Annotated in this window: 35 protein-coding genes and 2 pseudogenes; 15 read left to right on the plus strand and 22 right to left on the minus strand. The window is 41.0% G+C overall.

All coding sequences use genetic code 11. The annotated features are described in order from the left end of the window. Positions 1-381 precede the first annotated feature (381 nt). From H6G97_RS23790 to H6G97_RS23800, 3 genes are all read right to left on the minus strand, one after another. Entirely contained in the window at positions 382-954 is a 573-nt protein-coding gene (locus tag H6G97_RS23790) for a hypothetical protein (protein WP_190943106.1), read from the minus strand. A gap of 215 nt (positions 955-1,169) precedes the next feature. Continuing rightward, entirely contained in the window at positions 1,170-1,976 is an 807-nt protein-coding gene (locus H6G97_RS23795; RefSeq protein ID WP_190943107.1) for an inositol monophosphatase family protein, read from the minus strand. A gap of 56 nt (positions 1,977-2,032) precedes the next feature. Further along, entirely contained in the window at positions 2,033-3,466 is a 1,434-nt protein-coding gene (locus tag H6G97_RS23800; protein WP_190943108.1) for a BCD family MFS transporter, read from the minus strand. 234 nt (positions 3,467-3,700) lie between these two features. Here H6G97_RS23800 and H6G97_RS23805 point away from each other — a divergent pair. Continuing rightward, a pseudogene (locus H6G97_RS23805) lies at positions 3,701-4,510 on the plus strand (Rpn family recombination-promoting nuclease/putative transposase). Positions 4,511-4,631: 121 nt separating this feature from the next. On the opposite strand, the gene H6G97_RS23810 reads toward H6G97_RS23805, so the two are convergent. Beyond that, the gene (locus tag H6G97_RS23810) at positions 4,632-5,165 is read right to left on the minus strand and encodes a hypothetical protein (RefSeq protein ID WP_242055159.1); all 534 of its coding nucleotides are present in this window, start codon (positions 5,163-5,165) and stop codon (positions 4,632-4,634) included. Between the two features lie 344 nt (positions 5,166-5,509). Further along, on the minus strand, positions 5,510-5,713 hold the full coding sequence (locus tag H6G97_RS23815) for a hypothetical protein (protein ID WP_190943110.1): 204 nt from the start codon (positions 5,711-5,713) through the stop codon (positions 5,510-5,512). Between the two features lie 473 nt (positions 5,714-6,186). On the opposite strand from H6G97_RS23815, the gene H6G97_RS23820 reads away from it, so the two are divergent. Next, positions 6,187-6,411, plus strand: a complete 225-nt coding sequence (locus H6G97_RS23820) for a hypothetical protein (protein WP_190943111.1) — start codon at positions 6,187-6,189, stop codon at positions 6,409-6,411. 37 nt (positions 6,412-6,448) lie between these two features. On the opposite strand, the gene H6G97_RS23825 is transcribed toward H6G97_RS23820, so the two are convergent. Further along, complete coding sequence (locus H6G97_RS23825; RefSeq protein WP_190943112.1) at positions 6,449-6,598, minus strand: hypothetical protein; 150 nt, start codon at positions 6,596-6,598, stop codon at positions 6,449-6,451. 79 nt (positions 6,599-6,677) lie between these two features. Between H6G97_RS23825 and H6G97_RS23830 the strand changes: the two genes are divergently transcribed. Further along, a complete protein-coding gene (locus H6G97_RS23830) occupies positions 6,678-7,625 on the plus strand; it encodes an aldo/keto reductase (RefSeq protein WP_190943113.1) in 948 nt (315 codons plus the stop codon). Positions 7,626-7,898: 273 nt separating this feature from the next. Here the strand turns inward: H6G97_RS23830 and H6G97_RS23835 are convergent, their stop codons facing one another. Both H6G97_RS23835 and rimO read right to left on the minus strand, forming a co-directional pair. Further along, on the minus strand, positions 7,899-9,428 hold the full coding sequence (locus H6G97_RS23835; protein ID WP_190943114.1) for a DEAD/DEAH box helicase: 1,530 nt from the start codon (positions 9,426-9,428) through the stop codon (positions 7,899-7,901). Positions 9,429-9,692: 264 nt separating this feature from the next. Further along, entirely contained in the window at positions 9,693-11,012 is a 1,320-nt protein-coding gene (gene rimO / locus H6G97_RS23840; RefSeq protein ID WP_190943115.1) for a 30S ribosomal protein S12 methylthiotransferase RimO, read from the minus strand. A gap of 757 nt (positions 11,013-11,769) precedes the next feature. On the opposite strand from rimO, the gene btpA reads away from it, so the two are divergent. The 4 genes from btpA (at position 11,770) to H6G97_RS23860 (ending at position 17,518) form a co-directional block, all read left to right on the plus strand. Next, entirely contained in the window at positions 11,770-12,618 is an 849-nt protein-coding gene (gene btpA, locus H6G97_RS23845) for a photosystem I biogenesis protein BtpA (RefSeq protein WP_190943138.1), read from the plus strand. A gap of 159 nt (positions 12,619-12,777) precedes the next feature. Further along, positions 12,778-13,761: a vitamin K epoxide reductase family protein gene (locus H6G97_RS23850; protein WP_190943116.1), complete on the plus strand. Its 984-nt coding sequence runs from the start codon at positions 12,778-12,780 to the stop codon at positions 13,759-13,761. Positions 13,762-14,344: 583 nt separating this feature from the next. Continuing rightward, on the plus strand, positions 14,345-16,549 hold the full coding sequence (locus H6G97_RS23855) for a CHASE2 domain-containing protein (RefSeq protein WP_190943117.1): 2,205 nt from the start codon (positions 14,345-14,347) through the stop codon (positions 16,547-16,549). Positions 16,550-17,338: 789 nt separating this feature from the next. Then, on the plus strand, positions 17,339-17,518 hold the full coding sequence (locus H6G97_RS23860) for a hypothetical protein (protein WP_242055161.1): 180 nt from the start codon (positions 17,339-17,341) through the stop codon (positions 17,516-17,518). 115 nt (positions 17,519-17,633) lie between these two features. Here H6G97_RS23860 and nadB read toward each other — a convergent pair whose 3' ends face one another. The 3 genes from nadB to H6G97_RS23875 all read right to left on the minus strand — a co-directional run bounded on the left by nadB (position 17,634) and on the right by H6G97_RS23875 (position 21,167). Next, positions 17,634-19,310 carry an L-aspartate oxidase gene (gene nadB, locus H6G97_RS23865; RefSeq protein WP_190943119.1) on the minus strand — a complete coding sequence of 559 codons (1,677 nt, stop codon included), beginning with the start codon at positions 19,308-19,310 and terminating at the stop codon, positions 17,634-17,636. Positions 19,311-19,488: 178 nt separating this feature from the next. Next, on the minus strand, positions 19,489-19,917 hold the full coding sequence (gene psbU / locus H6G97_RS23870; RefSeq protein WP_190943120.1) for a photosystem II complex extrinsic protein PsbU: 429 nt from the start codon (positions 19,915-19,917) through the stop codon (positions 19,489-19,491). 470 nt (positions 19,918-20,387) lie between these two features. After that, positions 20,388-21,167 carry a DUF3120 domain-containing protein gene (locus tag H6G97_RS23875; protein ID WP_190943121.1) on the minus strand — a complete coding sequence of 260 codons (780 nt, stop codon included), beginning with the start codon at positions 21,165-21,167 and terminating at the stop codon, positions 20,388-20,390. 448 nt (positions 21,168-21,615) lie between these two features. Here H6G97_RS23875 and H6G97_RS23880 point away from each other — a divergent pair, with 448 nt between their 5' ends. The 8 genes from H6G97_RS23880 to H6G97_RS23915 all read left to right on the plus strand — a co-directional run bounded on the left by H6G97_RS23880 (position 21,616) and on the right by H6G97_RS23915 (position 34,579). Then, positions 21,616-22,440 carry an undecaprenyl-diphosphate phosphatase gene (locus H6G97_RS23880; RefSeq protein ID WP_190943122.1) on the plus strand — a complete coding sequence of 275 codons (825 nt, stop codon included), beginning with the start codon at positions 21,616-21,618 and terminating at the stop codon, positions 22,438-22,440. A 116-nt stretch (positions 22,441-22,556) separates the two neighbouring features. After that, the gene (locus H6G97_RS23885; protein WP_190943123.1) at positions 22,557-23,882 is read left to right on the plus strand and encodes a TIGR03279 family radical SAM protein; all 1,326 of its coding nucleotides are present in this window, start codon (positions 22,557-22,559) and stop codon (positions 23,880-23,882) included. Between the two features lie 1,255 nt (positions 23,883-25,137). After that, positions 25,138-26,235, plus strand: a complete 1,098-nt coding sequence (locus H6G97_RS23890) for a mechanosensitive ion channel family protein (protein WP_190943124.1) — start codon at positions 25,138-25,140, stop codon at positions 26,233-26,235. A 5-nt stretch (positions 26,236-26,240) separates the two neighbouring features. Then, positions 26,241-27,374, plus strand: coding sequence for a mechanosensitive ion channel family protein (locus H6G97_RS23895; RefSeq protein WP_190943125.1), 1,134 nt, complete (start codon positions 26,241-26,243; stop codon positions 27,372-27,374). A gap of 243 nt (positions 27,375-27,617) precedes the next feature. Next, on the plus strand, positions 27,618-30,413 hold the full coding sequence (locus H6G97_RS23900; RefSeq protein WP_190943139.1) for a family 10 glycosylhydrolase: 2,796 nt from the start codon (positions 27,618-27,620) through the stop codon (positions 30,411-30,413). Between the two features lie 884 nt (positions 30,414-31,297). Continuing rightward, positions 31,298-32,509 (plus strand): EAL domain-containing response regulator, encoded by a 1,212-nt coding sequence (locus H6G97_RS23905; RefSeq protein WP_190943126.1) that lies wholly within the window; start codon positions 31,298-31,300, stop codon positions 32,507-32,509. 144 nt (positions 32,510-32,653) lie between these two features. Next, the gene (locus H6G97_RS23910; protein WP_190943127.1) at positions 32,654-33,997 is read left to right on the plus strand and encodes a PQQ-dependent sugar dehydrogenase; all 1,344 of its coding nucleotides are present in this window, start codon (positions 32,654-32,656) and stop codon (positions 33,995-33,997) included. 174 nt (positions 33,998-34,171) lie between these two features. Beyond that, positions 34,172-34,579, plus strand: a complete 408-nt coding sequence (locus H6G97_RS23915) for a phosphomannose isomerase type II C-terminal cupin domain (protein WP_190943140.1) — start codon at positions 34,172-34,174, stop codon at positions 34,577-34,579. 112 nt (positions 34,580-34,691) lie between these two features. On the opposite strand, the gene H6G97_RS23920 is transcribed toward H6G97_RS23915, so the two are convergent. From H6G97_RS23920 to H6G97_RS23970, 11 genes and pseudogenes are all read right to left on the minus strand, one after another. Further along, the gene (locus tag H6G97_RS23920; protein ID WP_190943128.1) at positions 34,692-35,450 is read right to left on the minus strand and encodes a HEAT repeat domain-containing protein; all 759 of its coding nucleotides are present in this window, start codon (positions 35,448-35,450) and stop codon (positions 34,692-34,694) included. 178 nt (positions 35,451-35,628) lie between these two features. Beyond that, on the minus strand, positions 35,629-36,159 hold the full coding sequence (locus H6G97_RS23925; protein WP_190943129.1) for a GNAT family N-acetyltransferase: 531 nt from the start codon (positions 36,157-36,159) through the stop codon (positions 35,629-35,631). A 17-nt stretch (positions 36,160-36,176) separates the two neighbouring features. After that, positions 36,177-36,368, minus strand: coding sequence for a hypothetical protein (locus tag H6G97_RS23930; RefSeq protein WP_190943130.1), 192 nt, complete (start codon positions 36,366-36,368; stop codon positions 36,177-36,179). Between the two features lie 147 nt (positions 36,369-36,515). Beyond that, positions 36,516-36,938 carry an ABC transporter permease gene (locus tag H6G97_RS23935; RefSeq protein WP_190943131.1) on the minus strand — a complete coding sequence of 141 codons (423 nt, stop codon included), beginning with the start codon at positions 36,936-36,938 and terminating at the stop codon, positions 36,516-36,518. After that, positions 36,923-38,215 (minus strand): AmpG family muropeptide MFS transporter, encoded by a 1,293-nt coding sequence (locus H6G97_RS23940; RefSeq protein WP_190943132.1) that lies wholly within the window; start codon positions 38,213-38,215, stop codon positions 36,923-36,925. The genes H6G97_RS23935 and H6G97_RS23940 overlap by 16 nt, the downstream gene beginning before the upstream one ends. 245 nt (positions 38,216-38,460) lie before the next feature. Beyond that, the gene (locus tag H6G97_RS23945) at positions 38,461-39,918 is read right to left on the minus strand and encodes a DNA phosphorothioation-associated putative methyltransferase (protein ID WP_190943133.1); all 1,458 of its coding nucleotides are present in this window, start codon (positions 39,916-39,918) and stop codon (positions 38,461-38,463) included. Between the two features lie 51 nt (positions 39,919-39,969). Continuing rightward, positions 39,970-40,356 (minus strand): DNA sulfur modification protein DndE, encoded by a 387-nt coding sequence (dndE, locus tag H6G97_RS23950; RefSeq protein WP_190943134.1) that lies wholly within the window; start codon positions 40,354-40,356, stop codon positions 39,970-39,972. A 30-nt stretch (positions 40,357-40,386) separates the two neighbouring features. Further along, positions 40,387-40,734: a type II toxin-antitoxin system PemK/MazF family toxin gene (locus tag H6G97_RS23955; protein ID WP_190943135.1), complete on the minus strand. Its 348-nt coding sequence runs from the start codon at positions 40,732-40,734 to the stop codon at positions 40,387-40,389. Then, positions 40,731-40,982, minus strand: coding sequence for a hypothetical protein (locus H6G97_RS23960; RefSeq protein ID WP_190943136.1), 252 nt, complete (start codon positions 40,980-40,982; stop codon positions 40,731-40,733). The genes H6G97_RS23955 and H6G97_RS23960 overlap by 4 nt, the downstream gene beginning before the upstream one ends. A 116-nt stretch (positions 40,983-41,098) precedes the next feature. Beyond that, positions 41,099-41,467, minus strand: a pseudogene (locus H6G97_RS23965) (DNA sulfur modification protein DndD); the annotation flags it as partial. Between the two features lie 14 nt (positions 41,468-41,481). Then, positions 41,482-41,771 (minus strand): transposase (locus H6G97_RS23970; protein ID WP_190943137.1); only part of this gene is annotated, 290 nt, incomplete at its 5' end.

The following is a 41,771-nucleotide window of genomic DNA, read 5'->3' on the forward strand; positions in this document are numbered from 1 at the left end:
TGAGGAGTCCAATTAAAATGGGCAGCTATTTTTTCCACGTACCAGCCATGTGCATTTAGCCTAACCACCTCTGCTCGGTCTTTAACTTTCTGTGGTACATCCACAGTTCTTAGGTTTAACAGGGTTTTGTCATCTTCACGAGTTAAGAATACCCTTATACGAGCACCCATATCTTGCTTACCTCAGTAGATACATTCTCTGTATTTATTTATCTTTACATAGTTTGGTTTTTCCACGCCATTCTACTTACCCTTATCCACATCTAAATCGCGTTTACCATGAAAACTATAGTTTTTTGGAATTAGGGTAAAGCTCATAACTCAAGCTACAATCAAATAATACACTCTCCTTAAAAACTCCAAGTTTCAAAATGGATGGGGTTTATGTCTGTGTAGTAGGTATTTCTTTAATTTTGGTTACATCAATTTTGCTTAACCAAGTAACTAAGTCTTCTGAGTCAAGTGCTATCTCGCTTCCTAAGGTTTTGATATAAAGAAGTCCGTCACTAATAATTAAATCTCGAATTGGATACCATGAATCACGTCTTCTAATCAGAAGTTCCAACGGAATCCCTGGTCTTAAAGTATACTTACGATATTTCCACCAAGCTCGCCATAGAAGCACAGATTTAGTACAGTACATCTGATAGCCTTTGGGAATTTCGCTGTATTGATACTGATAAAAACCCCGACTATCTACTTCTCCTTTGAGGAGATAACTATATTCTGCTAATGCCTGATTTATCAATTCCCACTGGGATGATTTTGGAGAAATCGAGAATTCAGATAGGGTGTTAGATAACTGGACGGTGGCAATCACGCCTTCAGATTTCGCTGTAAGTTGGTTTGTTTTATACACTGTTTGCGCTGTCAAAACGGGATTTGACAACAAAACGTCTTTTTTTTGGATAGAGTTTTGCACAAACTCTCGAATTAAATCTAGATTAGACAACATAAAACTATTTATACTAAATCAACCAGTGTGATCAAAGTCACAGCTTTACTTAAATTAATAACTACACTGGTCTTGTATTTAAATCAGGATTATTACTAACTTTATTTATACTAGATTCTTTATTTGACTATGGATTTGTGAAGTTTAATATCAGTATACTGATGTCTATTAGGCTGGTTGACAAAATCATTGTTTCCAGATAAATGAACGGCAAATTAAATTTTTACGCCTTCGAGTAAAGGCTGAAATACCGGAACTAATTCGGGACGACTGACAACAAGGGTAGGAAAAGAGCGATCGCTATAATCTTCTCCCGGTGATAATGGAAACGGTTCTAATTTCAGCGATGACCAGACACCGCCAGCAGCCTGGACAATTACCCAAGCCCCGGCTAAGTCCCAAACTTTTGGTGTCGCCTCAATACCGCCTAGAGTAGCTCCAGTAGCAACTGTCAAAAAGTTATAGCTAGCCACACCTAACATCCGAATTTTGCAGGGAAAGCCGTTTTTAATAGCTGCGGTGCTGCGCGAACAGAGGTTAAAAAAGTGATTATTGCTAGGACTATCTACACTGCTGTGGATGGGGTGGTTGTTGAGAAATGCTCCTGTTGGTGTTGCTAAACCAGATGAACCCGCCCAAAAACCATGAAAAGCTTGATTCAAGGTTGGTGCATAAATATACCCAAAAATGGGTGTGCCTCGATACAGTAAACCCAGAGATATTGTCCAGAGAGGAATGCCGCGTGTAAAGTTGGTTGTGCCGTCGAGAGGGTCAATTACCCAGCACCACTCCGTACCGGGAAATGACTGATCGCTCTCTTCACTCAAAATGCCATAACCAGAGAAATTAGAAGCGATCGCATCCCTAATTTCCTGATCTGCCCATTTATCTGCTTGCGTCACCAAACTACCATCAGCTTTTTGGTCAGCCTGTACTTTCCCAAAATCTTGCATTAGCTGCTTGCCCACTCTAGTAGTCGTAGTTTGGGCAAAATCTAGAATTGTTGTCCAAAAATCATTCATTAGTTATTAGTCATTTGTCATTTGTCATTTGTCCCATGCCCTATGCCCTATACAGTTTAATCTAAATCGCTTTCCAAAACCGAAGCGATCGCTTGCTTGGTACTCGTTTGAAATTCTGTGATGTTCACTCGATTCAGAAACCAAATTGATAGCACCATTCCCACGGCTTCTAGAGCAAATACCAGCCCATAGGCTAGTTCTAGGCTAGGTAGCAGCTTGCGTCCAATATCCAAAACTGTACCTCCGATTACTACCGCCACACCTCTAGAAAGGGACTGCGCTAATCCCCATGCCCCAATAAACGTACCTGCGGCTTCTGCTGCGGTCAGATCCAACATTAAGCTAATTGCTGCTGTAGTTAAGAAACCTGCGGCTAAACCGAAAAAGAACAAACCTAGTTTGAGAACTGCTGCATTAGCTGTGAATCCTGATATACCTAGCAATATTGCACAGAATGCTACTAACATACAGCCTAGACGTGCAGTTCTGCGCTTACCCAAACGCGGGACAATATAAAAGCCCGTAACGCCGTAGGCAATTAGTAAACCCATCCCATAAAAAATATTTAATTTGGTACTTTCTGCTAGGGGCATTTTAAACACTTGACCTGCATAAGGTTCCAAAATCGGGTCTTGCATAAACAAACTGATGGTCATCACCAGTAAAAAGGTGAAGAATATACCTGTTTGTGGGCTAGCTGTCAAGATTTTCCAAGCACTGCCTAGAGTAATGCTATCTTCCCGGTTCACCAGTGTGGAACGGGTTAAGTATTGAGAGTATTTTTTTTCTACACCGAATGTTGCTGCGATCGCTAAACCAAATACAATTGCTGGGACGATAGTAAACAATCTATTGATTGCTGGCTGCAAGGTTTCTACTGTTGCTTCTGGAGTTAACTGTCTTAGCAAGCTGGCACTAATAATCGCCCCAACAATAATCCCCACCATTAGCATCGACCAAACTACACCGACTACTTTGGAACGGTTATCTTCTTCAGATATATCCACCAACAAAGCAGCAAAAGCAGTACCGCTAGCACAAATTCCTAGACCGTATATAGCGAAAACTAAAGCCAAAAGTGCTGTCCAGCCGATTGTTTGGGTTGTCCATACCCAAGTACCTGCACTATTTCCAGCAACATTCATCTGCCACATTACTTGTACAGCTAAAAATGCTGCGATCGCAAATATTGCCGCGCCCACCCAAACATAAGCTGTGCGGTGATATCCCCATAGCGGCTTGGCATCGGAAATCTGGCCGAACCAGACACGCGAAGGAGCAACAAATAAAGGCAGTGCTAGAACTACTGAAACTAGCGTCGCCGGAATTGCTATTTCTTGAATCATGACTCTGTTGAGTACGCCCAGAGTCAAGATAGACATCATGCTCAACCCCATCTGAAATAAACCCAGGCGGAACATAGTCAGCAGGTTTACCCTTGGCACAGATAGGGATTTTGTTTTGGGATCAAATACTTCACCGCTTGCCATAGCTACTTTTTCGTATAGTTTATAGGATTTAATCTCTCTCTCTTTAAATAAAGATAAACCCTACCCGCTCAAAATCAGCGAACGAAAAGTTGAAGTTGCGTTTGGCAAGCGATTATACACCCAATTAGGGTATGCTTCAGCCAAGTTAGGATTAATTTTTAGGGCTTGGTTGTAATCTGCGATACCTACGACGGGCTACGCCTACGCATAACAAGAGAATTTTAGGATGAAGTAGTGAAACGAGACTGCATTTACTATCAAATTTTTAAGCGCTTTCCTGGGTTACTCTTTGAACTGATTGATAATCCTCCTCTGCAAGGGCAAAACTAGCGATTTGAATCAGTTGAAGTCAAAGAAACCGCTTTTCGCATGGATGGTGTGTTTTTACCTCCAGAGGATGCAACATCCAAAGTGATCTTTTTTGCTGAAGTTCAATTCCAAAGAGATGAAGCTCTTTACCATCGGTTCTTCATCGAGTCGCTGATGTACCTGAACCGAAATCGTTCTCAGTACGATGACTGGTTCTGTGTAGTAATTTTTTCATCACGCTCTTTGGAACCAAGAGATCAAAAAACTCATCGAATATTTCTCAACAGCGATCAAGTACAGCGAATCTATTTAGATGAGTTAAGCGCGACTAATCAGCAGCCAATAGGCATCAACTTGATGCAGTTGACTCTAGCATCGGATGAAGTGATGGCAGAGCAAGCAAAGCAATTGATTAAGCGGGTAAAATTAGAAGAAACGGACACACTGCCGAAAAACGAAATACTGGACATCATAACCACAATCGCCGTTTATAAGTTTTCGACCTTGAGTAGAGAGGAAGTTGAAGCTATGCTAGGACTGACTTTGGAACAAACAAAGGTTTATCAGGAAGCGAAAGCCGAGGGACGAGAAGAAGGTCGACAAGAACAGAAAGCTGAAATGTTGAAACTTACGGTACCTCTGTTACTACAGACAGGGATGAGTATGGAGCAGATTGCTCAACACCTCAATGTTGATATAGAAGCTGTCCAGATTGCCGCACAGCAAAACATATAGAATGGTCATTTCATATCTGTTGTCATATTTTTGCAAAATGAGGAAAGCTTGATTAAAATCCTCAATTGCCTTTTTCTAGTTTACAGAGCGATGCCCCAAAATATGACAGATTAAATTATGCCTATTTGAGATTCAGAAGTTGAAGCAGATTTTGAAGCTTAAAATTATTCCAACTCAGAGCTACTGAAGTTTCAATAGTTAAATTTCCTTGTTGAAGGTTAGTTATCAAAGCAGAACCATTTTCAAGACTATGGAAAAGGGAATCTAAAAGCTGCAATTGATTTCGAAGAAGAGTATAGTAAACCTTATTATTTTCAATTCTAACCTCTTTTGGTAAAGCCCCATTGGGAAGTTTACCTCCCAAAAATCTTGTCCAACCTGCAATCAGGTAACGGTAAACTATGGATTCGGTTTCAAACTGAGGGGGGTTCAATAAGCGAAGTTCCCCTTCAATGCAATCTTTATTAAGAGTTATTTTTTCAGGAGTAAAATGTAATTTTATTTGAATTTTATTGTACTCTATTGTCGCAATAACTCCTTCCTCCGAGTGTGGTTCTAAGTTTTTTAATTGCTCAACTCTAGATTCTGCTTGTTGACAGAGAAGTAAAACCATTTTTTTTGTCAAAGTTAACTGTTTAGCATCTGAGCTAAACATTATGTATTCTTCTAGACTTCTTTTTAGAAATTGTCTAGACTCGTGAAACGTTGCTGTAAATTTGTTAAATACACCCATATTTAGTTATTTAGAGAAGATAAAATTATTGGAAGCCGAACTGTCCAGGTTCATAGACTTGATAGCACTTATAGGGTATTATTTCCATTGGAACAAAAACCGAGATAAGCCATACTATATAGACAAATGGTAGATTAGCTACTAGTAATGTTAAAAAATCAACTACTAAATCTATCGACACAATCTTTATACAGTAGGCGTTTTGAGATTAACCCGGTTTTTTGTTCATTTGCTACACTCTCCCCTTTTACCTGAAGTAGAGAGAATTAGCTGTCACTTTTATCCTTATCATTATTATTTAGTTCATCTCCAACACTCTCTGCGAACCAAGTTGCACCAGCCCCAGCAGCCGTAAGCCCAACAACAGCAACTACCCCTATAGGTGCAGCTATAGCTACAGCACCAACTCCAACAGCAACTGTTGCAGCTTTTAATACTTTTCCAACTGTTATCTTTTCAAGTCCAAGCATAATGCTCTCCCAAAAATATTTAGGTTTCCATTTATAAGTATTCCCGTAAAATTGGGTTGAATTATCATGATCAGAATAAAAGTCAAAGAACTTGAACAAATAATTATCACAACATTGAGCAGGAATTAGCTAAAAAATAGCGATCACGCTCCAGCATTAGTGAAAACACAGTGATTGTACTAGTGAGTATGGAAATGTTTCAGGATATTTACTAGCATGGTTCGCCATAAGAAGTCTTTAATCTATGGATTGCTTTAATAAGCGATCTAGAAGTAATTAAACTCTGATTATAGGTGCTTATTAGAGTCATAGTATTTCTCTGTAACTTTATCGGATGCAATCAAACCACATAAAAATATCACTATTAAATTGTGGTTTTAACTACGCTATTCCCTTGAATTAGTAAGATAAACTTGCCGTATGCATGTCATCCAACTACTTACCTTCATCTAGTAATCAAAAAGGCATAGGCAATGAGTAAAGAACCAGCCAAAGTAATATTATGGGAAGAAAATCAAAAAGATTTTCTAAAAAAATTCTACGATCTCCAATTTACTCCCAGAGTAGGAGAGGAAGTATACCTAAAAAAAGAGAAATGGAAAGTAACCAGAGTTGAGCATGATATAGAAATTAGTGAGATTAATGTCTACATGGAATTAATCAAAAAAGCCAAGCAGGATAAATCATCTAATTCATAAATACAAGTAAATACGCTCAACTATTATAAAAGGGAGGCTAATAACCTCCCTGAATTCTGAGAATAGATATATTGTCAGGTGTAATTTGTAAATCTTTATGCAAGCCGCAATGTCTACGACGGGCTACGCCTACGCACAATAAGAGTTGCGGCGAAATGGTGGCGATCGCATTATGAAAATACTGCATCAACTTCCCCACACCCAATCTTGTCTGTAACGATACACTATAAAAGTAAAGAAATGTAAATAAATTAAATTTTGCAACCGTGGAAAACATCACATTGGGGCAAAATGGCCCATCTGTTACACCTTTGTGCATAGGCACTTGGGCTTGGGGTGATAAACTATTTTGGAATTATGGCAGTGCCTACGGCCCAGAACAGTTACAAGAAGCCTTTACCGCAGCTTTAGAAGCTGGGATTACCTTCTTTGATACTGCCGAAATCTATGGAATGGGAAAGAGCGAGGAATTTTTAGGGCAATTTCTGCAACAGACACAACAACCTGTACAAATCGCTACAAAATTTGGCCCCCTACCGTGGCGATTTACAGCCCAATCTGTCTCAGATGCTTTAACAGCCAGCCTCAAACGGCTACAACTTGAGCGGATCGCACTGTACCAAGTGCATTGGCCTTTTGCCTTCTTTTTAAGTCAACAAACTTTGATGAATGCCTTAGCAGATGAAGTGAAGCGGGGCAGAATTGCGGCAGTCGGTGTGAGTAACTACTCAGCAGAGCAAATGCGAGACGCGCATCAAATATTGGCGGCCCGGGGAGTGCCTTTGGCTGTTAACCAAGTGCGCTATTCTTTACTCACTCGTCAAGTTGAAAGTAAAGGTATTATGGCAACTGCCCGTGAGTTGGGTGTGACTATTTTGGCTTATAGTCCCTTAGCACAGGGATTACTTACAGGCAAGTACAGTATTGATAGTACTGAAACCCCCACTGGTGCAAGGAAAGTAGATCCGCGATTTAACAAAGAAGGGTTGCAAAAAATTGCCCCAGTTATCTCTTTGCTACGCAAGTTCGGAGAAAAATACGATCGCACTCCTGCTCAAGTTGCTCTCAACTGGTTAATTGCTCAGGGGAATGTTATTCCCATTGCTGGGGTAAAGACAGCCGAACAGGTACGACAGAATGCTGGTGCTTTGGGCTGGAGATTGAGCGATGATGAAATTGGAGAATTAGAACAAGTTAGTCGTCCTTGGCTGTAGTATTTTTGAACTACTCAAACACAGGAGTTCAAATTTCTGACACTACTAGCTCCCAACCAGGTAGTAAGTCTAGTAGTGTCCGTTTGTCATTGCATCTTTAATTGATCTTCCTACAAACTGGTAGAAAAAGTTACCAAAAAAGCCAGAAAGTCAAGAGCCAAAGCCAAAATCTTGACTCTTAACTCTCAACTCTCCAATTTTATATTTGGATTTTGGATTGAAGAAAAAATCTAAAAATCTAAAATCCAAAATTGATTAACTTCTAACTGTTGACTAAGAAGCTGATTCTCTAGCTGTAGGTGAACCTATCTTTTTACTAGGAGATGCAGAAGAATCCTGTCCACTTGTCCGTAGTTTGGGCTTGGGAGAAGAGTGTCTTTCTTCACCATTGCTGCTATCTGATTTCCAGGCAGCACGGGGGCGATCGCTGGAAGATTCACGACGTTTGCCGAGTCTTGGTTTGGGAGCAGAGGATTCCTCTTGGGGAATTTCTACATCTGAACTCAACCAAGCGGGACGAGTTTGATCGTAAGCGATTTGCAGTGCAGCTGCGGCGATCGCTTGAGCATCGTATTCTTCAATTAGTTCGCTAACAATCGGCAAGAATGAAGCCAAACGCTCACCTGTCAAAGCTTCCCTCACCTGTTCTTGCAATTTCAGAATGTGTCTTGCTTCAATCTGGGCGCGTGTAGGAATGGTCAACAGTTGCCAACTTTGGCGGTTATGACGTTCAAATGTTTGCTGCTTGCGTCGCTCAAATGGTTGTACTAAGGAAATTGCTGTTCCTTCTTTTCCAGCACGACCAGTACGGCCAATGCGGTGGACGTAAGTTTCTACGCTATCGGGTAAGTCGAAGTTGATTACATGAGAGAGTTGATCGACATCTAATCCTCGTGCTGCAATATCAGTTGCTACCACCCAACGAACTTGACGGTTACGGAATCTGACTAATAACCGTTCCCGCGCTTGTTGGGATAAGTCACCGTGGTATTCATCAACACTGTGACCAGCGCCTTGTAACTGACTGGTTAGTTCTGCGGCTGTGCGTCTGGTGCGGACAAAGATTAAAGCTGTTTCTGGATCTTCCATTTCCAGAATTGGCTGTAAAGCTTTAGCTTTTGTCCAGTGGCGGGGGATCAAGTAAGCTACTTGATTGATTTTGTTGGGAGCAGCTTTTGGCTGTTCAACGGTGACAGTTGCAGGCGATCGCAAGAACTTGTTTACCAACATCCGAATCGATGGTGGCATTGTTGCCGAGAATAAAGCTGTTTGGCGATCTACGGGCGCTTGTGAGAGGATTTTGATCACATCGTCGATAAAGCCCATGCTCAACATTTCATCAGCTTCATCCAACACAAACCACTTCACTTGATCCAGCTTTAAACAGCCGCGATCGAGCAAATCGATCACCCGTCCGGGCGTGCCCACAACCATGTGAACGCCACGCTTTAGTTGTAACATTTGACGGTCAATTGATTGACCACCGTAGATTGCTAATACCCGCAATCCTTCATTACCGATGAATTGCGCGATCGCATCGTGAACTTGCATTGCTAATTCACGAGTTGGTGTTAACACTATGGCTTGCACGGCTCTTTGATTAATATCTAGCCGCTCTAAAATAGGCAGTGAAAATGCTGCGGTTTTGCCTGTTCCAGTTTGAGATTGACCTACCACATCACGACCGGCTAGCAATTGGGGAATTGCTTGCACTTGAATATTAGTGGGTTCGGTAAAACCGATTTTTTCTAGTTGTTCGACACGCTCTTGGGAAATGCCTAATTCTTGAAATGAAAGAGTCATTAATTCGTCCTAAATTTTATCTAAGGATTTTTGGATTAGTCATTTAGTCATTAGTTATTAGTCATTAGTCATTAGTCATTAGTCATTAGTGAGCCTAGGGCGGTAGCGAGGCCTCAAATCTTGGAGAGGCTATGCCAACAAGTCCGCCCGCATTTCAGGTAAACCCTCATGAAAACTGCCATTAATGCAGCATTGACCTTAGTATAAGGATGAATTTGTAAGGGTCATTTAACAAAAGACAAAGAACAAAAGACAAATGACAACTTAGTTATTGACTACTTGACCATAGAGGTCGTATGTATCAGCGTGGTGAATCGCTATTGGCACGATGGTTCCTAATTTTGCCTGGCCTTTGACATACACCAGACCATCAACCTCTGGGGAAAATCTACCTGAACGACCTATTAGTTCACCACTTTCAGGATTTTCTTGCTCAATCAGGACATCAACTATTTTGCCTACTTCCTGTTGATTTTTCTTTTGAGAAATCGGTTGCTGGAGTTCCATCAGTTGGTATCGGCGATCGTCCATCACCTCTTGGGGCAACTGATTTGGTAGCTTATAAGCTGGGGTTCCTTCCTCAGAGGAAAAGGTGAAGACGCCAACATGATCGAATTCATGTCGCCCAACGAACTCTAGTAGATGCTCAAAATGCTCGCTTGTTTCTCCTGGGAAACCAACAATAAATGTTGTCCGCAGTACGGCTGTTGGTAGCGCCGTTTTGATGCGATCTATAATCCCATCATTTACCTGTCCTTGCCAAGGACGGTTCATGGCGCGGAGAATTTCTGGATGAGAATGTTGCAAGGGCAAATCCAGATAAGGCAAGACGTTTGGTGTTTCTTGGATCGCCGCGATCACATCTGGGGTCAGTCCCGTGGGATAAGCGTAGTGCATTCTAATCCACGGTATATCTACTTTCCCCAAAGCGCGAAGTAATTCGGCTAATTTTGGCTTACCGTAAATATCCAAACCGTAATTAGTGGTGATTTGGGAAATTAGAATAATTTCCTTTACCCCTTGACTAACTAACTGCTCGGCTTCGCCGACTATAGATTCAATAGTACGCGATCGCTGGTTCCCTCGAAGATGAGGAATTATACAAAATGCACAACGATAATCACATCCTTCTGCAACCCGCAGGTAAGCTACGCCCTCGGTTGTAGTGCGATAGCGCGGTGTAGTTTCATCGGCAATATAGGTTGGCTCAATACTAACCTGTTTAACCCGCTCACCTTGTTCTACACGCTCAATTACATTTACAATTTTGTGATAATCGCCTGTACCCACCACTGCAACTGCTTCGGGCAACTCCTCCAAAAGTTGTTCTTGGAAGTGTTGCGCCATACAGCCAGTGATGACGATTTTTTTGTTTGCCTCTGCCAGTTCTACCAAAGTTCTGACAGATTCTTGCCGGGCTGCTTCAATAAAACTACAAGTATTAACAATAACGTAATCTGCTAACTCTTCATTTGTATCTACACCGTAGCCTGCTTCTACGAGCATTCCCAGCATGTGTTCTGTATCAATTCGATTTTTCTCGCAGCCCAGGTGAGAAATGGCAATTGTTGGCTTGTCACCCATATTTGAAAAATATCTTCATTTTTTTTCTTGTAGTCAAACATTCCAGCGCTAATTTCGCTTTTTTCCTAATCACTATCCTTCTAATAACAGTACAGTGGCAAATTTCCACTGTCAGCAACTGTCCGTGGACTTATGACCCTATTAATAATAAAAATAGAGGTCATGTTATGATATTTTTATCAATCTGTTCCCCAGGGTAAATTGAAGTGTCTTTGGGTACATTTGACACTTGTAATGTTTTTTAACAATTCGCTTATTGGTATTTTACATTACCGCAGCGTGTGCGTTGTTAACCTACCCATCGGGAAGCCGCCCAAAGGGCTTGTTGTGAGAAGTCGCTACCCTCAGGGAAATCGACGAAAGCGACTACGCCTATAAAGCAGTAATGCTACCCTGGCCATTGGCAAGTCCTACGACTGTGCGCGGACAAGATGCCTAAACCACGGAAAGCTGCCTTGCGTCTAGTGAGTGGCAAACTCCTCTTGTAGCCAGATTTTATCTTAACATATCTTATGGGAGGTTTCACGCCAATTTCCATCTAAGGAAGGAGGCAGTAAACCGACTATCATAAAACACATTTGACTAGTTAATGAAAAGTCAAGAGTCAAGGGTCAAGGGGAGCCAGTCATGTGCGGGGTTCCCCCGTTGAAGAGCCACCCCCATATAGAGGTTTCCTCTGTTCAGGGGAGTGGTGTTGAACTGGCGTTCAATAGTCAAAAAATTCTGGACTCTGGACTCCGCAAGGCGGATTAAAGACGTGGACTTATATCAGATATTTAAAACTCGCTCACCAATTATTGGCGTGGTTCACCTGCTACCACTGCCTACCTCACCCCGTTGGGGAGGTAGTTTAAAAGCGGTGATTGATCGTGCCGAACAAGAAGCCGCAGCCCTAGCAAGTGGAGGGGTTAATGGTCTAATTGTAGAGAATTTTTTCGACGCGCCATTTACCAAAAACCAAGTCGATCCAGTGGTTGTGAGTGCCATGACCATTGTGGTGCAGCGGATACAGAATTTGGTGACTTTGCCAATAGGGTTAAATGTTTTGCGAAACGATGCCAAAAGCGCAATGGCGATCGCTAGCTGTGTACACGCGCAATTTATCCGCGTTAACGTCCTCACAGGCGTGATGGCAACCGACCAAGGATTAATTGAGGGAGAAGCCCATCAACTACTCCGCTATCGACGGGAGTTGGGTTGTGATGTTAAAATCCTGGCCGATGTGTTGGTGAAACACGCCCGTCCTTTGAGTTCTCCAAATCTCACAGTCGCTGTGAAAGACACCATTGAAAGGGGTTTAGCAGACGGAGTAATTTTGTCAGGCTGGGCTACTGGTAGTCCTCCTAACTTAGAAGATTTGGAACTAGCTTGTGGTGCAGCAAATGGCACACCAGTATTTATCGGTAGTGGGGCTAATTGGGAAAATATTGATACATTGATGCAAGCAGCAGATGGTGTAATAGTTTCCAGTTCCCTGAAACGTCACGGACGCATTGAGCAACCAATTGACCCAATTCGCGTCAGTCAATTTGTGGAAGCTTCCCGTCGCAATTGGAACTCCAAAGGTGAAAGCAAATCAGCAAAACAAGTGAAGTTACATTCTTAATTGGGGAATGGGGCATGGGACATGGGGATAAATAAATATAAATAATTAATAATTAATGCCCAATGCCCAATGCCCAATGCCCAATGATGGCAGTTGCTCCACTTGGAGAGACCCCAAGACCGCACTGCCTCCCCAATGCCCATTAACCAATAACAATTTATGATTCGCCGCCGTTCTACTCCTTGGATTCATAAATGGTCACGTCCATTGATTGCCGCGATCGCTGGATGTGGTGCCCTGATAACAGGTTATCTCACCATAGAAAAGTTAACCGGAGGCAGTGCCGCTTGCTTGGCACAGGCTGGTGCTAAGGGCTGTAATGATGTGCTTTCCAGTCCTTGGGCAACGGTTTTTGGTCAGCCATTAGCTTTATTTGGGTTTTTGGCATACACCAGTATGGTTGTATTTGCTTTGGCTCCCTTGGTATTGAAATCAGGAGAAAATAATAGCCGCAAACAATTGGAAAATTGGACGTGGTTCCTGCTGCTGGCGGGTGCGATCGCTATGTCTGTTTTTAGCGGCTACTTGATGTACGTGCTGACATCTCAAATCAAAGCTATTTGTCTATACTGTATCGGTTCAGCTTTATTCTCCCTCAGCCTGTTGGTACTAACGATTATCGGTCGGACTTGGGAGGATATTGGACAAATCTTTTTTACCGCCATCATTGTCGGCATGGTAACGCTGATTGGTACTTTAGGTGTCTATGCTGGCGTGAATCAATCAAATGTTACACCTGGAACTCCTGGACAACCTACAAAAATTACCTTTACTCCCAAAGAAAACCCTAACCCAGCGTTCGGTTGGGAAGTTACCACTACTTCTGGTGAGGCAGAAATAGCTTTAGCACAGCATCTGGCAAAAGTAGGCGCAAAGGAATATAGTGCTTACTGGTGTCCTCACTGCCATGAACAAAAGCTGCTTTTTGGTAAAGAAGCTGAGGAAATAATCAATAATGATATTAAGGTAGAGTGCGCTCCCGAGGGATTCAAAGCTCAAACAGAACTGTGTAAAGCCGCGAAAATTGAAGGCTTCCCCACTTGGATCATCAATGGTATAAGCTATAGCGGAGTTCAGAACTTGGAGGAACTAGCGAAAGTTTCTGGTTACACAGGCCCTCGAAACTTCAAGTATTTTAGGTAAATACACTGTCCTTCAGTAATTCTCACTCCATAGTCAACTGGATGCATACAGTAAAAGCTGTTTCCAGTTGGCTATTTTGTTTTTGGTAATAGATAATAAGTGTTGTCCAATACCCTATTACCAATTTTCTGCGGCTTTTATCCGCAAAAATCTTAACCTAAAGGAAATTATTTAAGTAGATTGACTCTGGTATACTTTCTACTTTTATTTCCTGTTGTAGTACTTGTTACCCATCTTAATATGTAATCATGTAAGCATTGACTTAAAGCTCTATCTGTTGGAAGTTATCGTAATTCTCAGTAAAATATCTAATTGATCATAAATGTGCGAGTTTAATTGAGTAAGCTTTACCTAACAAGGTTTTGAGCATTAAATTCACTTAACTCACTTTCAGCAATAATGTTTATTCAGATAATTGGTCTCAATATATGGTGATGCATTACAAATACTACGATGTCTTGAAGAACCTTACTGAGTTGAAAAAACTTTTGGAAACTCTATTTTGCTCCCACTTGAGCTATGTTAGTCCGATAGTTAATAGCTATTGGAAATAGAGAATATTTCTGCCTACTAGGTAATGGAAATGAATCAGTTGCTAGGCAAGCGTTTTGTGAAGTTAATTTTTGGACTGAAACAATCGCTTAGTCGAGGACACAGAGAATTGGTTACTGCCGCCAGCGTTGCAGTCTGCGTTCTGTTTTTGCACTCCATTGGATTATTGCAATCTTTGGAGTTGCCAGCTTTGGATCAATTTTTTCGCTTACGTCCAAATGAACCGCCAGAACAGCGTATTACGATCGTAGTAATTGATGAGACTTATTTAGACGAAGTAGGTTCATGGCCGATTCCAGATGCGAAGATTGCTCAGTTGTTGCAAAAATTAAATATCCACAAACCCCGTGCTATTGGCTTAGATATCTACAGAAATTTATCAGTAGAGCCGGGTAATCAAGAACTCCGTAATACTTATAAGTCAATACCCAACCTAATTGGTATTGAACTACTAGCAAATGATAAAAACAAAAACTTTAGTGTTTTGCCTCCACTAGGACTGAATCAGAATCAAGTGGGCTTTAACAACGTGCTGTATGATATTGACGGTAAAGTACGTCGCAGTTTGTTGTATTGGCACGTTAAAAATCAAGTACACGAAAGTTTTGCCCTGAAGCTGGCTTTATTGTATTTAAAGCCAAAGGGGATTACTCCCGCTAAAGCAAAAAGCAACCCTGAGTATTTGCAATTGGGTAAGGCAACATTTGCTCGTTTTGAGCCTAATGATGGTGCTTATGTAGGCGCTGATGCTAGAGGCTACCAAATTTTAGCCAATTTTCCCAAACCCCAATGTCAAAGTTTATCTAGAGAATTTTGTAGTTTTACTCAGGTATCGATAAAAGATGTATTGACAGGTAAAGTTAAAGAAAACTTGATCAAAGATCGGATTATACTTATTGGTTCTACTGCACCCAGTCTCCAAGATTTTGTATTTATTCCCTACTCCAGCAGTGTAATGGGTACGGCAAAGCCTGTACCTGGTATTGAACTGCAAGCTTATTTTATTAGTGAGTTAATCTCTGCTGCTGTTGATGGACGACCATTACTCAAAGTCTGGTCTGACTTGGTGGAATACTTGTGGATTTTTGTCTGGTCTTATTTGGGAGCCATGATGACATGGCGAATACAAAACGCATCTAGGAGCCTTCTCGGTATTCTAGTTTCTTCCTTTGTATTAACCCTGAGTGCATACTTTGCTTTCTTATACGGTTGGTGGATACCGCTTATTCCCTCACTGTTGAGCTTTGGCATTTCAGCTATTTGGATGACCAGTCATATTGCCCACATGCAGCAAGAGTGGAAACGTTCTAAGGAATTTTTGTATCACGTAATCAACACGATTCCTGATCCCATTTTTGTGAAAAATGAACTGCATCAGTGGATTGTTTTAAATGAGGCGTATTGTCAATTTATCGGTTATCCGAATAAGTTTTTAATTGAAAAGTCAGACTATGACTTTTTCCCTAAACATGAAGCTGATGTGTTTCGCCAACAGGATGATCTGGTTTTTCTGACTCAGCAATCCCAGGAACATGAAGAAGAATTTACAAATGCCGATGGACAAACTTATAAAATTGCCACTAAGCGATCGCTCCATAAAGACTCAGCTGGCAATTTCTTTTTAGTTGGCGTTATCCGAGATATTACTAAGCGAAAGCTGATGGAAGAACAGCTTAAGCGAACTGCTGCTGAACTATTCCGTTCTAACAATGAATTAAAACTCAAAGAAAACCACTTGCGTTATTTAGCGTATCACGATCCCCTGACGGGTTTATCCAATCGCAAATTTTTTGCTGAACAACTTAACGAGTCGTTACATTGGGCGCAACATAACAATTTGTTACTGGGACTGCTGTTTATTGATCTAGATGGCTTTAAGCAAGTCAATGATACTCTAGGGCACGAGACGGGCGATCGCCTGCTAAGGACTGTCGCTGAAAGACTTAGCAACTCTTTACGTGCTAGTGACACAGTTTCTCGTTTAGGTGGCGATGAATTTACCATAATTTTACGGGCAATTCCTAATGTCCAAATAGCTGCTAAAGTAGCTGAAAAAATTTTAAGCAGTATTACCAAGCCAATTGTTTTGGACGGCTATGCAATCCGAATCTCTGCCAGTATTGGCATTAGTGTTTATCCTTACAATAGCCAAGACTGTGAAACCTTGATGAAACAAGCAGATGCAGCAATGTATCGCGCTAAGCACCTGGGTAAAAATCGCTACGAGTTTGCTTAATTAGTCAAAATGCAGACTCTAAATGTTTTCTTATTAGTCAATATTTATACTTTTCAATTAGGAATATAGGCTTGAGAGACATCCAACACACTGTCTTGAAAAGGCCTAGTGTATGTGATTAAAGGTAGATTTTTAGGCAAAATGTAGATATAGCAAGGCTTTTTCACCTAAAGAACATACCTAAAAAACCAATTAATCATCAGAGATAATCAAAAAGTTGTTTTTTTGTAAATATTTTTACAATTAAAAATATACCTATACTAGATCGGCTTGTACTGTACTTTATGGTTTCAGAGTTTTTAAAAACCTCATCATATTGCACTTACGTTACTTTATCTTTATATATATTTACTTTAGTTAAGATTAAACTATACGATAAATAAGTATTATTTAAGGTTTTAATGAAGTCGCTATTAAGCAAACATAGTGTATATACTTATAAATATTAAGAAATTATTAATAAATAGTGAATTAAACACAATCCTTCCGAAAAGCAATTGACATATCTAACTTTAGACTGATGCAAAAACGGCTAATTAAGAATATCACTGTAAGTATAAATACTTCTTAATACTAGCAAAGCAAGTTAATCTACAACTGATACCAAAATTACTTGTACCCTACTGAGAATAATTTAATAAAGTTAAAATATTTTTTTAAAAAACCCAGTATATATACGAGAGACAATAAAAATACCCTTTAAAATAAAAACTAGTAAATTTACTGAGGGCTATGAAACCTAAGATCCAAATCACAAAAATTATAATATTTTGTATAAGCGCTTACATATTGATACCAAAAGTTGCCGTTTGCACAGGTATAATCAATACTGCAAGTGCTAATACTTTTGGTGCTACTGGCAGCAACACCTTAATCGCCCACGAAGTCAATTCTCAAAATTTAAAAGACACTTATGTTCCACCAAATTATGGTGGCCCCGACAGTAATCATGGTAGCGGCACTCGCTGATGGCAATTTTAGGTTTTTGATTAAACCTATTGCAAAAATATTTGAACTGCCTGAGACTCAAGTCTCTGCCTAATAGCAAGAGTTTTTTACTACAAGCCTCTTCCACAAACTTCAATCAAGATAATGGTGGAGATTTCCACCAATGATCTGTTTCTATAAGTGTATGGACTTGCCAATTGGGATCTGGTTGAGGATAATCTAAACGGTAGTGTCCGCCTCGGCTTTCGGTTCTAAAAGCAGCACTTTTGAGAATTAAATCAGCTACATCTAATAAATTGTGGGTTTCTGCCCAAACTCCCAACAGCCTTTCAACATTTGGTAGTTCAAAACTAGCTGGTTCTAATGGACGTAAATTAAGCAAAAATTGACTTAAAGGCAAGGCAGCAAAATCTTGCCGCCAAGATTCAATAGTAGCGATCGCACTTTCCAACCTTGATTGCTCCCGACAAATACCAGCACTTTCCCACACTAGACGCGGTAACTTCTCTCTGAGTGCTTCTAGCTGTGCTTGCTGAATCTGCCACTCACTAGCATCAACATTAAATTTCTGTAATGGCAGCACTGGTATTTCTGACGGCAACCCAATATTTTCTAACTCAATATGAGCCATCTGGGCCCCAAACACAATACATTCTAGTAGGGAATTACTGGCAAGACGATTTGCCCCATGTACCCCGGTACTAGCGGTTTCACCCACTGCGTACAAACCGGGGATATTTGTACGATTCATCAAATCCGCGACAATTCCACCCATCCAGTAATGGGCAGCTGGTGCTACAGGAATTGGTTCATGGAAGACATCAACACCCCAATGCTGACAAACTTTGATGATGTTGGGAAAGCGATGACGAATCTTGTCGGCAGGGATGGGGCGCATATCCAACCACACATGGGCAGTAGCCAGATCAAGGGCGGTACGTTGTAAATGGCTGAAAATTGCTCTACTGACCACATCTCTAGGTGCAAGTTCACCGGCAGGGTGGTAGTCAAAGGCAAAACGCCGCCCCTCGTTATCAACAAGATGTGCCCCCTCGCCGCGTACAGCTTCGCTGATCAAGAAGCGATCGGCACCAGGTTTAGTGAGGGCAGTGGGATGAAATTGAACAAATTCTAAATCGCGGAGGATAGCCCCAGCCCGATAGGCGATCGCTACCCCATCACCCGTACTAACAGCCGGGTTAGTGGTTTGGGCAAATACTTGACCGCCGCCGCCAGTTGCCAATACGACAGCACCAGCTCTTAGCCATGTAATTTTACCTTGATAAAACAGGCTAATTCCTTGACAGCGACCAGTTTCCGGTTCAGTCCACAAACTCAAGGCTAAAGCTTGCTGAATGACTTGAATATTTTGGCGGCGTAATACTTGGGCGGTGAGGGTGGTGGTAACTTCCCTGCCTGTAGTGTCGGCAGCGTGGAGAACACGACGGCGAGAATGAGCAGCTTCTAAAGTTAAAGCCAAGGCTTGACCCTGACGGTCAAAAGCTACCCCCAGGTTAACTAGGGATTGAATGCAGCTAGGGGCATGTTCGGCGAGAAATTCTACAGCAGTGCGATCGCATAAACCCGCACCCGCCTGGATCGTATCTTCAATGTGCAGCCGGGGAGAATCTTCTGGGGCTACCGCTGCGGCAATGCCACCTTGTGCCCAATCACTGGCGGACAAAGCAACGGTTTCTTTGGTAATTAAGCCGACTTGCAAGGATTCTGGTAGACACAGCGCTGTGTATAGTCCAGCTGCACCCGCGCCGACTACTAAGACATCAAATTGGCTAGGAATATCTATTTGGGGCAAGGTAATGGGGGAGAAGGGGGAGCAGGGGGAGCAGGGGGAGCAGGGGAGCAGGGGGAGACTAGGAAAAAATTTTACTTTGTCTCCCTTATTCTCGTTGTCCCCCCTCATCTCTAATCAAATACTCCCACTCCTTAGAATCAGGAATGGGCTGCTATTTGCTACATTAACTGCAATTCAGTTATCTGTAGATACCGTTGTTAAAGCGATCATCTCCTTCATTGAAGGCAGGCTCTAATTCTGTCACGGTGAATTTATCAAGGTTAGCTTGCAGGGTTTGTTTTTGGCGATCGCTCAATCCTGGAAGATCCAATACATCCTCTACATTTTTGTAAGGAGCATTTATGATGATTTTCTTAGCCAAGGTGGGATAAAGCCCTGGAAATTGTTGAAAAGCTCGGACGTTGGTATTATTCAAATCAATTTTTTTCCCAAATTCCGTTCCTAGTTTAGCGTCTGCCCGATTCTGCCGCTCAATTGCCAGAACTGGGACTTGCACAAAAGCAAAACTGTTGAAACTAGCAGCTTGGGCTATCTGAGTTGTTCCCAACCATCCCCAGCAACCAAGTAACAAACTAAACACTGTTAATAAACGCGCCAATCCTTTCACGATTTTCTACCTCTTTCCATCAAACAGAAATAAAAGTTTTAAGCTAACAGCTGCCAGCGGTCATTAGTCATTAGTCAGAACGCCAAAGACAAAGGACAAGGGACAAAACCTGATAGCTTAGTCAACACAGCAGTCATCAGAAACTAATATACAGCGTATTAATATCCACAATATTTACCATTACTGGGTTTGAATGTACTTTTGCCAAAAATTTTCATCGGTATCAGAGTGTCTGCATCGCTGCAATAGCTTTGCATCCATGATCCCGGTAGCATTCCCAGCTAGACGAAACCTTTTCGCGGTGGCTGATTCTACCCCTCAACCAGACGAGAACTCTCCAAAAAAAAATTTGATCTCGATGGATTGTTATGTAATATTTCTTAACTAATTAATCATCTACAACACCATTTTTGATGTGTTGCAGATTAGGTTGGGAGAAGTTTCGCTAAAAGAAACCGACACTGGCTTCTTCAGGCTGCGATCGCAGCTAACAAAAATAGACTATCTACCAATATTGTGCTTAAAACTGCGCCACTAAAGGCATACCAGTGTTTTTGCTTTCGACTTAAGGGTAAAATCCCAACTGTTAATAGCACTAGAGCGAGAATTATTGCCCAACTTTGTCCCCAAGGTGTTTGTACCTGTATCAGGGCATTTTGTAAAACTTGCGGTGCTAAATCTGCATCTACTCTCATGATTTGCCGCCAATAGGGCATCAAATCTACTATATAAAAATATACATCTGTTAAAACTGTACCCAGTAAAGAACCTAAATAAAACCAGTTACCTACCTTGCCCCAATTCTTCGCCAGACACCAGCAAGCAAACGGGAAACCAATAAACTCCACTGGCAGATGCCATACAGGTTCCCAACGTAACCAACCCCAATAAATCGCTCCTGCTAACCAACTCCAGCTAAATCCTAGGAGCAAATCCCCCCAGACATAAGTTGCAGGACGTGACATTAAGGTAAAACTTAGCCACACCCAAAATGCTGTTAGGGCTAAACTCAGGCTTGGTAGCGATCGCACAATAGGCGCTTCTATAAATACTGGCACTGATACCAAGAACACCGCCGCCCCAAACACTAACCAAGTTTGTCGGGCAGAAATAGATAAGGGTAAAGAGGGAGAAAAGGAGAGTGTAGATTCTAATTGCTTGATACCCGTCAGCCCAGTATCAGCTAAATCCAACTCAGTATCTATAGAAGGGGTAGAGGCGGTGTAGGAAGACAATGTATTATTAATCAAAGTTTTTAATATTTGTTACTAAACTTTATCTTATTTAAGATATCACATTTTAAAATCCCCCCCTGGGGCATTGCAATTATACTGAAATTTTGGGCAATGCTGACACAAACCAAACAAAATATACTGCAACAGACTCATCCATCTAAAAGTTGCACTATGTACAGAACTCCTCTGTAGTTCTTTGTAGATGGGGAATTACAGAGAGGTGAGGGGTAAAATTTAACAGTTAAAAAGCGAACTGGCATCAGTCCGCTAAATATTAAAGTTTGATGAATTGACAAAATTTCGTTGACTTATTGAGGTGGGTGTAAGAACATGGCCAGCGTCTTCGATGATGTTATTGATTGGTTAAATTTAATTTTTTACAAGATTAGGTGCAATAGAGAGTATAGAAAGCAACATCATCTAAAGAATAATGTCTAAAACACGGAAAAGGTATTAATTGGATATGGAGTTTATTCAAGCTTTTATTTTGGGTATTGTTCAAGGTGTTACAGAGTTTTTGCCAATCAGCAGTACTGCACATCTTTTGATTGTGACAAAGGTATTTGGTTGGAAAGAGCTAGGCTCTAAAGATTTTGTTGATGCAATTCAATTTGGTAGTGTTATAGCAATTTTGGGGTATTTTTGGTCACTGGTTTTTAGTATTGTTAAAGGTGGAATCGAAGCAGTAAAAGACAAGGACTGGCAACGCGAAGAATGGAAAATTCTTGTCGGTATTGTAGTAGGAACAATGCCTGCCTTAATTTTCGGCTTTCTTTTGAAAGATGTTTTACCTGAGAGTGCATTAATTATTGCCATCATGTCAGTTATCATGGCAATTTTACTGGCTTTGGCAGAAAAAATTGGCACTCGCAAGCGAGGTTTCGATTCATTGCAGATTCGGGATGGTATTTTAGTTGGATTAGGACAAACACTTGCTTTGATTCCGGGCGTTTCTCGTTCTGGCTCGACGTTGACGACTGCCTTATTTTTAGGATTAGAACGCGATACAGCAGCAAAATTCTCATTTTTGTTAGGGTTTCCAACTCTTACCGTTGCTACTCTGTATAAAAGCCTGAAAATCTTCAAGTTATTTCAAGATCAACAGTTGCCAGATAACATTGTTGGATTGTTAGTTGTCGGGATTATTTCAACCTTTATTTTTTCTTACCTATCAATTGCATTTTTGATCAAATACTTAGCAACCAAAAACACTTTGATTTTCGTATGGTATAGATTAGCATTCGGTAGTGTGATCTTACTAGCGATCGCAGCAGGTTGGAAAGGATAATAGTCATTAGTCATTTGCTTTGGACAAATGACTATAGCGATCGCTCGTAGGGGAGGGGCTGTATTGGACTCAACCCAGAAGCGCTATAATGCCCAATGCCCCATGCCCAATGTCCCATGAATACCATTCATCCTGCCCGAATTACCAAGGTTCTTCCAGACTCTATAGCCGCAGAGATTGGCTTTGAGTCTGGGGATGCGATCGTTGCAATCAATGGTACACGTCCGCGTGACTTAATTGATTATCAGTTCTTGTGTGCTGATGAAATCTTGGAACTAGAAGTTTTAGATGCTGCTGGTAAAACTCATAGCCTGGAAATCGAAAAAGATTACGATCAAGACTTGGGGCTAGAATTTGAAACTGCCCTATTTGATGGCTTAATTCAGTGCAATAACCGCTGCCCATTTTGCTTTATTGATCAACAGCCACCAGGAAAGCGTACTAGCTTATACTTTAAAGACGACGATTACCGTTTAAGCTTTTTGTACGGCTCTTATCTTACCCTTACCAATTTGTCAGAAAGAGAATGGCAGCGGATTGAGCAAATGCGCTTGTCTCCGTTGTATGTTTCTGTTCATGCTACAGAGCCTGAAGTTAGAATTAGACTACTAAAAAATCCCCGTGCGGGACAAATCTTGCAACAACTCAAATGGTTTCAAGAAAGGCGACTACAAATTCATGCTCAAGTGGTTGTTTGTCCTGGTATAAATGATGGCGAACATCTGGAGAAAACCCTAAAAGATTTAGCATCTTTTCATACTGATGAAGTGCCTGCGGTGGCATCAGTAGCAGTGGTACCAGTCGGATTGACACGATTTCGGCCCCAAGAAGATGAACTCATACCAGTAACCAAAGAAAAAGCTAAAGAGGTGATTTCTCAAGTCAAAATGCTTACCCAGCAATTTCGCCAACAATTAGGTTCTAGTGTTGCTTGGTTAGCCGATGAGTGGTTTTTGATTGCAGGTGAGGAATTACCAAGCGAATCTGCATATGAAGAGTATCCTCAAATTGATAATGGTGTTGGTTCTATTCAGTTGTTTATCAAGCAATTTGCAGCCGCCGCAACAGAATCACTACCACCAAAAGTTTCTCCTCAGAGAAAATTAACTTGGGTAGTAGGCAACGCAGTAGAAAAGGCATTTCAACCTATTTTGCAACGGTTAAATTCTGTTGAAGGTTTAGAAGTAAATATGCGTGCTTTATGCAGTGATTATTGGGGACAGAAGATTACTGTAACAGGGTTGCTAACAGGCCATGATTTGCTGTTGAACTTACAAGGGCAAGATTTAGGTGAAGGGATTTTATTGCCAAATGTAATGCTCAAACATGGTGAACTGGTATTTTTAGATGATATGAGTATTGAAGAATTAGCCTGCAAATTGGAGATAAAAATCCTACCAATAGCAGGAGTTGAAGATTTAATTAATACCTGTATTGTTTAAGCTGTTTTTGTTAATCTTTTAGTCTAGACGATTTAACTCCGTTCTGCAAGACCTTCTTGTTTACTACTTTAGAGAACGCATTTTTTGCCTAGTTTTTTGATGCCTTCTAGTGTAGAATGAGAACTAATAGGTAAATGTAGCAATAGCGTGCAAAAACTAAGCTAATCAACTAACCAACGCTAGCTATCTGGTTATTGCTGCTGGTATATACGGCAGTTTAAGGTTAGCAACATAAAAAGAGCTTTAGTAAAAGCCTACTCAAGAACAGGATAAGTATATCTTATTACCTTTTCAACTATCTACCTGAATAGAATTCAGGGGATGAAGACCACAAACTGCACGTGTTTGTATGGTTAATTTTTGGATAGATAGCTTTCGTGGTTAGTCATATTTAGGCTATCCCCTAAATACGAAGTTTCATCGATTCAGCGACCCGATTAAATTTACCTAGTCCAAGCCTTTGGGCTAAAACCTTTTTGCATCCAGATATTTGGATGTAGTATCCAAAGATTACAAATTAGAATTTGTAATCTTCTTGCTCACCATTACGTTTAATTAAATGTCATGACTGATGTTAACTTTATCAGCACTATCTGCATCTTGGCAGTAGCATATCTAACTAGCGTCTATTTTTGGATAGCTTTTTCTCAAAATTCAAATGAGTCAGACAACTACTAAAACATCAACTCTAAAGAGAATTTTAGTAGTTGGCACAATTTAAACCATAAGTTGGTCTTTGATAGCATTGGCTACTATATCATTGTGGAAACTAATCTGTCAATGAATTGGAGGATATTTCAGAAATAGGCAGCCAAAGGAAACTTATATCAGGAGTTCAGATAGATAGTAAGGGAACATCCCAATTTTGCAAAAACACGAATAAATCTCCACCCTCAATATTTTTAGTCTGGCGCACAGGAGGACACTTGTATAGTGAGTACAGGATTGTACTTCTACTCTTAAAACTTGCGTAGCATATCTGTCAGAAAAAGCTGAGTTTCCAGCTTCAAAAGCCAGTGCGTTGCTTATTTTAACAAAGTTGTAAGTTGTTAAAAAGATTGCATATTTAATTGTATAGTTTTTTAATGTTGACTTTCAGCGGTCAGCTATCAGCAATCCTGATGATTGACTGTGCTTTATGGATGTGTTTGAACTTAGCAACTGGCCACAAACTGTCCATTGTGACTATAAAGATTGAAAGTAGATTTACCAATTTGGGATGTTCCTGATAGCAATTTGTACATTAATTTTAGAAATGGTTGTTTTTTTATCAGAAATTTTTACAAACAGAGAAATACAAATTGGCTTACTAGGACTGGGAGTCGGATTTTTTATTTTCATAGTTGGTCGTTTCATGATCTCATTGACAAACTTACTCTGGAAACGTTTTAATTTTCTCCAAATTACTGATATTTACCAAAAGTTAATTAAGCCAAATGAAGACTTATTAATTGTGGTATCTGTAATTGGTATTTTTGAGTTTGTTACATCCTTTTTACCTAGAAATCAATGGACAAACTCATTAGAAATTATTGTGAGTTTAACTCTGGCGATCGCAGTCAGCTGGTTAGCCACTAAATTATTTCAAAAGTTTTTTGATTTTTATTTATTAAATGCTGCTTTCAAAACTGGGCAAAAAATTAGCAGTGAGTTACTCATCCTTTTAAAATGGGTTGCTAACCTCGTCATTATCTTTTTAGCAATTCTTACCTATGCTCAAACACATCAAATTAATCTTTTAGGATTGCTAGCTAGTTTAGGAATCGGTGGTTTAGCAGTAGCCTTTGCTGCTCAAAAAACTCTGGAACAAGTTCTAGGTGGTATTGTTCTTTATCTTGATCGCCCCTTCGTGATTGATGATTATATTGGTCTTCCCGATGGAACTTTTGGACGAGTTGAATCTATAGGATTAAGATCCACCCGAATTAGAACATCTGGTAAGGGAACTGTGATGATAGTTCCCAACAGTTCTCTGACTCAAGTTAATATTGAAAATTTCACTGGTGGGAAGAAAGTCATGTCTATTCTTTATTTGACCTTCTACCGAGTACTAAGTAGTGAAGATAGAGCCTTAATTCGCCAAGTTATTCTAGATAGTACGAATGGTATTTTTGGGATTGATTCGCAAAATACAGGAGTTACTTTTAAAAGTATCAGTAATTCCCTAGAACCAGATAAAACTCAAGCACAAGTTACTTTGTTTATCTTAGGTTCTGGAGATGTTTCAATGGAATTACGTCGCCAACTGCTAAATATGGCAACTGAAAGCATGACTCAGTGTTTAAAAGAATATGGTATTGCGTTTGATATAGAAGAACCAACAATTTATGTTGATTCACCAATTACAATTTAGAGAGAATGACGAATATTTCACGTATTATTCTAGATTTTTTTCAACGTGATAGCACAATATCAGCCTTATCTAGATTTGGAGTCTTTCTAGTTTTTATTTTGCTGTCTTTGCTAGTAGGGCAATATACTCCTACATTCTTGCGAATTATTATTCGTCGTTTTGCACCGCAGCAAGTTGCCAGTATTTATAATAATTTGATTGACCCAATTAGAAACTTATTTAGAATCACAGGTAGCTTAATTCTGATTTCATTATCTTTAGCATGGATTGTGGAATATGAATCTATCTATAGATTTCTTTCTCCTATTGTTGATTTAGCTGTTATTGTCAGTATCTCTTGGCTATGCTCTCGTTTATTTCGACAGTTTATTCGAGTGTATGGAATTGAAATATTACGTAAATTTGGTCGAGAGGTAGATGAAGTACTTTTAGTATTTGAAACAATTGCAAATGTAATTATCGGATTTATTGCTGTTCTGGCTTTTGCCCAAAGTCAACAGTTTAATTTAATTGGGTTAATAACTGGATTAGGAATTGGTGGATTAGCTGTAGCTTTTGCGGCTCAAAAAACTCTAGAGCAGTTGTTGGGAACAATTGTGTTGTATTTAGATCGCCCCTTTGTCCCTGGAGAATATATTCGTTTACAAAAATTTCAACAAATCCCTGAAGGTTTATTTGGACGAGTTGAGTCAATTGGTATACGCTCAACCAAAATTCGCGCTGCTGCTAAAAGTACATTGTTTATTATTCCCAATTCAATATTAGCCAACTTAGAAATTGAAAATATTACTCGAGGGAAGAAAGTTATGGTTCTACTCTACCTCGATTTTTTAGACTTGCTGCAAGACCGAGAACAAGCTCTGGTTCAACAGGTAATTGTCGAGAGTACTAATTCACTATTTGGTATCGATCCAGGTAGCACCAGCATTACTTTTTTAACCCATAAAAATGCAGAAAAAAAGATAACTCGAACAAGAGTAACATTTTTTATTTTGGGTTCTAGTGACAACTGTCTGCAATTACGCAAACGTTTATTAGAATTAGCAAATGAAAAAATTTCTAAAAAGCTAGTCACGAATGGAATTAAATTCACGATGCAAGAGCCAACAATTTATCTGGAATCGCCTGTGACAATTTGAGTATCAATCTTGGCATTTTTTATTGGTTTTGATAGGCTAGATTGATAAAGGTAATTCATTAAGTAGTTATATATAAAATCTATAGGAGCCTTATTTGGTTTTGCAAAAGCCATACTAATAGTAAATTTACGTAACTAAGGTTATATATCAGTAAACTTACCATAAATTAAGCCAGAGTCCTAGATGATGTACTAATGAATTCTGATTAATAACTCAATTAATTAATAATGAAATGAGGAGTTACTGGTGAGGCATCAAGAAAATCAAAAAGATATAAGTTTAAAAATTAAAGAAGCTAGAAAATTATTTATTTTAAGTTGTGAAATTGTAATTTTAAATTTTTTGAGTATTTTGCCAGTAACGGCAGCAACCGAAGAACCTGTATTGAGCGTAGTGCATAGCCAAGAAAATGCAAATCAGTGGACAGGCATAACTGACCGCTTAGAGGCAATAGGGGCGAAATATTGTGTAATTCCCCTAAATGATGTGCGGAGTATGGCAGATTGGGGCGATCGCCGGGTATTATTTTTGCCAAATGTCGAGACATTAACACCAACCCAAGTGATCGCTTTGGAAGAATGGATGAGTAAGGGAGGGCGCTTGATTGCTAGTGGCCCTATAGGTAGTCTGTCATCGCCAGGAGTACGGCAATTATTGCGATCGCTCTTGGGAGGTTATTGGGGATTCAGCCTCAGTGATACACAACAGATTAAACCTGCAAAAACCAAGATCCCAGGATGGGCAAATCAAACTGGACTCTTTGGAAAAGTCCGTGGCGGCGTTGTGATTCCTAATGATATGGGCACTCAATCTCCTGCTGTTTGGAATTCTAAAGATAATCCAGCCGCAGTAGTAACAACTGAGCGCTCCACCTTTATGGGCTGGCGTTGGGGAACAGATACAGCCTCAGCAGCTGAGTTAGATAATGCCTGGTTAAAAGCTACTGTTGATTACTATTTCACAGCACTAGCGCCATCAAATCGTACCAAAAAAATAGCAGGAGGTTCCCAAACCTGCTCTACGACTGTGGCGGCTGCACCGAGGGAGCAAGGCAGCAGGGGTGCAGGGGTGCAGAGGGGCAGTTCATCTCCTTCATCTCCTCCTCCTAAAATTGCCACCGCTCCTATACCTAGACCACTTCCTATAGTCAAACCCCCGAGTTCTCAGGAAGCTATTGATCAGTTGGAACAAGCGGTGCGTCTAGATGTTGCGCCTAACTCTAATGAGCCGATTGACACCAACCAAGCGATCGCCCTCCAGCAAGAGCTAGAAAACCTGATTGGTCGAGTGGAAAGCGCTCATTTAGCAGTATTAGCTGATGCGGCTAATGTTGGTGAAACTATATCTGAACAGAAGCAATTTTCTAGACATTTAGACAATTACGCCTCTTTGCCTGTCAAAGAGCAGCAGACACAATTGGCCTCAACCAAACCAGGGGGGCTAGTTATAGGTAAAGAGCAAGCCTTGGCACAAGCAAGGGTAATTGCCAAAAATTTACCCCAACAGATTGCCCAAAAAAACTACGCTCTAGCTCGTCAGCAGTGGCTGCTTGCTAAAACAAGTTTGTGGCAGCAGTTTCCAGTTGATCAAAAACTAGCTCAACCAGAAATTCGGGCAGTTTGGTTAGATCGGGGGACGATTGTTCGTGCTGGTAGCAAAGCCGGACTAGCCCAGATTTTTGATCGCCTCACCCAAGCTGGAATCAATACCGTCTTTTTTGAAACTGTTAACGCTGGTTATACAATTTATCCGAGCCAAGTTGCAAAAGAGCAAAACCCCTTGATTCGTGGGTGGGATCCACTAGCAGAGGCAGTGAAATTAGCCCATGAGCGAGACATGGAATTACACGCTTGGGTTTGGACTTTTGCTGCTGGCAACCAACGTCACAATGAAATTCTCAACGTTAATCCTGATTATCCAGGGCCAGTACTGGCGGCTCATCCCGATTGGGCAAACTACGATAACCTTGGCAACATGATTCCCGTTGGCCAGAGCAAGCCATTCTTCGATCCAGCCAACCCCGAAGTACGGCAATACTTGCTCAAGCTGTATGAGGAAATTGTCACTCGCTATAAGGTGGATGGTTTACAGCTAGACTACATTCGCTACCCTTTCCAAGACCCATCAGCAGGTCGAAGCTATGGCTATGGGAAAGCTGCAAGAGCGCAATTTCAGCGGCTTACTGGTGTAGATCCATTGAATATTTCTCCTAGCCAACCAGACTTGTGGCAAAAGTGGACGACATTTCGCACCGATCAAGTTGATAGTTTTGTCGCCCAAGCATCACAGCAGTTGCGACAAAAGCAACCAAATTTGATTTTGTCAGTTGCGGTATTTCCTTTACCGGAAATAGAGCGGATTCAGAAAATTCAACAAAATTGGGAAACTTGGGCAAGGCGGGGGGATGTAGATTTAATCGTTCCCATGACTTATGCTCTGGATACTTCTCGCTTCCAACGACTTGCTCAACCCTGGATTGCTTCTAAACAATTGGGAGTTACCTTGTTAGTGCCGGGAATTCGCTTACTTTCTTTGCCAACCATCGGGGCATTTGATCAACTCCAGTTGGTAAGGGACTTGCCAGTTAGTGGTTATGCACTCTTTGCCGCAGAGAATTTTAACAACGATTTACAAAAACTTTTTAATAGCACCCAAGGTAGGGTTCAATCTAAAACAAGTCAACCGATTCCTCACCGTCAGCCTTTTCAAACTGCCGCCATCCGTTACACCGCACTGCAACGGGAATGGAAATTTGTTTTCCAAAATGACCAACTACAAAGGTCTGCTCAGAAAATATCAGATTTTAACAATCAGGCAGAAGTTTTACGCAGTGCTTTAAATCAGCTTGCCACTTCCCCTTCTCCTAGTAAGTTGCTAGTAGCGAAAGCCTCTCTAACTCGCTTCCAGTCACAATTTCGAGTATTGATGAGCCAAGAACTTAAGTCGAATTCCTATCAAGTCAAAGTTTGGGAAAATCGACTTGTAACTATAGAAAGGCTATTACGTTACGGCGAACGGCGGGTACAGTTGCGTCCTTAGTAGAGAGGCAAGGGGAGCAGGCTTGCCGTGAGCGTAGCCGAATGGGAGCAGGGGGAAATTCCTCTCTTCTGCACCCTTCCCCATGCCTAATGTCCAATTTCCAACTAGCTGGATATAAGCTAGTTTGTAATTCTTAACACACTTTTGCCGTGTTTATATCCCAAATATTACTATCTGTTTAGCGTCAAAATATTGGAAAATACTTAGATAACCAGTTTGAAATAAGTATTGTTTGATAATAGCTATCGGAAAAATCTATGCAAGCTTTACCTCAGCTTATCGGGTTACAAAGCAAACAGCCAGTAATTAACTGTTTGCTGCTGATGGTTGTGCCGCCAAAATCAATATTAGATGGAATGTCTACAACGGGCTACACCTATGTACTGATGTTAATACGGCGCAAAAGTGTCCTCTTCTCTTCATGTTCCCACGTAGTGGGCTGCTTCACAAAGTATTGTCAAATAATGCTTGTAGCTTCAAGAGCTAGTTTCAGAACAACCAATATTTTTGAAGTTATGCATACCTTGGTCATAACATTTAGCATATCAGAATTTTCAAAGATAGCCTCAGTGCTATCACCCCTATGTCCGTCAGCAACAGTGATATTTACTACCAGTTTAAGATAACCAAAGTAACATAATCGTGTGAATCACCCTTCAAGGTATCTGTAAAGCATAAGGCTAGTATTGGTTCTTTGGAGGAAGAAGATTAGATTCTTTCTAAGAGGTAATATACTAGGCACTGGATTAGGGATGTAAATTGTAAAAAAACGTGTAGATATTTGCTAAGGTGAAATTTTTGTCATAAGTATGCTGAAGTTTGGTATAAAGTTTACTGTTATTTTGTGATTAATTAAATAATAAAATATAAATCGAGGGAAATATATGTCCAAAATTTTAATAATAGAAGATGAAGAAGCAGTCCGTGAAAACATTTTAGATTTGCTAGAAGCTGAGGATTTTGAAACTATCGCTGCGGCTAATGGTAGAATCGGGATAAATTTGGCTATCTCCGAAGTTCCCGATTTAATTCTATGCGATATGATGATGCCAGAAATTGACGGTCATGGCGTGTTAACAGCGTTACGCCAAGAACCATCAACGGCAACAATTCCCTTCATTTTTCTAACTGCCAAATCTGCTAAATCAGATTTTCGTCAAGGCATGAATATGGGTGCTGATGACTATATAACTAAGCCATTCACTCGGTCTGAGTTATTAAGCACTATAATCAACAGGTTGGAAAAACACGCTACTTTAAAAAGGTATTTATCTCCTAAAACTGTCATTAACAACTTGTCTCCAAAAATGCAGTTGTTAGAGATTAGCTTACACCGGGCTATCAAACAACATAACTTTCAAGAGTTTGAAATTTATTATCAACCAATAGTCGATATTGCTTCTGGGAAAATAGTAGCGGCGGAAAGTTTATTACGCTGGCAAAGTCCAGAGTTAGGGATGATTTACCCAACAGAATTTATTCCCTTAGCAGAGTCTACAGGTTTAATTGTTCCTATTGGTAAATGGGTATTAAAAAAGGTATGCAAACAAATTAAAAGCTGGCGTGATGCTGGAATTTATTCTTTACTTGTTGCTGTAAATTTGTCAGTAATTGAATTTAATCAACCAGATTTTATTCATAAAATAGTTAATTTTATAACTGCCAATGATTTAGAACCACATTACTTAGAACTAGAACTCACCGAAAGTATGATTATGCAAGATGTAAATAGTGCGATCGCTACTATGAGCAAATTGCAATCTTTGGGTGTAAAGATTGCGGTCGATGATTTTGGTACGGGCTACTCTTCTTTAATTTATTTGAAAAACTTACCAATTAATACGTTAAAAATAGACCGTTATTTTATCCATAATGTCGCAAATGATCTACAGAAATCAGCCATTACTAAAGCATTAATTCAAATGGCTCATAATCTCAATCTAGATGTAATAGCTGAAGGTGTAGAGACGGAAGCAGAACTGGCTTTTTTGCGCCAATACAACTGTAATTCTATGCAAGGTTTTCTATTTAGCCGTCCATTACCATCAGCAGAATTTGAAAAGTTTTTGTTGACTAACAAATGCTTATATGTCTGAATACTGGACATCGGGCAGTAAATGATTTTTCCAGCACCCAATCCTCTAATAGCTTAACTAACTAATAAAAATCGGACTTTAGACTGGCGACAATTATTAAGCCTCAAGTCTACAGTAAGAAAATTGTGTATAGTGTCTACTCCCATGAAAATCTTTGCGCGTTTTTTGCTGCCAGTTTTTTTACTGACTTTAGCAGTAGCCTGTAACCAGACTCGCGCTTCATCAGATAATGCCATAGCACAAACATCTGTACCTTCTGCCCAACCGACACAGAATTCCACACAGCCAAAAAATATCGTCCGTACTGAAGCACTTTCACCTACACCCATCCGCATCGATCTGAAGAATTTGCCAGCACCCTTCGCAACAGAAAGTGCCTCCAAGCGGCCTGAGGTAGTGGCGATTCCGCAAAATCCCGTGCTGCGCGTACCACCAGGGTTCACAGTAAACGTCTTTGCCGAAGGTTTAGATGCCCCACGCTGGCTAGCTTTAACTCCCAGTGGTGATGTCCTAGTGACTGAAACTGGGCAAAATCGCATTCGTTTGTTGCGTGACAGCAACAGCGATGGTATCGCCGACGTTCGAGAAACCTTTGCTAGTAGAGATAACGGACTCAATAGACCCTTTGGTATGGCTTTTGTAGATAATTCCTTTTTTCTGGGGAACACAGATGCTGTGGTGCGTTTTTCCTATACCCAAGGTCAAAACAAGATTACAGGTAAGGGAAAAAAAATCGCCGACTTGCCCGCTCAAGGTTATAACAATCATTGGACGCGCAATGTCGTTGTCTCGCCCGATGGCAATAAATTATATGTTTCAGTTGGTTCAGGAACCAATGTGGATGAAGAACCCCTACCACGGGCTTCAATACAGGTGATGAATTTAGATGGTTCCCAGCAAGAAACTTTCGCTTCTGGCTTGCGTAACCCTGTTGGTTTAGACTTTCACCCTGTAACTAAGGAACTTTACACTACCGTCAACGAACGGGATGGAATTGGTGATGATTTGGTTCCAGATTATCTAACACGCGTTCAACAGGGAGCATTTTACGGCTGGCCCTATGCTTATCTAACACCAAACAACCTTGATCCGCGACAAAAAACAGATGACAAAAGTAAACGCCCCGACTTAGTAGCCCGTACCCAAACGCCAGATGTGCTGTTTCAGGCGCACTCAGCAGCATTGGGTTTGCAGTTTTATGATGGTAAAACGTTTCCAGAAAAGTACCGAAATGGTGCTTTTGCTGCTTTCCGTGGTTCTTGGAATCGCGATCGCGGCACCGGTTATAAAATTGTATTTGTTCCCTTTGATGGTAAAGGGCGATCGCTTGGCTACTACGAAGATTTTCTCACAGGATTTTTGTTAAATCCATCTGTACCAACTACTTGGGGACGACCTGTTGGTTTACTTGTGTTACCAGATGGCAGTCTTCTATTAACAGAAGAAGCCAATAATCGAATTTATCGAATTCAGTATACGGGGGGTTAAGCAATTTACGCATTCAAACATTTAAAAATTTACGGATAGGATCTGTTGCCTGGAGTAAAGTTAGAGCAGTTGTCATCAATAGAGATGTTGTGGCTGCATCTCTCTATCCAGGTTTATGTCGTTTACGGTAAATTACTTAAAAATCCTAATACTCATCCGGTTGAGAAATTAATTATGGCTTCTAATGAAAATAATACTCAGTCAAATATCAACGAATTGTCTCCACATTCAGGTACACGATACTGGGGTGAAGTAGAGGTGATCGAGGAGGGAGAAACCTATAGAATTAGTCGTCTTGAAATCAAGCCCAGGCACGGAATTAAACCACAAATCCATTATCATCGCAATGAACATTGGGTTGTAGTTTCTGGTGTAGCAAAGGTAACTTGTGGCGATACGGAAATATTATTGAATCGAAACGAATCAACTTATGTTCCCGCGGCAACTCTACATAAGGTAGAAAATCCTGGACAGATTCCGCTAGTTATTCTGGAAATTCAAAATGGTGAATATTTGGGCGAAGATGATACGGAACGCCCTTATGATTTAAATTTGGTAAAACCTGTAGCTGAAGGTGAGTAAGGACGGGGGAAGTAGATGAGGGAGCAGGGGGCAATGAGGAGAATAAAAAATTAGCTCTTCCCATCTGCTCCCAGCTAAGAGCCACTCTGCCTCTTCCCAATGCCCAAATAAATCAAAACCACCCTTCTTGTTCTAAGGTTTCAATCAGCTGCAAGCCTCGGGGATCACCCACTCCTAACAGTGAGGCTTTAGCGTCTTCCCGGACTCCTAAATCTTGGTCTTCGGCAAAGGCTTGAATTAAAGCGTCGATCGCTGTGGCATAAACTACATTAGAAGGCAGTTCGCGGCACAGTTGACCAATTGCCCAAGCACTGTTACTCCGCACTGCTTCTACAGGATCTTTGACCAAGGCTTCAATTAATGGTGGTATTGCCCTTATAACCGCCTCATAACCCACATCTGCCATTTGTGCTAAGGCGCTAGCAGCCCACAAACGGACTGCGGAAATGTCAGTTCTTAAAGCATCTGCTAGGGGTGGTAAACAACGGCGATCGCGACAGTTTCCTAAAGCCCAAACAACACCTTTACGCACATAGCCATTCCAATCACTGTTTAGTTGAGCAATTAATGGTCTCACTGCCTCTGAACTAGGATTGCGTCCAAGTCCATAAGCTGCACTCACCCGCACTAAGGGACAAGTATCACTTAACAGGCGAATTAGATGGGGGGTAGCACGCGCATCTTCTATATCACAAAAAGCACGCGCTGCTAACATTTTTTGTTGGGGCTGGGGATTTTCCAGCAGGGCTAGCATCTCTTCTGGATCTGGCTTTGCCACAACTGATTCGGCAGTTAGCGGCTCTATTTTATCTAGGGGGCTTTCTAGCTCCTCCTCAATATCGAGTAGGCTTAGATCATCTGCGTCATACATAATTTCATTTCAATCCCTTTTCGGGATTAACACATAATCCCCCGCGCCAATAAGTTAAAGCTTTATAAGTATTAGTTGCGTAATTATACACTTTCCTTTCCCCTCGTTGAGTTTTATCCAAACGAGAAACGCCATAACTTAGACGCTAAAATTATGTTACTGCTATCCTACCTATAGTTTATTTTTCTGCACTCAGGAATTTTACCATCCACAGGGATTGGGTTTGATAACCTAAGTGATTGTAAAGATTTAATGCGGGTTTGTTTGATTGAAAAACTTGCAATCCAATCTGGCGATCGCCTCTTTGAATAGCCCAATTTTCTACATATTGCATTAAGGCTCTACCAATACCCCGTCGCCGATGCTCTGGTACAACGTAGAGAATAAAAATATGAGCATGACGGTTCCCATGTACTTGATCTAAAGCATTGCCCACCCAGAGGCAAGCGATAGGGGGTAGAGGAGCAGAGGAGAGAGATTCTTTATTACTCCCCTGCTCCCTGCTCCCTGCTTCCTGCTCCCCCTCCTCTTCTACCCACCACAAGGGCGTATCGCTAGAAAAGTATTGCTTAACTGTTTGCTCTAGGTGGGAAAAATCCTCATTGGGATAGAGATCCTGGTAAGTTCGCTGCATGAATTTAAGCAGCAGCGCCCGATCCAAAGTGGAACCACGGCGAATAATATACCCAGGTAGTAGTTGCTCAGACACTTCTAACGTTTATTAACTTAGCTAGCTAAATTATGTGCTGCTGGCGGTAAATTAGTTGGAGTAGGTTGAAAACTTACCCCCACCTCTTCAATTGGTGCGGGTGCTGCCATATCAGACGGTAAAAAGATGCGGGCGCTGACTGCCACTAAAGCAAAGAAAAATACTAATACTGCAAGCAGTGGGGCGATGTATTGACGAAAAATAGCCATATTTTAATTGCAAGAAGCTAGGAACTTTTATGAGAACCTAGCTGAAGATTTGTGAAGTATTCTTGATTTATTTTAGCAATTTTCTGTGCATGGAAATGGGGAATTGGGCAATACTTCTCTCCCCCTGCTTCCCCTCCCCTGCCTCCCTTACTCCCGCTGGCGATCGCTCTCCAAGTCATCAAGCACTCTTTCGCAATACCAATTCTCCGGCATCCCAGGATAAGTTTCCTTTGCCTGTTCAATTAAGCGTTCGGCTGCGGCAGTGTCACCAGATAATTTAGCGATTAGCCTGTTTTTGAGATAGCTATCAGATAAACCCTCCTCTACCTGGGTTGGTATCCCTTGATTTATGCTTGATGGAGTTGATGGTCGGGATTGCTCTCTCCGCAACTGCCAAAATAAAACGTAATAAAGTGTACCAAAAATTAAAATTAGGCTGAGGGTTCCGAAAAAAGTTAGGAGGTTAAATGCTAGAAATCCTAGAACTAACTGTGAGAGAACATAGCCAAGTAATAAACCAGTGAGTAAGAGGATGAATGTGCCGACAGCAATAACTACTTGATTCCCCATATATCCTCTTCTTCGTCCTCAAGTCCTGGTCTGGATACTGCCACTGGCTGAGGGTTCCAGGGGGCAAATACTGGTAATAGAAGTAGTCCTGGTACAGCGGCGGCGATGGTAATTAAGAAAAATACTGGCCAACCCGTGCTTTGTGCGATCGCACCTCCAGGTGCCGCCAGAATATCTCGGCTGACAGCCATTAAGCTGGATAATAAAGCATATTGGGTTGCGGAAAACCGCTGGTTACAAAGACTCATCAAAAAGGCAACAAAGGCTGCTGTCCCCAATCCACCACAAAATTGTTCTACGTTGATGGCGAGTACCATAGCTTGGTAGTTTTGACCGATGTACGCTAGAAAAAAGTAAGCTAAATTACTTACTGCTTGTAGAATACCAAAAACCCAAAGTGATCGATTGATGCCAATAGCACTCAAAATTGAACCACCTGCTAAAGCGCCAACAATCGTAGCAATTAAACCCATCCCCACTTGAATTGCCCCAATGTCGGTTTTGGTAAAACCAGTTTGCAGCAAAAAAGGTGTGGTCATATTGCTCAACAAAGCATCACCTAGCTTGTATAGAGTAATGAATGCAAGCATTAGAATACCTTGTATGATGCTCTGACGCTGAAAAAATTCCTTAAAAGGCAAGATTACAGCATCCCTTAGAGAAGCTGGAGGGCTAATTTCCTTGGGTTCTGGTGCAAACAACGTGGCAAGAATACCAATTACCATCATCCCTGCCATAAATAAGTAAACCGATGACCAAGGCAGTTTATCAGCAAGTATCAAGGCTAAAGCACCTGCGGCTAATAGGGCTATTCGATAACCTAAGATAAAAACAGCTGCACCAGCACCCATTTCTAGTTTTTCTAAAACGTCGGTGCGGTAGGCATCAACGGCAATATCTTGAGTTGCACTGATAAAAGCAATGAGTATGGCGTTGATGGCTAGTAGCTGTAATGCTTGTTTGGGTTGTTGAAAAGCCATGACTGCGATCGCTACGATCAAAGCAATCTGCGTCAAAATTAACCAACCCCGTCGTCGTCCCAAAACTGGTAAGGTGAACCTGTCCACCAAGGGTGCCCACAAAAACTTCAAGGAATAAGGCAAACTAGCAAGGCTAAACCAACCAATAGCGGCTAAATCTACCTTCTCCTCGGTCATCCAAGCCTTTAAGGTATTACCGATTAACAATAATGGTAAACCCGATGAAAAACCTAAAAATAATAAAGCCGCCATCTTGCGGCTACCGAAAACTCCCAGTAGCGATTTAATTTTCCTCATAGTTTCAACTTTTTGCCTCTTTTGAGGAAATATCAATAAAATACAACGAGGAAATCGAAAAGTATATCATCTAACTACTACCTATAAGGGTTTGGATTATCGGAGTGGCAGCAGTTCCGATTAATTTCTATCAAAGATTGAAACTTGCCATAGCTGCTATGTGATTTTCCGTAAACATGAGAAACTACCAAGATTTACTTGGGTTAAATACAAATTCAGGATAACCTTATAGCGTCAGCGTTTTTTTAACTTTCTTGAATTGGATAAACCTGATGTCCCTTGATTTCTACTTTGTGTGCAGCGAGGCATTTTTCCCACCCTTCACGCGTACCAATGTCGCTTTTTTGGTTAAGCAGCCCTAATTCCTGTTCTTGTTGGGTGAGTTTAGCAAATTCTTCGTAGCGTGGGTAGTTGCTGGTAACAAATGTTTCCTTACGGTGCAAAATTGGCGGATTTGCTCTATTTTCGTAGTCTCGGTGAGTGACAAATAGGGTTTTTAAATCAATACCGATGCTGGCTTTTAAAGCTGGGTGGGGATCAGTGTCGAATTCGGGGTAAAACAGATAAGATATTTGCGGCTTATCAGTGTGATATTTGATCAATGTGGCTCCATCTACACGCCCGATGGTGCGGCTAGCGCAGCCTTCACAAATTCGCAGCAATGGATCAAGTGCTGCTAATGCCGAAACATGGATGTAAATAGCACCGCGTGTATGTTTACCAATTTTGCTTTTTTCGCAAGCAGTTTGAATCACCCCAGGTTTACCTAAGCTGAAAAGCTTTTGATCGGCTACTTGACACGCTTCTTCATAACTACTAAAAAAGGCTTTGATATCGTGACGCATTTCTGCTGCTAACTTTTGCCATGCAGGGCGTTGATCAAAGTGGGTGAGGGCAAGATAAACTTGGATATCTAGAGAACGACGATAAGCGATCGCATCCCATTCAGCCTCATCAGTAGCTTGCAAAACTACACCGAAGGCACGGCGAAAGTTACCAAATTCGCCCAGTAATTCCTGTTCATTTTCCAATTCGCCTTTCACGGGAAGTCTACCGCGCTTGGTAAAAAAAGCCATGAGTGGTTGCAGCTGTTCTTGATAATCTTCAAACCGCTTAACGGGGATGCGGACTCGCGGTGTAGAAGTGGTAGAAAAGAAGCGGATAGCTTTGTAACTTTCTTTTTGGGCTTCATCTCGAAAAACAAAATAAACGCCTAGTGCGATCGGTACTGCATCAACATTTAGGACTTCATCAATATAAGTTTTGAGTTCTTGTTGTTCGTAATATTTCTGAAAAGTATTGCGGCGCGTCACAATGCCGTCATTGTAAGCAAGTTGGGTTTTGCTGGGAGCGTTAATGAGTATTTGAGCCGCGACAATTAAAACTTTCCCGGTGAGTTCCCAAGCTTGGATCAGGCTTTGACGGCGTTCTTCTGAGTCTTCAATAACATTGAGGACATAGCCCAAGTTGACCACATCGGCGGCGGTGCGTGGTACATCAGGATAGTAGTAAGGATCCCAGCCTGTACTGGTGTAGCCTAAGTTTTTTACTCGCTGGACATCGCCACCGTAGCCGCAACCGTAGTCAAAAAAAGTGGTGTCTGGATTGAGGATTGATCCTTCTATAGCCAATCGCACGGGGCGAGATATATCAGTGCGAGCGATCGCAGCTCTATGACGCTCAATTTCTAGTGCTTCAGGCATAATATTAGTTGTCAGTTAACAGTGAACAGTTAACAGTCAACTAATATCCTTTCAATTTTTAACAGCCAGTTCAATTAAATCTTCAATTTTCTTGATATTTGGATCGCCTGCTAAGTAACCAATACCGCGATGGAGATGTAAGCGGAATTGGGTGGCTAGGGTTTCTTTGTCGGTGGGATAACCGTCATTGTGACAGCGTTGCTTGAGGGCGAGGAGGAGAATATCGGACATTTCGCCGCCAAAGACGCGCCAACTCATTTCGACATTGCTATCCTGGGGAATTGGGACGGGGGAGGGTGCGGTTGCTTCTGCGAGGGAACGGCAAAACGCCCAAGGGCATAGGATATTCCATTGGTCGATTTTGGTGCTGCGCTTAAGTTTGGTAAGTTGGTCTTTGGCTGTTTGGGAGAGACGAATACGTTCTATTGGTGATTCCATAATTTTCCTAAAAATTGAGATAATTTTCGCTCATAAACCCAAACAGTAGCGAACCGCAGTTTCAACTTCAAGCATTTTGGAGTCAGAAATCTTGCCAGATGGATCAGCAGGAAAGCGATTTGGATCTAAAGAACGAATTTGAAAAGATAAGAACACTGTTTCTATAAGCAATCCACTGTCACCTGGCGAGACTCGTATATTGGTTGGATAATCACGCTTAATATTTGTTCCTTTCGTACCGACAATTACAGTCACAACCAAAGGTAATTGATTGATAGCGTCTATAGATAAAACTAAAACTGGTCTTGTTCCTGCCTGTTCTCGGCCCAGCACTGGATTAAGATTGACAAAATAAATTTGTCCTCTCTCGATGCTCACAGCTTCTCTAAACCATCCATTTCTGTGATACTAAATTCATTATTAATAGTGGTAATTTCTGTTTGTATATCTAAATCACTAGCCATTGCAACTAGTTGTTCATTCATATATTTAACATCATTGAATTTATTTAATATTTGCTTTTTTTCTTGAACTCGCTTTTCGATACGTTCTAATAGCCATTCTAATTCTTCTAAGGACAAAACACGTAGGTCATGCTCTATTTTTATTAAATGTGGTGAGTTCATAATTGATCTCGTTTCCAAAGTCCGTTAGATATATTGTAAAGATGTAGGCTTCAAAAAATTGCGTAGACGCATAGCGGCTTGTCGTTAGACATCGCTCAATTTTTTAACAATATCTACTACCAAAAATATCCTGGTTGGATAGTTGTTTGGCGGGTAGTGGAGTCATACTTAAGCAGATATTCACGAGCGATCGCTTCGTTTTCTCGCAGTGTTTCTACTTCTTTCTTTCCAATCTCTGTGTCGGTAGATAGCAGAATCACTTGATGACTGGCGGATGGAAAGTAACGTTCAACTAAGTTGCTGCGGTGAGAGGAGTCTAGTCTACCTAGTGGCGTATCGATTGCTACTGGTAGGCGGTGTCCAGATACTTTGGCTAAACCCCAGAGGAAAGCGATCGCAAGTAGTTGTTTTTCGCCAGCCGAGAGGCGATGTTTCGGGACAAGTTTACCATTTAAATCGTAAAGCAAAAGGCTAAAAGTCTTAGTAAGCTGTTCCACATTTAGTTTGCAATAGCAGCATTACCTTTATTTTTAATTTTTCTTCCCCATCTAATTATTAACTCTCCCTGATTTAACAACCTATTTAATAAGTTTTTCAGTTCCTCTACTGATTTAAATAGGCGATGAGATATGTATTCTTTCGCCGAATGCCATACAAGTTCGGCTAAATTCAAATCTGGGCTATACTCAGGCAGAAAATATAGTTGAATATTTGGTAAGTTTTTTTCAATCTCTGCCAATATAGTTTTCTTTTTATGGTAACTAGCGTTATCTAGAATTATCAAGATTT

It is taken from the genome of Nostoc flagelliforme FACHB-838 (assembly GCF_014698065.1).
GTDB lineage: Bacteria > Cyanobacteriota > Cyanobacteriia > Cyanobacteriales > Nostocaceae > Nostoc > Nostoc flagelliforme_B.

Excerpts from the sequence above, each read along its gene's own strand:
- H6G97_RS23935 (WP_190943131.1), bottom strand. The coding sequence starts at position 36,938 with ATGGGGAATCAAGTAGTTATTGCTGTCGGCACATTCATCCTCTTACTC.
- rimO (WP_190943115.1), bottom strand. The coding sequence starts at position 11,012 with ATGGGTGACAAGCCAACAATTGCCATTTCTCACCTGGGCTGCGAGAAA.
- H6G97_RS23820 (WP_190943111.1), top strand. The coding sequence starts at position 6,187 with ATGAGTAAAGAACCAGCCAAAGTAATATTATGGGAAGAAAATCAAAAA.
- H6G97_RS23795 (WP_190943107.1), bottom strand. The coding sequence starts at position 1,976 with ATGAATGATTTTTGGACAACAATTCTAGATTTTGCCCAAACTACGACT.
- H6G97_RS23890 (WP_190943124.1), top strand. The coding sequence starts at position 25,138 with ATGGTTGTTTTTTTATCAGAAATTTTTACAAACAGAGAAATACAAATT.
- H6G97_RS23945 (WP_190943133.1), bottom strand. The coding sequence starts at position 39,918 with ATGCCTGAAGCACTAGAAATTGAGCGTCATAGAGCTGCGATCGCTCGC.
- H6G97_RS23895 (WP_190943125.1), top strand. The coding sequence starts at position 26,241 with ATGACGAATATTTCACGTATTATTCTAGATTTTTTTCAACGTGATAGC.
- H6G97_RS23910 (WP_190943127.1), top strand. The coding sequence starts at position 32,654 with ATGAAAATCTTTGCGCGTTTTTTGCTGCCAGTTTTTTTACTGACTTTA.
- H6G97_RS23825 (WP_190943112.1), bottom strand. The coding sequence starts at position 6,598 with ATGCAGTATTTTCATAATGCGATCGCCACCATTTCGCCGCAACTCTTA.
- H6G97_RS23915 (WP_190943140.1), top strand. The coding sequence starts at position 34,172 with ATGGCTTCTAATGAAAATAATACTCAGTCAAATATCAACGAATTGTCT.
- H6G97_RS23940 (WP_190943132.1), bottom strand. The coding sequence starts at position 38,215 with ATGAGGAAAATTAAATCGCTACTGGGAGTTTTCGGTAGCCGCAAGATG.
- H6G97_RS23810 (WP_242055159.1), bottom strand. The coding sequence starts at position 5,165 with ATGTTTAGCTCAGATGCTAAACAGTTAACTTTGACAAAAAAAATGGTT.
- dndE (WP_190943134.1), bottom strand. The coding sequence starts at position 40,356 with ATGGAATCACCAATAGAACGTATTCGTCTCTCCCAAACAGCCAAAGAC.
- H6G97_RS23880 (WP_190943122.1), top strand. The coding sequence starts at position 21,616 with ATGGAGTTTATTCAAGCTTTTATTTTGGGTATTGTTCAAGGTGTTACA.
- H6G97_RS23835 (WP_190943114.1), bottom strand. The coding sequence starts at position 9,428 with ATGACTCTTTCATTTCAAGAATTAGGCATTTCCCAAGAGCGTGTCGAA.
- H6G97_RS23850 (WP_190943116.1), top strand. The coding sequence starts at position 12,778 with ATGATTCGCCGCCGTTCTACTCCTTGGATTCATAAATGGTCACGTCCA.
- H6G97_RS23920 (WP_190943128.1), bottom strand. The coding sequence starts at position 35,450 with ATGTATGACGCAGATGATCTAAGCCTACTCGATATTGAGGAGGAGCTA.
- H6G97_RS23790 (WP_190943106.1), bottom strand. The coding sequence starts at position 954 with ATGTTGTCTAATCTAGATTTAATTCGAGAGTTTGTGCAAAACTCTATC.
- H6G97_RS23885 (WP_190943123.1), top strand. The coding sequence starts at position 22,557 with ATGAATACCATTCATCCTGCCCGAATTACCAAGGTTCTTCCAGACTCT.
- H6G97_RS23905 (WP_190943126.1), top strand. The coding sequence starts at position 31,298 with ATGTCCAAAATTTTAATAATAGAAGATGAAGAAGCAGTCCGTGAAAAC.
- H6G97_RS23855 (WP_190943117.1), top strand. The coding sequence starts at position 14,345 with ATGAATCAGTTGCTAGGCAAGCGTTTTGTGAAGTTAATTTTTGGACTG.
- H6G97_RS23815 (WP_190943110.1), bottom strand. The coding sequence starts at position 5,713 with ATGCTTGGACTTGAAAAGATAACAGTTGGAAAAGTATTAAAAGCTGCA.
- H6G97_RS23800 (WP_190943108.1), bottom strand. The coding sequence starts at position 3,466 with ATGGCAAGCGGTGAAGTATTTGATCCCAAAACAAAATCCCTATCTGTG.
- H6G97_RS23960 (WP_190943136.1), bottom strand. The coding sequence starts at position 40,982 with ATGAACTCACCACATTTAATAAAAATAGAGCATGACCTACGTGTTTTG.
- H6G97_RS23930 (WP_190943130.1), bottom strand. The coding sequence starts at position 36,368 with ATGGCTATTTTTCGTCAATACATCGCCCCACTGCTTGCAGTATTAGTA.